52 protein-coding genes, 1 other RNA gene and 2 pseudogenes (2 of these 55 cut by a window edge) are annotated in these 56,459 nt (G+C 70.8%); 20 read left to right on the top strand and 35 right to left on the bottom strand.

From position 1 onward, the window contains the following. A protein-coding gene (locus AB0P07_RS19545) for a phosphotransferase (RefSeq protein ID WP_365552182.1) crosses the window boundary here: on the top strand, window positions 1-304 show its 3' portion. Its footprint begins 368 nt before the window's first position; the window shows 304 of its 672 coding nt (coding positions 369-672); its start codon lies off the left edge, out of view; the stop codon is at window positions 302-304. A gap of 10 nt (window positions 305-314) precedes the next feature. Here AB0P07_RS19545 and AB0P07_RS19540 read toward each other — a convergent pair whose 3' ends face one another. After that, the gene (locus AB0P07_RS19540) at window positions 315-965 is read right to left on the bottom strand and encodes a TetR family transcriptional regulator (RefSeq protein ID WP_365552475.1); all 651 of its coding nucleotides are present in this window, start codon (window positions 963-965) and stop codon (window positions 315-317) included. Between the two features lie 249 nt (window positions 966-1,214). Between AB0P07_RS19540 and AB0P07_RS19535 the strand changes: the two genes are divergently transcribed. Genes AB0P07_RS19535 through AB0P07_RS19525 form a run of 3 tightly spaced genes read left to right on the top strand, consistent with a single transcriptional unit; the run spans window position 1,215 to window position 4,434 of the window. Beyond that, window positions 1,215-2,612, top strand: coding sequence for a glycosyltransferase family 4 protein (locus AB0P07_RS19535; RefSeq protein ID WP_365552180.1), 1,398 nt, complete (start codon window positions 1,215-1,217; stop codon window positions 2,610-2,612). Further along, window positions 2,606-3,340, top strand: a complete 735-nt coding sequence (locus AB0P07_RS19530; RefSeq protein ID WP_164410068.1) for a class I SAM-dependent methyltransferase — start codon at window positions 2,606-2,608, stop codon at window positions 3,338-3,340. The genes AB0P07_RS19535 and AB0P07_RS19530 overlap by 7 nt, the downstream gene beginning before the upstream one ends. Next, a complete protein-coding gene (locus tag AB0P07_RS19525) occupies window positions 3,337-4,434 on the top strand; it encodes a prenyltransferase (RefSeq protein WP_365552178.1) in 1,098 nt (365 codons plus the stop codon). The genes AB0P07_RS19530 and AB0P07_RS19525 overlap by 4 nt, the downstream gene beginning before the upstream one ends. A 67-nt stretch (window positions 4,435-4,501) precedes the next feature. Here AB0P07_RS19525 and AB0P07_RS19520 read toward each other — a convergent pair whose 3' ends face one another. The 5 genes from AB0P07_RS19520 to AB0P07_RS19500 form a co-directional block, all read right to left on the bottom strand. Next, window positions 4,502-4,789 (bottom strand): hypothetical protein, encoded by a 288-nt coding sequence (locus tag AB0P07_RS19520; protein WP_365552176.1) that lies wholly within the window; start codon window positions 4,787-4,789, stop codon window positions 4,502-4,504. Window positions 4,790-4,895: 106 nt separating this feature from the next. Next, window positions 4,896-5,759: a hypothetical protein gene (locus tag AB0P07_RS19515; protein WP_365552175.1), complete on the bottom strand. Its 864-nt coding sequence runs from the start codon at window positions 5,757-5,759 to the stop codon at window positions 4,896-4,898. Window positions 5,760-5,917: 158 nt separating this feature from the next. Then, a complete protein-coding gene (locus tag AB0P07_RS19510; RefSeq protein ID WP_365552173.1) occupies window positions 5,918-6,898 on the bottom strand; it encodes an N-acetylmuramoyl-L-alanine amidase in 981 nt (326 codons plus the stop codon). A 22-nt stretch (window positions 6,899-6,920) separates the two neighbouring features. Then, on the bottom strand, window positions 6,921-7,583 hold the full coding sequence (locus tag AB0P07_RS19505; protein WP_365552171.1) for a class I SAM-dependent methyltransferase: 663 nt from the start codon (window positions 7,581-7,583) through the stop codon (window positions 6,921-6,923). A gap of 202 nt (window positions 7,584-7,785) precedes the next feature. Continuing rightward, the gene (locus AB0P07_RS19500) at window positions 7,786-9,546 is read right to left on the bottom strand and encodes an MFS transporter (RefSeq protein ID WP_365552169.1); all 1,761 of its coding nucleotides are present in this window, start codon (window positions 9,544-9,546) and stop codon (window positions 7,786-7,788) included. A 271-nt stretch (window positions 9,547-9,817) separates the two neighbouring features. Here AB0P07_RS19500 and AB0P07_RS19495 point away from each other — a divergent pair, with 271 nt between their 5' ends. Beyond that, on the top strand, window positions 9,818-11,254 hold the full coding sequence (locus AB0P07_RS19495; RefSeq protein WP_365552168.1) for an MFS transporter: 1,437 nt from the start codon (window positions 9,818-9,820) through the stop codon (window positions 11,252-11,254). A 124-nt stretch (window positions 11,255-11,378) separates the two neighbouring features. Here AB0P07_RS19495 and AB0P07_RS19490 read toward each other — a convergent pair whose 3' ends face one another. From AB0P07_RS19490 to AB0P07_RS19475, 4 genes are all read right to left on the bottom strand, one after another. Beyond that, a complete protein-coding gene (locus AB0P07_RS19490; protein WP_365552167.1) occupies window positions 11,379-12,011 on the bottom strand; it encodes a response regulator transcription factor in 633 nt (210 codons plus the stop codon). A gap of 199 nt (window positions 12,012-12,210) precedes the next feature. Beyond that, the gene (locus AB0P07_RS19485) at window positions 12,211-13,437 is read right to left on the bottom strand and encodes a sensor histidine kinase (RefSeq protein ID WP_365552165.1); all 1,227 of its coding nucleotides are present in this window, start codon (window positions 13,435-13,437) and stop codon (window positions 12,211-12,213) included. Between the two features lie 37 nt (window positions 13,438-13,474). After that, window positions 13,475-14,203 (bottom strand): ABC transporter permease, encoded by a 729-nt coding sequence (locus tag AB0P07_RS19480; RefSeq protein WP_365552164.1) that lies wholly within the window; start codon window positions 14,201-14,203, stop codon window positions 13,475-13,477. Next, a complete protein-coding gene (locus AB0P07_RS19475; RefSeq protein ID WP_365552162.1) occupies window positions 14,200-15,114 on the bottom strand; it encodes an ABC transporter ATP-binding protein in 915 nt (304 codons plus the stop codon). Before AB0P07_RS19475 ends, AB0P07_RS19480 begins: the two co-directional genes overlap by 4 nt. Window positions 15,115-15,253: 139 nt before the next feature. On the opposite strand from AB0P07_RS19475, the gene AB0P07_RS19470 reads away from it, so the two are divergent. Further along, entirely contained in the window at window positions 15,254-16,153 is a 900-nt protein-coding gene (locus AB0P07_RS19470; protein ID WP_365552160.1) for a MaoC/PaaZ C-terminal domain-containing protein, read from the top strand. Window positions 16,154-16,293: 140 nt separating this feature from the next. Here the strand turns inward: AB0P07_RS19470 and AB0P07_RS19465 are convergent, their stop codons facing one another. Beyond that, entirely contained in the window at window positions 16,294-16,461 is a 168-nt protein-coding gene (locus AB0P07_RS19465) for a hypothetical protein (RefSeq protein WP_365552158.1), read from the bottom strand. A 97-nt stretch (window positions 16,462-16,558) separates the two neighbouring features. Next, window positions 16,559-17,875: a hypothetical protein gene (locus AB0P07_RS19460; RefSeq protein WP_365552157.1), complete on the bottom strand. Its 1,317-nt coding sequence runs from the start codon at window positions 17,873-17,875 to the stop codon at window positions 16,559-16,561. Between the two features lie 232 nt (window positions 17,876-18,107). Between AB0P07_RS19460 and AB0P07_RS19455 the strand changes: the two genes are divergently transcribed. From AB0P07_RS19455 to AB0P07_RS19445, 3 genes are read left to right on the top strand one after another with little or no spacing between them, the layout of a single operon-like run. Next, window positions 18,108-18,965, top strand: a complete 858-nt coding sequence (locus AB0P07_RS19455; RefSeq protein WP_365552155.1) for a Nif3-like dinuclear metal center hexameric protein — start codon at window positions 18,108-18,110, stop codon at window positions 18,963-18,965. Continuing rightward, a complete protein-coding gene (locus tag AB0P07_RS19450; protein WP_061445042.1) occupies window positions 18,962-19,705 on the top strand; it encodes a C4-type zinc ribbon domain-containing protein in 744 nt (247 codons plus the stop codon). The genes AB0P07_RS19455 and AB0P07_RS19450 overlap by 4 nt, the downstream gene beginning before the upstream one ends. Window positions 19,706-19,715: 10 nt before the next feature. Beyond that, window positions 19,716-20,933, top strand: coding sequence for a bifunctional RNase H/acid phosphatase (locus AB0P07_RS19445; RefSeq protein ID WP_365552153.1), 1,218 nt, complete (start codon window positions 19,716-19,718; stop codon window positions 20,931-20,933). On the opposite strand, the gene eda is transcribed toward AB0P07_RS19445, so the two are convergent. From eda to AB0P07_RS19425, 4 genes are all read right to left on the bottom strand, one after another. Further along, a complete protein-coding gene (eda, locus tag AB0P07_RS19440; protein ID WP_365552152.1) occupies window positions 20,908-21,570 on the bottom strand; it encodes a bifunctional 4-hydroxy-2-oxoglutarate aldolase/2-dehydro-3-deoxy-phosphogluconate aldolase in 663 nt (220 codons plus the stop codon). The two genes, AB0P07_RS19445 and eda, sit on opposite strands and share 26 nt — an antisense overlap. Before the next feature lie 78 nt (window positions 21,571-21,648). Further along, on the bottom strand, window positions 21,649-22,431 hold the full coding sequence (gene yaaA, locus AB0P07_RS19435) for a peroxide stress protein YaaA (protein ID WP_365552150.1): 783 nt from the start codon (window positions 22,429-22,431) through the stop codon (window positions 21,649-21,651). Between the two features lie 37 nt (window positions 22,432-22,468). Next, window positions 22,469-23,083: a hypothetical protein gene (locus AB0P07_RS19430; RefSeq protein WP_365552149.1), complete on the bottom strand. Its 615-nt coding sequence runs from the start codon at window positions 23,081-23,083 to the stop codon at window positions 22,469-22,471. Further along, window positions 23,080-23,841 carry a MerR family transcriptional regulator gene (locus AB0P07_RS19425; protein WP_365552148.1) on the bottom strand — a complete coding sequence of 254 codons (762 nt, stop codon included), beginning with the start codon at window positions 23,839-23,841 and terminating at the stop codon, window positions 23,080-23,082. Before AB0P07_RS19425 ends, AB0P07_RS19430 begins: the two co-directional genes overlap by 4 nt. A 174-nt stretch (window positions 23,842-24,015) precedes the next feature. On the opposite strand from AB0P07_RS19425, the gene AB0P07_RS19420 reads away from it, so the two are divergent. The 4 genes from AB0P07_RS19420 to AB0P07_RS19405 all read left to right on the top strand — a co-directional run bounded on the left by AB0P07_RS19420 (window position 24,016) and on the right by AB0P07_RS19405 (window position 30,326). After that, entirely contained in the window at window positions 24,016-24,582 is a 567-nt protein-coding gene (locus tag AB0P07_RS19420; RefSeq protein ID WP_365552473.1) for a Uma2 family endonuclease, read from the top strand. A 50-nt stretch (window positions 24,583-24,632) separates the two neighbouring features. Continuing rightward, window positions 24,633-25,036: RNase P RNA component class A (gene rnpB, locus AB0P07_RS19415), an RNA gene on the top strand. 602 nt (window positions 25,037-25,638) lie between these two features. Beyond that, window positions 25,639-29,283 (top strand): hypothetical protein, encoded by a 3,645-nt coding sequence (locus tag AB0P07_RS19410; RefSeq protein ID WP_365552146.1) that lies wholly within the window; start codon window positions 25,639-25,641, stop codon window positions 29,281-29,283. A gap of 464 nt (window positions 29,284-29,747) precedes the next feature. Then, the gene (locus AB0P07_RS19405; protein WP_365552144.1) at window positions 29,748-30,326 is read left to right on the top strand and encodes a hypothetical protein; all 579 of its coding nucleotides are present in this window, start codon (window positions 29,748-29,750) and stop codon (window positions 30,324-30,326) included. A gap of 233 nt (window positions 30,327-30,559) precedes the next feature. Here AB0P07_RS19405 and AB0P07_RS19400 read toward each other — a convergent pair whose 3' ends face one another. The 3 genes and pseudogenes from AB0P07_RS19400 to AB0P07_RS19390 form a co-directional block, all read right to left on the bottom strand. Beyond that, window positions 30,560-31,324 (bottom strand): hypothetical protein, encoded by a 765-nt coding sequence (locus tag AB0P07_RS19400; RefSeq protein WP_365552142.1) that lies wholly within the window; start codon window positions 31,322-31,324, stop codon window positions 30,560-30,562. Window positions 31,325-31,421: 97 nt separating this feature from the next. Beyond that, on the bottom strand, window positions 31,422-31,985 hold the full coding sequence (locus AB0P07_RS19395) for a hypothetical protein (protein WP_365552141.1): 564 nt from the start codon (window positions 31,983-31,985) through the stop codon (window positions 31,422-31,424). A 185-nt stretch (window positions 31,986-32,170) separates the two neighbouring features. Beyond that, window positions 32,171-32,740 (bottom strand): annotated as a pseudogene (locus AB0P07_RS19390) (transposase); the annotation flags it as partial. Between the two features lie 205 nt (window positions 32,741-32,945). On the opposite strand from AB0P07_RS19390, the gene AB0P07_RS19385 reads away from it, so the two are divergent. Beyond that, the gene (locus tag AB0P07_RS19385) at window positions 32,946-33,197 is read left to right on the top strand and encodes a hypothetical protein (protein ID WP_350889788.1); all 252 of its coding nucleotides are present in this window, start codon (window positions 32,946-32,948) and stop codon (window positions 33,195-33,197) included. A 468-nt stretch (window positions 33,198-33,665) separates the two neighbouring features. Here AB0P07_RS19385 and AB0P07_RS19380 read toward each other — a convergent pair whose 3' ends face one another. The 9 genes from AB0P07_RS19380 to AB0P07_RS19340 all read right to left on the bottom strand — a co-directional run bounded on the left by AB0P07_RS19380 (window position 33,666) and on the right by AB0P07_RS19340 (window position 42,661). Next, entirely contained in the window at window positions 33,666-34,541 is an 876-nt protein-coding gene (locus AB0P07_RS19380) for an alpha/beta hydrolase (RefSeq protein WP_365552139.1), read from the bottom strand. A 43-nt stretch (window positions 34,542-34,584) separates the two neighbouring features. Beyond that, window positions 34,585-35,064 (bottom strand): hypothetical protein, encoded by a 480-nt coding sequence (locus AB0P07_RS19375; protein ID WP_350889792.1) that lies wholly within the window; start codon window positions 35,062-35,064, stop codon window positions 34,585-34,587. Window positions 35,065-35,355: 291 nt separating this feature from the next. Continuing rightward, on the bottom strand, window positions 35,356-36,897 hold the full coding sequence (locus tag AB0P07_RS19370; protein WP_365552137.1) for an ATP-binding protein: 1,542 nt from the start codon (window positions 36,895-36,897) through the stop codon (window positions 35,356-35,358). Between the two features lie 26 nt (window positions 36,898-36,923). Then, entirely contained in the window at window positions 36,924-37,376 is a 453-nt protein-coding gene (locus AB0P07_RS19365) for a DUF6238 family protein (protein ID WP_350889796.1), read from the bottom strand. 25 nt (window positions 37,377-37,401) lie between these two features. Next, entirely contained in the window at window positions 37,402-38,868 is a 1,467-nt protein-coding gene (locus AB0P07_RS19360; RefSeq protein WP_365552136.1) for an SCO6880 family protein, read from the bottom strand. 132 nt (window positions 38,869-39,000) lie between these two features. After that, on the bottom strand, window positions 39,001-40,410 hold the full coding sequence (locus tag AB0P07_RS19355) for an ATP-binding protein (RefSeq protein ID WP_365552134.1): 1,410 nt from the start codon (window positions 40,408-40,410) through the stop codon (window positions 39,001-39,003). 28 nt (window positions 40,411-40,438) lie between these two features. Beyond that, window positions 40,439-41,119 carry a hypothetical protein gene (locus tag AB0P07_RS19350; RefSeq protein ID WP_365552132.1) on the bottom strand — a complete coding sequence of 227 codons (681 nt, stop codon included), beginning with the start codon at window positions 41,117-41,119 and terminating at the stop codon, window positions 40,439-40,441. Next, entirely contained in the window at window positions 41,119-41,427 is a 309-nt protein-coding gene (locus AB0P07_RS19345; protein WP_011029048.1) for a DUF6112 family protein, read from the bottom strand. The genes AB0P07_RS19350 and AB0P07_RS19345 overlap by 1 nt, the downstream gene beginning before the upstream one ends. A gap of 88 nt (window positions 41,428-41,515) precedes the next feature. Then, a complete protein-coding gene (locus AB0P07_RS19340; protein ID WP_365552129.1) occupies window positions 41,516-42,661 on the bottom strand; it encodes a C40 family peptidase in 1,146 nt (381 codons plus the stop codon). A 580-nt stretch (window positions 42,662-43,241) separates the two neighbouring features. Between AB0P07_RS19340 and AB0P07_RS19335 the strand changes: the two genes are divergently transcribed. Continuing rightward, window positions 43,242-43,988, top strand: a complete 747-nt coding sequence (locus AB0P07_RS19335) for a site-specific DNA-methyltransferase (RefSeq protein ID WP_350889807.1) — start codon at window positions 43,242-43,244, stop codon at window positions 43,986-43,988. 99 nt (window positions 43,989-44,087) lie between these two features. Here AB0P07_RS19335 and AB0P07_RS19330 read toward each other — a convergent pair whose 3' ends face one another. Then, a complete protein-coding gene (locus AB0P07_RS19330) occupies window positions 44,088-44,828 on the bottom strand; it encodes a DUF5655 domain-containing protein (RefSeq protein WP_365552471.1) in 741 nt (246 codons plus the stop codon). Between the two features lie 151 nt (window positions 44,829-44,979). Next, window positions 44,980-45,450, bottom strand: coding sequence for a MarR family winged helix-turn-helix transcriptional regulator (locus AB0P07_RS19325; RefSeq protein ID WP_365552127.1), 471 nt, complete (start codon window positions 45,448-45,450; stop codon window positions 44,980-44,982). Window positions 45,451-45,514: 64 nt separating this feature from the next. Here AB0P07_RS19325 and AB0P07_RS19320 point away from each other — a divergent pair, with 64 nt between their 5' ends. Then, complete coding sequence (locus AB0P07_RS19320) at window positions 45,515-46,075, top strand: carbonic anhydrase (protein WP_365552125.1); 561 nt, start codon at window positions 45,515-45,517, stop codon at window positions 46,073-46,075. Window positions 46,076-46,103: 28 nt separating this feature from the next. Here AB0P07_RS19320 and AB0P07_RS19315 read toward each other — a convergent pair whose 3' ends face one another. Next, entirely contained in the window at window positions 46,104-46,913 is an 810-nt protein-coding gene (locus tag AB0P07_RS19315) for a helix-turn-helix transcriptional regulator (protein WP_365552124.1), read from the bottom strand. 131 nt (window positions 46,914-47,044) lie between these two features. On the opposite strand from AB0P07_RS19315, the gene AB0P07_RS19310 reads away from it, so the two are divergent. The 3 genes from AB0P07_RS19310 (at window position 47,045) to AB0P07_RS19300 (ending at window position 49,943) form a co-directional block, all read left to right on the top strand. Then, entirely contained in the window at window positions 47,045-47,821 is a 777-nt protein-coding gene (locus tag AB0P07_RS19310; RefSeq protein WP_365552122.1) for an alpha/beta hydrolase, read from the top strand. A 108-nt stretch (window positions 47,822-47,929) separates the two neighbouring features. Continuing rightward, the gene (locus tag AB0P07_RS19305; RefSeq protein ID WP_365552121.1) at window positions 47,930-48,664 is read left to right on the top strand and encodes an alpha/beta hydrolase; all 735 of its coding nucleotides are present in this window, start codon (window positions 47,930-47,932) and stop codon (window positions 48,662-48,664) included. Window positions 48,665-48,896: 232 nt separating this feature from the next. Next, complete coding sequence (locus tag AB0P07_RS19300) at window positions 48,897-49,943, top strand: nuclear transport factor 2 family protein (RefSeq protein ID WP_365552119.1); 1,047 nt, start codon at window positions 48,897-48,899, stop codon at window positions 49,941-49,943. A 172-nt stretch (window positions 49,944-50,115) separates the two neighbouring features. Here AB0P07_RS19300 and AB0P07_RS19295 read toward each other — a convergent pair whose 3' ends face one another. The 4 genes and pseudogenes from AB0P07_RS19295 to AB0P07_RS19280 all read right to left on the bottom strand — a co-directional run. Beyond that, on the bottom strand, window positions 50,116-50,697 hold the full coding sequence (locus AB0P07_RS19295) for a DUF6262 family protein (protein ID WP_365552117.1): 582 nt from the start codon (window positions 50,695-50,697) through the stop codon (window positions 50,116-50,118). After that, window positions 50,694-53,324, bottom strand: a complete 2,631-nt coding sequence (locus AB0P07_RS19290) for a site-specific integrase (RefSeq protein ID WP_365552115.1) — start codon at window positions 53,322-53,324, stop codon at window positions 50,694-50,696. The genes AB0P07_RS19295 and AB0P07_RS19290 overlap by 4 nt, the downstream gene beginning before the upstream one ends. Continuing rightward, complete coding sequence (locus AB0P07_RS19285; protein ID WP_365552113.1) at window positions 53,321-54,499, bottom strand: tyrosine-type recombinase/integrase; 1,179 nt, start codon at window positions 54,497-54,499, stop codon at window positions 53,321-53,323. The genes AB0P07_RS19290 and AB0P07_RS19285 overlap by 4 nt, the downstream gene beginning before the upstream one ends. A gap of 120 nt (window positions 54,500-54,619) precedes the next feature. Beyond that, window positions 54,620-54,847, bottom strand: a pseudogene (locus tag AB0P07_RS19280) (hypothetical protein); the annotation flags it as partial. A gap of 407 nt (window positions 54,848-55,254) precedes the next feature. Here AB0P07_RS19280 and dcm point away from each other — a divergent pair. Next, window positions 55,255-56,459 carry the 5' portion of a DNA (cytosine-5-)-methyltransferase gene (gene dcm / locus AB0P07_RS19275; protein ID WP_365552111.1) on the top strand. The gene runs 778 nt beyond the window's last position, so 1,205 of the gene's 1,983 nt are visible here — the first part of the coding sequence; its start codon is at window positions 55,255-55,257; its stop codon lies beyond the right edge, outside the window.

Below are 56,459 nucleotides of genomic sequence, written 5' to 3'. Positions count from 1 at the left end.
GGACAACGTGATCCACACCACCGACGGGCCCCGGGTGATCGACTGGTCCAACGCCGAGGAGGGCGCACCCGGGCTGGACTGGGGCACGTCCGCGGTGATCCTTGCCCAGGTGGCGGCCGGTGGCGGCCCGATGGGCGAGCCCGCCGGGGTCATGCTGGCCGCGCTGCTCGCCGACCCGTCCGCCCTCACTCCGGAGGGGCTCGCCGAGGCGCTGCGGCGACGCGCGGCCAACCCGACCATGAGCCGGGACGAGGTGGCCGTACTGCCCGCGGCCGAAGAGCTGATCCGCTCCCACCTGCGCTGAACGGCGGCCCTCAGGGGCGCGGCGTTCCCTCTCCGGGGCCGGTCGTGGCCGTTCCGGGTTCCGTCAGGGCGATCAGGCGGCAGACCGTTTCGATGTCGACGCGCACCTGGGCGAGGGAGGTGCGGCCGGCGAGCCAGGTGATCAGGGTGGAGAGCCAGGTGTGTTCGACGACGCGGACCGCCGACAACTGCTCCGGGGTCGGGTTGTCCAGGCCGCCCATCGCGTCCAGGATGATCGCAGTGGTCTGCCGGGAGACCTGGTCGACCTCCGGGGAGACGCTGCGGTCGGCGAAGGTCAGGGCGCGGGCCATCGCCTCGGCCAGCCGGGGTTCGCGCTGCAGGGCGCCGAAGGCGCGCATCAGGGTCTGGGCCACCCGGTCCGCCGCCGTCTCGCCGGTGGGCGGGCTCTTGCGCAGGGTGGCGTGCAGCCGCTCCAACTGGTCGTGCATCGTGGCGACGAGCAGGTGGACCTTGGAGGGGAAGTAGCGGTACAGGGTGCCGAGGGCGACCTGCGAGGTCTCCGCGACCTCGCGCATCTGGACCGCCTCGAAGCCGCCCCGGCAGGCCAGTTGCGCCGTCGCGTGCAGGATGCGGCCGCGGCGCTCCCGCTGCCGCTCGGTGAGGGGCGGGGCGGCGGCACGGTGGGCCGGGCCGTCCGGCAGCTCCGTCTCCGTCGCCGGGTCGTCCGCCTCGGTCACCTTCTCCCCCTCTCGCCCGCTTCCGGCGCGATCGGCCGTGATCCGCCCGTGGTCCGCCGTGATCCCGCCGTGGCGCGAATCACCTGATCCACTCGTCACAGCCCGGCTACCTGCCGGTAGATTCGGAGCCTCTGACGATCAAGTCTGTAACTTGTTCCAGATTAACCTCCCGACGTAGTGTCGCGGGACAGCGCAGTGAGAAGGGGGCCCAGAGTGACCGCCGAGGCCAGTCGGACGGGTCCCCGTCCGGAGTCCGCAGCCGACGGCTTGCCACCGCTGCGCATCGCACTCCTCACCTACAAGGGGAACCCGTTCTGCGGCGGCCAGGGCGTCTACGTCCGCCACCTCTCCCGCGAACTGGCCCGCCTCGGCCACCGTGTCGAGGTCATCGGCGCCCAGCCCTACCCCGTGCTCGACGTCCTCGACGGGCACGAGGACCGGCTGTCCCTCACCGAGCTGCCCAGCCTCGACCTCTACCGCCAGCCCGACCCCTTCCGCACGCCCAAGCGCGACGAGTACCGCGACTGGATCGACGCGCTCGAGGTCGGCACCATGTGGACCGGCGGTTTCCCGGAGCCCCTGACGTTCTCGCTGCGCGCCCGCAGGCATCTGCGGGCCCGCCGCGGCGACTTCGACGTCGTGCACGACAACCAGACGCTCGGGTACGGGCTGCTGGGGGACGTGGGCGCGCCGCTCGTCACCACCATCCACCATCCGATCACCGTCGACCGGCAGCTGGAACTGGACGCCGCCGACAGCCGGGGGCGCCGCTACTCGGTGCGCCGTTGGTACGCCTTCACCCGGATGCAGAAGCGCGTCGCGCGCCGCCTGCCCTCCGTGCTCACCGTCTCCGGCACCTCCCGCCAGGAGATCGTCGACCACCTCGGCGTCCGGGACGACCGCATCCACGTCGTCCACATCGGCGCCGACACCGACCTGTTCTCGCCCGACCCGTCGGTGCCCAGGGTGCCGGGCCGGATCGTGACCACGTCCAGCGCGGACGTGCCCCTCAAGGGCCTGGTCTTCCTCGTCGAGGCGCTCGCGAAGGCGCGCACCGAGCACCCCCGGGCCCACCTCGTCGTCGTCGGCAGACGGCCCGCCGAGGGGCCCGTCGCGCAGGCGATCGAGCGGTACGGCCTCGAAGGCGCCGTCGAGTTCGTCAAGGGCATCTCCGACGCCGAACTGGTCGACCTCGTACGGTCGGCGGAGGTCGCGTGCGTGCCCTCGCTGTACGAGGGGTTCTCGCTGCCCGCCGCCGAGGCCATGGCCACCGGCACCGCACTGCTCGCCACCACCGGCGGGGCCGTCCCGGAGGTCGCCGGACCCGACGGGGAGACCTGCCTCGCGGTGCCGCCCGGCGACGCGGACGCGCTGGCCGCCGGGCTGAACCGGCTCCTCGGCGAACGCGAACTGCGGACCCGGCTCGGCGCGGCCGGACGCGAACGGGTACTGAAGCACTTCACCTGGGCCCGCGCCGCCGAGGGCACCGTCGCCCGCTACCGCGCGGCCATCGGCCAGCGTCCCGCCGCCACGGCCACCCAGGAGACCGTGCCCGCGACCCCGACCCCCCGTGACACCGGCGTCTACCCCGAAAGCAGGGCCACGTGCTGACCGTCGACTTCTCCCGGTTCCCGCTCGCCCCGGGCGACCGCGTCCTGGACCTCGGCTGCGGCGCCGGCCGGCACGCGTTCGAGTGCTACCGGCGCGGGGCCCAGGTCGTCGCGCTGGACCAGAACGCCGAGGAAATCCGCGAGGTCGCCAAGTGGTTCGCGGCGATGAAGGAGGCCGGCGAGGCCCCGGCCGGCGCCACCGCCACCGCGATGGAGGGCGACGCGCTGGCCCTGCCCTTCCCCGACGAGTCCTTCGACGTCGTCATCATCTCCGAGGTGATGGAGCACATCCACGACGACAAGGGGGTCCTCGCCGAGATGGTCCGCGTCCTCAGGCCCGGCGGCCGCATCGCCGTCACCGTGCCGCGCTACGGCCCCGAGAAGGTCTGCTGGACCCTCTCCGACGCCTACCACGAGGTCGAGGGCGGCCACATCCGCATCTACAAGGCCGACCAGCTCCTCACCCGCATCCGCGAGGCCGGTCTCAAGCCGTACGGCACCCACCACGCACACGCCCTGCACTCGCCGTACTGGTGGCTGAAGTGCGCCTTCGGCGTCGACAACGACAAGGCGCTGCCGGTGCGGGCGTACCACAAGCTGCTGGTGTGGGACATCATGAAGAAGCCGCTGGCGACCCGGGTCGCCGAGCAGGCGCTGAACCCGCTGATCGGCAAGAGCTTCGTCGCCTACGCCACCAAGCCGCACCTGCCGCCGGTGGACGCCGCGTGACCTCGCCCCGCACCCCCGGCACACCTCGCACCCCGCGCACCGAACACCTCGTCCTGCCCGGCGTCCTCACCGCCGACGAGGCCGCCGCGACCGTCCGCGGCATCCTCGCCGTACAGCGCGAGGACGGGGCGATCCCGTGGTTCCGGGGACACCACCTCGACCCGTGGGACCACATCGAGGCGGCGATGGCCCTGGACACGGCCGACGAGCACGAGGCCGCCGAGCGGGCGTACACGTGGCTGGCCCGGCACCAGAACCCGGACGGCTCCTGGTACGCCGCCTACGCCGACGGGGACTTCACCGACGTCACCGACCGCGGCCGCGAGACGAACTTCGTCGCCTACGTCGCGGTCGGCGTCTGGCACCACTACCTCGCCACCGGCGACGACACCTTCCTCGACCGGATGTGGCCCGTCGTCCACGCGGCCGTCGAGTTCGTGCTGCGCCTCCAGCAGCCCGGCGGACAGATCGGCTGGCGCCAGGGCGACGACGGAACGGACACCAAGGACGCGCTGCTGACCGGCAGTTCCTCCGTCCACCACGCCCTGCGCTGTGCCCTCGCCATCGCCGAGCAGCGCGAAGAGCCGCAGCCCGACTGGGAGTTGGCGGCGGGTGCGCTGCGGCACGCCATCCGCCGGCACCCGGAGCGGTTCCTGGACAAGGGCCGCTACTCGATGGACTGGTACTACCCGGTCCTCGGCGGCGCGCTGACCGGCACCGAGGCCAGGTCCCGCCTCAAGGAGAGCTGGGACCGCTTCGTCGTCCCGGGCCTCGGCGTGCGCTGCGTCGTCCCCAACCCGTGGGTGACCGGCGGCGAGTCGGCCGAACTCGCGCTCGCCCTGTGGGCGGTGGGCGAGTCCGACCACGCCCTGGAGATCCTCCAGTCCATCCAGCACCTGCGGGATGCGGACAGCGGCCTGTACTGGACGGGGTACGTCTTCGAGGACGAGGCGATCTGGCCCCGCGAACTGACCACCTGGACCGCCGGGTCGCTGCTCCTCGCCGTCGCCGCGCTCGGCGGCCACGAAGCCACCTGCCAGGTCTTCGCGGGCGACCGGCTGCCCAGAGGGCTGGACCCGGACTGCTGCGTCTGAGCGGCCCGCCGGGAAGCGGTCGGTGACGGCGCGGCCGGCCGGTGCGTCCCCGTCGGCGACGGCGCGGTCAGTGGCGGCCGAGGCGGTTGGCGACGGCGTGGCCGACGAAGAGGTAGACGACCGCGGCCAGTCCGTAGCCGGCGACGACCCGGGCCCATGCCTCGTCGAACGTGAAGAGGTCGCGCGACCAGCCGGCCAGCCAGTCGGCCGCGTCATGGACGAACCGCACCAGGTCGTTGGCCCGGTTGGCGTCCAACAGGTACATCAATATCCACAGGCCGAGGATGAGGGCCATGATGTCGGCGACGATCGCGACGGCCCTGCCCGCGGAGTTCGAACCGTGGTATCCAGACATGCCTTGCGTATGGCCGCGCAGGGCGGGAGGAAACCTACGCCGACGGCCCCCCGCCGGAACAGGGTCCGGACGGAGGGCCGTTGAGGCTTCGGAGGGGCGGACGCGGTCAGCCGCGCTGGATGCCCGAGGTGTCCTGGAGGACGCCGCGGCGGCCGTCCTGGGTCTGGGCGACCAGGTGGGCGCCGCGCTGCTCGACGGCCAGGTACCAGGTGCCCGGGGCCAGCTCGGCGATCGGGGTCGGCGAGCCGTCCTCCGCGAACAGCGGACGCGGCACCGGCACGGCGAACCAGAACGGGGAGAAGTCCCCGGCCGGCTGCGCCTGTGCCTGCTGCGGGGCCTGCGCCTGCTGCGGGGCCTGCGGCTGACCGGGCTGCGGCTGCCCCGGCTGTGGCTGGCCGCCGAAGGACGGACCCGGCTGCCCCGGCTGGCCGCCGTACGGCTGCTGCTGGGCGCCCGGGTAGCCGTAGCCGCCCTGGGGCTGGCCGCCGTAGGGCTGCGGCGCGGCCGGACGGGCGGCCGGGATCAGGGTGCCTTTGAGGGCGGGGAGCAGCGGGGTGGCCACGGCCGCGGCGGCCATGACCAGCGTGGCGACGAGGGCGAGGATCAGGCCCGTGCCGGCGCCGACGTTGTCCAGGCCCCCGTCGTTGTCGAAGGCCCCCGCCGGGTCGAAGATGTTGCCGAGCGCGCACCAGGCGGCGAACACCGTGAACGCGATGCCGAACTGGCCGAGGTCGAGACCGGCCACCTTCTTGGGCTGCGGCACGGCGTGGCTCAGGACGACGAGCACGGCGCCGATGACGCCCGCGAGGACGACACCGAGCACGACCGGGCCACTGCCCCACAGCGTGGGGATGTCGGCACTGTCCGACACACCTTCGATCGAGTAGATGTCGAGGAACGACGCGATCAACAGCAACACCGCTGCTCCGATCACCACGCCGTCGCCTCGAGTGAGGGAGCGGATATTCACTTCAGGTCCTTCGTAGGTCGTCTCGTCGTCGGTAGAGGCGTCGCTGTCACGATGGCGCCGAAAGGTTCCGGTGTGAAGCGCGGGGGTGGCCCCTCATCGTACGGACGACACTATCGTCCGGAGCTCGGGGCTGTCCGCAGGGATCGGGACACCGGTCCTCACCCGCGCAGGAAACTCACGATTCCCTCAGACATCCCCTCTGCCGCCTTCTGCCGCCAGCTGCCGCTGGTCAGCAGCGCCGCGTCCGTGCGGTCGCGCATGTTGCCGCACTCGATGAACACCTTGGGAACCGTTGACAGATTGAGACCGCCCAGGTCGGTGCGCGTGACCAGGCCGGTGCCGTCGCCGAGGTAGTTGGACGGTGCGGAGCCCGTGACGCGCACGAAGGCGCCCGCGACGTTCTTGCCCAGTTCGGCGGAGGACGCCACGATGGCGCGGGTGTCGGCGGCGCCCTCGTGCACGGAGCCCGGCATGATCACGTGGAAGCCGCGGTTGCCCGCCCCCGACCCGTCGGCGTGGATCGAGATCGCCGCGTCCGCCTTCGCCTCGTTGCCGATCCGGGCCCGCTCGTCCACGCAGGGACCGTACGAACGGTCGCCGTCCTGCGTCAGCTTCACGGTCGCGCCCTGTTTCTCCAGCAGGTCGCGCAGCCGGTGGGCCACGTCGAGGGTGAACTCGGCCTCCGGCCAGCCCGCGTTGGTGGCCGTGCCCGTCGTGTCGCACTCCTTCCAGTGCGTGCCGACGTTCACCTTGCGGTTGATCTCGGACGCGTGCTGGAAGTTGGCGGGGTTGTGGCCGGGGTCGATGACGACGACCTTGCCCTTGAGAGGGCCTGAAGCGGCGGGCCGGGAGGCGGACGGCTTCTTGGACGTGGGGGCGGGGGAGGAGCCCGCGGGCTTGTTGCCGTCGGCCTCGCCCGGGGGCGCGGAAGCACCGGCGGACGGCGTCGCCGACGTCCGTACGGCGCCCGCGCGGTCGGCGCCGCCCCCGTCGCCGTCGTCCGGGCCGCCGACCGCCGCGTAGACCCCCCACCCGAGCAGCGCCCCGGGCACGAGCGCGGCGACCGCCACGGTCAGGGGGCGGCGCAACGGGGAGCGGCGGGGCTGGGGAGGTTCGAAGTCCGGGCCTGTGTACGACACGTCAGCGACTCTAACCGCGCCCTCAGATCCCCGGACCCGTTCGCCGCAGGACGCGCAGCGAGTCGGTCGCCGAGACCTCGGTGAACGCGCCGGACGCCAGCGCCCTGAGGCAGACGCGGTACGGGGCCTGGCCGGTGAACTCGTCGGCCGGGTCGGGGAAGACGTCGTGGATGACCAGCAGGCCGCCGTCGGCCACGTACGGGGCCCAGCCCTCGTAGTCGGCGGTCGCGTGCTCGTCGGTGTGGCCGCCGTCGACGAAGACGAGACCCAGCGGGGAGTTCCAGACCGCGGCGACCTGCGGCGAGCGGCCGACCAGGGCGACCACGTGCTCCTCCAGGCCCGCCCGGTGCAGGGTGCGGCGGAAGGCGGGCAGGGTGTCCATGACGCCCAGCTCGGGGTCGACCGTCTCCGGGTCGTGGTAGTCCCAGCCCGGCTGCTGCTCCTCGCTGCCCCGGTGGTGGTCGACGGTGAGCGCGGTGACCCCGGCCCGGCGGGCCGCGTCCGCGAGCAGCAGGGTGGAACGCCCGCAGTACGTGCCGACCTCCAGCAGCGGCAGCCCCAGCCCGCCCGCTTCCACGGCGGCGGCATACAGCGCGCGGCCCTCGTGCGCGGGCATGAACCCCTTCGCGGCCTCGAAAGCGGCCAGGACGTCGGGGGAGGGGGAGGAGGTGGGGGCCGCGGTCATGGGGGCCTTTCGGTGCGTCGTGCGTCGTGCGTCGTGCGTCGTGCGTCGTGCGTCGTGCGTCGAACGTCGATCGTCGGGTGTCGAACGTCGATCGTCGGGTGTCGCACGTCGTGCGTGGTGCCCGGTGCGGGGATGTGCCGGTGCCCATGCTGCCGTACCCCCGGCCGCTTGCCGCGACAGGGGGTACGGGGGTGGGCGCGGGTCAGGCCGGGACCGTCTCGCCCGGCAGGGAGAGGTCCAGGTCGACCGGGCGGTCGCCGCCGTGGGTCGCCGCGTGGGCGAGCGGGGCGTGGCCCGCGGCACGGGCGGCCAGGACGTACGCGCCCCGGGCGGGCACGGCGACGGCGTAGCTGCCGTCCCCCGCGGAGAGGGTCGAGCCCGCCTGGCGACCGTGCCGGTCGATCAGGGTCACCTTGGCACGGGCGACGGGAACGCCGTCGGCGGCCAGTACCCGGCCGCGGAAGCCGTGCGCGGGCTCCTCCCCGGCGCCGGCGAGGGCCTGCTCGGCGCGGGCCAGGTTGGCGTCCTCCTCGCTGCTCGCGCGCAGCTGGGAGACCCTCGCGGAACTGCGACGCGGGAGGAAGAAGGCCAGCACCAGGCCGACGGCGACGGCGGCGGCCGCGATCAGGAAGGAGACGCGGAAGCCGTGCATCGTCGGGACGGCGACGCCGCCCGCGTCGGTCGACGTGTTGGCGAGCACCATGCCGATGACGGCGCTCGACACCGACGTACCGATGGACCGCATCAGCGTGTTGAGACCGTTGGCCGCGCCCGTCTCCGAGGCCGGGACCGCGCCGATGATCAGCGCGGGCAGGGAGGAGTAGGCGAGGCCGATGCCCGCGCCGATCAGCACCGAGGTGACGACGGTCTGCCAGGCGGCGTTCATCAGGCCGAGGCCGCCGGCGTAACCGATCCCGATGATCACCAGGCCGATGATCAGGGTGGTGCGCGGGCCGTAGCGGGCGGACAGACGGGCGTAGACCGGCGCCGTGAACATCATCGTCAGGCCCAGCGGGGCCACGCACAGGCCCGCGACGACCATCGACTGACCGAGGCCGTAACCGGTCTCGGAGGGCAGCTGGAGGAGCTGCGGCAGGACGAGGGAGATGACGAAGAAGGAGACGCCGACCATGATCGAGGCGAGGTTGGTGAGCAGGACCTCGCGGCGGGCCGTGGTGCGCAGGTCGACCAGCGGGGCCGCGACGCGCAGCTCCATCAGGCCCCACAGGAGCAGCACCACCACGGCGGCGGCGAACAGGCCGAGCGTCGTGGGGGACGACCAGCCCCAGTCGCTGCCCTTGCTGATCGGCAGCAGGAAGAGGATCAGACCGGCGGACAGGCCCAGCGCGCCCGGCAGGTCGAAGGACCCCTTGGCGCGCAGCGGCGACTCGGGTACGACCAGCAGGGTCAGGGCGATGGAGAGGGCACCGAGGCCGGCGGCGCCGAAGTACAGGGCGTGCCAGTCGGTGTGCTGCGCGACCAGGGCCGCGGCGGGCAGTGCCAGACCGCCGCCGACGCCGATCGAGGAGCTCATCAGCGCCATCGCCGAGCCGAGCCGCTCACGGGGCAGCATGTCGCGCATCAGGCCGATGCCCAGGGGTATCGCGCCCATCGCGAAGCCCTGCAGCGTACGGCCGACGATCATCGGGATCAGCGCGTCGGTGAGTGCGCTGAGCAGCGCGCCGACGACCATCACCGACAGGCTGGCGATCAGCATGCGGCGCTTGCCGAACAGGTCGCCGAGTCGGCCCATGATCGGCGTGGCCACGGCTCCGGACAGGAGCGTGGAGGTCAGGACCCAGGTGGCGTTGCTGGGTGAGGTGTCCAGGAGTCGGGGCAGGTCCTTGATGACCGGGACAAGCAGGGTCTGCATCACCGCGACGACGATGCCCGCGAACGCGAGCACCGGGACGGTGGCCCCGCTCGCTCGCCGCACGGGCTCGTCGGTCGTCGTGTGGGACATGGGGTGGGGCCTCCGGGCCGGGAATCGGTGAACGCGTGATCGCGGGTACGTGCAGGCTGAACCTCGTGCGCCCGGGCAACTATTCCGTTGCTTCGAGTCCCTAACTAATTCTTGACCTTCTCTTGGGAACACCCCTGCACGCGGTTCACCGGCCGGTCGCCCCGTGCCTCGGATCCCCGTCGCCTACGACTCAGGTCCTAGGGCGGCCCGGGACGGGCGCGGGACCAAAAACCGATGCAAGGGGCAGACCCGGGTTGAGACCATGACACCCATGCTCGAAGCCACCGGCCCCACCGCCACCCCGACCCGCCGCGTATCCGCCCGCCGCACGCCTCCGACCTGGCTGGTCGTGGCGCTCGCCTGCGCCGGACAGTTCCTGGTCGTGCTCGACGTGTCCGTCGTCAACGTCGCCCTGCCCTCGATGCGCACCGACCTCGGACTCGGCGCCCAGGGCCTCCAGTGGGTGGTCAACGCCTACGCCATCGCCTTCGCCGGGTTCATGCTGCTCGGCGGCCGGGCCGGCGACCTGTACGGGCGCAAGCGGATGTTCCTGGTCGGGCTCGGGCTGTTCACCCTGGCCTCGCTGGGCGGCGGGTTCGCCCAGGAGAGCTGGCAGCTGCTGGCCGCGCGGGCGGTGCAGGGCCTCGGCGCGGCCGTACTCGCCCCCTCGACGCTGACGCTGCTGACCGCCGCGGTGCCGGAGGGCGCGGCCCGGGCCCGCGCCATCGCGACCTGGACCGCCGTGGGCGCGGGCGGCGGGGCCGCGGGCGGTCTGGTCGGCGGCGTCCTGGTGGACGGGCTGTCCTGGCGCTGGGTGCTGCTGATCAACGTGCCGGTGGGCGCGGTCGTGCTGGCCGGCGCCGTGCGCTGGCTTACCGAGAGCCGGGGCGGCGAGCGCCGCCGCCTCGACCTGCCGGGCGCCCTGCTGGTGACCACCGGACTCGCCACGCTGGCCTACGGCATTTCGCAGACCGAGTCCGAGGGGTGGACGGCGGGCGCCGCGCTGCTGCCGCTGCTCGCCGGCCTCGTCCTGCTCGGGCTCTTCCTCCTGGTCGAGGCGCGGACGGCGGCCCCGCTGATCCCGCTCGCACTGCTGCGGCTGCGGTCGGTGGCGTCGGCGAACGTGGCGATGCTGGTGTCGGGCTCGTCGATGTTCTCGATGTGGTTCTTCATGACCCTGTACACGCAGAACGTCCTGGGCTACTCCCCGCTGGAGGCCGGCCTCGCCCTGGTGCCCAGCTCCTTCGCGGTGATCCTCGGTTCGAAGGCGGCCCCGCGGTTCCTGCCGGTGCTCGGAGCCCGGAACGTGGCCGTGCTCGGCGCGCTCGTCGCCGCGGTCGGCTTCGGCTGGCAGTCGACGATGACCGCGGACGGCGGCTATCTGACCGCGATCATGATTCCCGGCGTGCTGATGATGCTGGGCGCGGGCCTGACGGCCACCCCGCTGGCCTCGCTGGCCATCTCCGGTGCGGCTCCCGGGGACGCCGGACTGGTCTCCGGGCTGATCAACACCTCGCGGACGATGGGCGGTTCGCTGGGCCTCGCGGTGATGTCGACGATCGCGGCGGCCCGCTCCGGCGGCGAGCACGCGGACCCGGCGGCCCTGACGGACGGCTACGCCCTGGTCTTCCGCACGGCGGCGGCGGTCCTGGTCGGGGCGGCCGTACTGATGTGGGCATGGCTGCCGAAGACACACGCGAAGGACTGAACGAGCCCAGAAGGAAGCGCCCCGAAGGGGCGCGGGGCCGTGTCCGTGTGCGGCTCCGCCGCGGGGCGCGAGCAACCCCCACCGGCCCGCGGCCGACGAACCACCGCAAACCACCCTCCCTCGCTCAAACCCACCCCCGCTGCCGAGCCGCGCGCAGCGCCTCCGCCCGGTTGCGGGTACCGGTCTTGCCGATCGCGGCGGACAGATAGTTGCGGACCGTGGACTCGGACAGATGCAGCGCCGCGGCGATGTCCGCGACCGTCGCACCGTCCGCCGAGGCCCGCAGCACGTCGCACTCCCGGCCGGTGAGCGGACTGGGACCCGCGCTGAGCGCGGCCGCGGCCAGCGCCGGATCGACGACCGTCTCACCGGCCAGCACCCGGCGGATCGCACCGGCCAGCTCCTCCACCGGGCCGTCCTTCACCAGGAAACCGGCGGCACCCGCGTCCATGGCCCGTCTCAGGTACCCGGGGCGGCCGAACGTGGTCAGGATCAGTACCCGGCAGCCGGGCACCCGCTCCCGCAGCTCGGCGGCGGCGTCCAGGCCGCTCAGGCCCGGCAGTTCGATGTCGAGCAGGGCGATGTCGGGGCGGTGCGCGAGCGCGGCGGCGACGATCTCGTCCCCGGCCGCCACCTGGGCGACCACCTCGATGTCCGCCTCCATCCCGAGCAGCAGCGCGAGCGCGCCGCGCATCATGCCCTGGTCCTCGGCGAGGAGGACACGGACGGGGCGGACAGGGGGAGTCTCGTCGGTCACGGGGCAAGGTTAGGACGCACCGGCCGTGCGGACGCACGAAGGCCCGGACGGCGGCCGCACCGAGGGTTCGCCCGACTGCCGTGCCGACGGTCCCGACTGCCGTGCCGACGGTCCCGACTGCCGTGCCGACGGTCCCGCCTGCCGTGCCGACGGTCCCGGCGCCGTACCGAGGGTCCCGGGGCCGCCGCCCGCCCGGCAGCTACGCCATTGCGCCCACCGGCCGTTCCTCCTCCCGCACCGGAAGCTCCGCCGTCACCGAGAAGCCGCCCCGCGGCTCCACCCCCGCCGTGAGCGAACCACCCGCCGTGGCCAGGCGTTCCGTGAGGCCGGTCAGGCCCGTGCCCGGACCCTGCGTCTGTCCCGCCACGCCCGTGCCGTCGTCCGTGACCGTCAGCCGCACCCGGTCCGCACCGCCCGAGACCGCGATCTCGCAGCGGCTCGCGCCGCTGTGCCGTACGACGTTGGTGACCGCCTCCCGCACCACCCACCCCAGCAGTGCCTCAGTCTGCGGCGGCAGCGGCGGGCCGGAGCGGCGGACCACCGCCTCCACGTCCGCCGCGTCCAGTGCCGAACGGGCCCGGTCCAGCTCGGTGCCGAGGCTGCCCTCCCGGTAGCCGGTGACCGCCTCGCGGACCTCGGTCAGCGCCTGGCGGCCGACCGACTCGATGTCCGTGATCTGGGTCAGCGCCGCGTCCAGGTCCCGGGGCGCCAGCCGGCGGGCGGCCTCCGACTTGACCACGATCACCGACAGCGTGTGCCCCAGCAGGTCGTGCAGGTCGCGCGAGAACCGCAGCCGCTCCTCCGCCACCGCGCGGGTGGCCAGTTCCTCCCGGGCGGCGCGCAGTTGCCGTACGGCGTCGGACAGGCTCAGGATCGCGGCCGTCACCATCGTCGAGAGGAAGGTCCCATAGGCGATGCTCAGGCCGGTCCAGCCGTCCTTGACGCCGGCCACGACGCCTGCCACCACCGCCAGCGACCAGCCCCACCGGCCCAGCCACCGGCCGCGCAGCGCCGCCCCCGCGGCGAGGCCCAGCAGCGGGAAGAACAGCAGCCAGCTGCCGCCGTACGCCAGCGCCAGCGCGCAGGTCACCACCGCCATCGCGGCCAGTGCCAGCCGCGTGTTCAGCGACTCCCGCAGGGTCTTGTGGAAGGAGCGGAAGGCGACGTGGATGTAGAGCGAGTTGAAGACGATCAGCCCCGCGCCGCCGATCCACGGGTTGGCGCTGTCCCCCTGGAAGATGTTCGCGAGGCTGCCGAGGCCCATCAGCAGCCACGGCAGCAGGGTGAACCCGGTCGGCGGCGGGCCGACGCGCTCCGGCCGTTCGCCGCCCTGGGCCGGTTCGGATTCGGGCTCGGGCTGCCGTGCCAGCTGCCACGCGTCCAGGCGGTGCGACATCCTGCGCAGCCGCCCTCGGGTCCCGGTCATGGCTGTCGGCTTCCTTCCGCTCGGGCGCACCGGGCGCTCAGTCGTTTCCCGCGCCGCGGCGGTAGGACAGGACGGCGTAGGCACCGAACGCCAGCAGCCATCCCGCGAGGACGAGGATTCCACCTGCGGGCGGTGCCTGCCCCGTGGCCACCGAAGTGCCCAGCTGCGCGAAGCGGTTGGCCGGTGTGTACGACGACACCGTGCGCAGCCACTCCGGGAACAGCGCCAGCGGGAACCACAGGCCCCCGATCACCGCGAGGCCCAGGTTGGCCACCATGTTCGCCACGCCCGTGGTCTGCCCGGTCAGCCGGTAGCCGTTGCCGAGGCCCAGCAGCGTGAACGGTACCGACCCGAGCCACAGCAGCAGCGCCAGCGCCGCCCACTGCCAGGCGTCCAGCCGTACGCCGTTGACCAGGCCGCCCGCGCCGAGGACCGCGGCGATCGCGGGCAGCACGGTGACGGAGGCGGTCAGGGCGCGGCCCGCGACCACCTGGTGCGGGGGCATCGGAGTCACCCTCAGCTGCCGCAGCCAGCCGATCGCGCGGTCCTCGGCGACCCCGCCGCCGGTGTTCAGGGCCGAGCCCACCGCGCCGTACGCGGCCATGCCGACCATCGCGCCCGTCTTCCACCCGCCCGCGTCACCCCCCAGGTTGGTGAAGAGCAGATACATCAGGACCGGCATGGCGATGCCGCCGATGACGAAGCCGGGATCGCGCAGCGTACGGCGCGTCTCCAACCGCAGGTAGTCCATCGTCCCGCCCTTCATCGCACGCTCTCCTTCGTCTTCGTCGTCAGGGCCAGGAAGGCGTCGTCCAGGGACGCCGGGGAGACCTCCAGGCCGCGAATCGCGCCGAGTTCCGCGAGGGCGATCACGGTCGCGTCGGAGTCGTCGGTGCGCAGCAGCGCACGGTCCCCGCGCACCTCCAGCGAGCGGACCCCGGGCAGCAGCGTCAGGTCGTCGGTGGGCCGGCCGGCCAGGGCGAAGGAGACGCGGCTGCCGCCCGCCGCCCGGCGCAACTCGTCGCCGGTGCCGTCCGCGACGACGCGGCCCCGGTCGACGAACAGGATCCGGTCGGCGTGCGCGTCGGCCTCCTCCAGGTAGTGCGTGGAGAAGAGGACCGTGCTGCCACCCCGGGTGTAGGCCCGCATCGACTGCCAGAAGGCGTGCCGGGCCTCCACGTCCAGGGCCGCCGTCGGCTCGTCCAGGACCAGCAGGTCGGGGCGGCCGGCCAGCGCGAGGGCGAACCGCACCCGCTGGACCTGGCCGCCGGACAGCCGGTCCACGCGCCGCCCGGCCAGCGCGGCGATCCCCGCCAGCTCCAGGGCCTGCCCGACGGGCATCGGCGCCGGATAGCGGCCGGCCACGAAGGCGACCAGCTCGCCCACGGTCACCCGGGGGACCGCCCGCGCCTCCTGGAGCATGGCCCCCACCCGGCCGGTGCGCACGGCGCCCTCCGGCGGACCGCCGAACAGCTCCACCGTGCCCGCGTCGGGCGCGCGCAGACCGAGCAGCAGCGCGATCGCCGTCGACTTGCCCGCGCCGTTGCGGCCGAGCAGCGCGACGGTCTCGCCGCGCTCGATGCGCAGGTCCATGCCGTCGACGGCGCGGACGTCGCCGTACGCCTTGGCCGCTCCCGCGAAGGAGACGGCGGGGGTGGTGCCCTCTGTCGGTGTCATGCCGATGACGCTACGGAGCCGGCGGGGGCGTCGGCAGATGCGGTTGTCCGGAGATCGGCAGGACAAATGTCATGGGCGGCGGGCTTCCCGTACGGTGACCGGGACAGCAGGGACGCGTGGGAGACGAGCCGGGAGAGCCATGCCCATCGACGCAGCCGGGGCGCTCGCCGCCGCGCCCCGGGTCCGCGAGATCGCCTGGGACCACAAGGACGTCCAGCTCTACCACCTCGGCATCGGCGCGGGCCGGCCCGCCACCGACCCCGGCGAGCTGCGCTACACCCTGGAGTCCCGGCTGCACGTGTTGCCGAGCTTCGCGACGGTGGCCGGCGGCGGGGCCCCGGGAGTGATCGGCACCCTGTCCGTGCCCGGCGTCGACGTCGACCTCGCCCGCGTCCTGCACGCCGGGCAGCGGCTGCGGCTGCACCGGCCCGCCGTCCCGGTGCGGGGCAGGGCGAGAGCGTCCTCGCACGTCGTCGCCGTGTACGACAAGGGCAGCGCGGCCGTCCTCGTCCTGCGCACCGAGGTCACCGACGCCGACGGACCGCTGTGGACCGAGGAGGCCGAGGTCTTCGTCCGCGGGGAAGGTGGCTGGGGCGGTGAGAGGGGCCCGTCCGGACGCCCCTCGCCACCGCCCGCCGAGCCGGCGGACCACGTCGTCGAACGCGCCGTGCGCGAGGACCAGGCCCTGCTCTACCGGCTCTCCGGCGACTGGAACCCCCTGCACGCCGACCCGGAGTTCGCCGCGCGCGCCGGCTTCGAGCGGCCCGTGCTCCACGGACTGTGCACGTACGGCGCCACGCTCAGGACGGTCGTCGACACGCTGCTGGACGGCGACGTGACCCGGGTGCGCGCGTACCGCACGCGGTTCGCGGGGGTGGTGTACCCGGGGGAGACGCTGCGGGTGCGGATGTGGCGGACCGCCCGGCCGGACGGCGGTGGGGCGGACGGCGGCGGGGCGGGGGAGGTGCGGGTGGCCGTGAGCGTCGTCGAGCGCGGTGACGCGCCTGTTCTCGCCGAAACCGTCGTCCAGTACGGCTGACGACGGGTCGCGGGTCGGGTCACGGGTCACGGGTCACGGATTACGGATTACGGGTCACGGGTTACGACAACGGCCCCGTCCGTCGGATGCGACGAACGGGGCCGGAGCCGCGTGCTTTCGTGTGTGCCGTGTCCGTGCCGTCAGGCGGCCGTCCCGGACTCCTCGGCAGGCTTGCGGTGGCGTCCCTGTGGGGTCGCCTCGCCCTCCTGGCTGGAAACCGGCCCACGGTGCTTGCCGTGACCGGTGTCGATCCCGGAAACGTCGGCACCGGCGGCCTGCATCGGCTGGGTCGTGCTGGCGTCGTTCATCGGAAGGAATTCACCCCGTCAACATGATCTTTCCTACAGCCGGGCGAGTCTAACCGGCACACCTCGGGACGGATCCAGGCGGCCACGCCAACCGGCACTACTTCGTTACAAGCCGTGCCAGCGGGGCCTGTTGCAGCGGTACGGGGCGCGGCTGGGCGGGGGCGGGAGCGTCCGCCGTACCGGGGTCGCCGCCGGACTCGCCCGGAGCCGCTCCCTCCGGATTCCCGGGCCGCTCGCCGTCCGCGCCGCTGGCGCCACCCGCACCGCCAGTGCCGTCGGCACCGCCAGTGCCGGCCGCACCGTTGGTGCCACCCGCACCGTTCATGTGACCTGCACCGTCCGCGCCGTTCGTGCCGTCCGCGCCGCCCGCGTCGGCGGTGTCCGGTGCGAGCAGCCGGGCCACCCCGCACGGCGACCGCGGTGTGGAGCAGGGCAGCCGCAGCTCCCCGTCCGGCGTCCACAGCCCGGCCCCCGTCAACCACCCCTGCGGCGCCGGAAGATGACGCACCCGCCGTTCGGCGGGCCGCCACACCCCGACCCAGCTGCCGAACGCGCCGTCCACGCGCAGGGCCACCGCGCAGCGTTCCGGGGTCAGCACCTGCCCCGGCTGGACGGCGAACGGTGTCACGACGCAGTCCGGCATCCGCAGGCACTCCGGGAAGCGCACCGGCAGCGTGCTGCCCAGCACGCCCCAGCCGAGCCGCTCCCGCCCCGGCGAAGGGGCGTCCGAGCCGATGAGCACCAGCCCGCTGTCGGGGTCGGCCAGCAGCAGCCGGTCGTCGCTGTCCGGGGCGATCTGCAGCAACGGCGACACCTCGCCGTCCCCCTCCAGGTCCACGACGACCGCCTTGGTGCGCCCGCCGGTCTCCCGGTCCAGCGCCAGCATCCGCCCCGCGCGGTCCAGCCAGGCCCCGCCCGAGCAGCGGCCGGGGATCTCGGCCACCCGCTCCGGCCCGAAGGCGCCGCCCGCGATCTGCCACAGCACCGTCGCACGCGGACCGGCCGCGAGGGCGTACGCCCGCTCGCCGCCCGGAACCGGCGGCAGCAGCCGCAGCCCCGTGCCGTCGGCCGGGCACTCGACCGCGCCGAGCGGCAGCTCGCCGGTGCCGGGCCCGGTCGGGTACAGCAGCGCGAAAAGGTGCCGGCCGGCCGCCACCCGGTGGACCAGGACCCGCCCGTCGCCCATCGGCTGCACCTCGGTGCCGGGCTCCTCGGGCTGGTTGCCCGGCAGCGGCACCGCGTACGGCTCGGGACCGTCCAGGGTCCAGCGCTCGGGGTACCAGGCCGCACCGCCGCCACCGCCGCTCCGGGCGAGACGCGCGGCGTAGGCACCCTCCGCGGTGATGCTGCAACCCACCAGCGGGACCCCGCCGTCGCCGGGGTCCGCCGAGGGCTCGATCGCACAGGCCGTCATCGTTCGGTCACCTCCGGCGACGAAGCTAGTTTTCGCACGCACGGGCGTGGGACCGACGCCGGTCCCCATCACACATACGTGTGTCACAGGAACGATTCGCCTGAGGGAAGGGCACGGTGTGTGCTGGGCCGGACCGGACGGCGGGTGCCGCAGAGGGGCGCGGACGAGGGGTGCGGCAGAGGGGTGCGGCTGCGGGTACAACGGCGCAGAACCTCCAGGTAGCCTTGCACGCGTGCCCCGTCTGTCAGAAGTCATCGCCGCGCTGGACAACCTGTGGCCCGCCGAGCGGGCCGAGTCCTGGGACGCGGTCGGCACCGTCGTGGGCGACCCCGACCAGGAGGTCACGCGGGTCCTGTTCGCGGTGGACCCCGTCCAGGAGATCGTCGACGAGGCGGTGAAGCTCGGCGCCGACCTGCTCGTCACCCACCACCCGCTGTATCTGCGCGGGACGACGACGGTCGCGGCGTCCACCTTCAAGGGCCGCGCGGTGCACACCCTGATCAAGAACGACATCGCCCTGCACGTCGCCCACACCAACGCCGACACCGCCGACCCGGGCGTCTCCGACGCGCTGGCCGGCGCCCTCGACCTGAACGTCGTACGGCCCCTGGTGCCGGACCCGAGTGACCCCGAGGGGCGCCGCGGTCTGGGCCGGGTGTGCGAGCTGCGGCATCCGCTGACGGTGCGCGAGCTGGCCGCCCGCGCCGCCGAGCGGCTGCCCGCCACGGTGCAGGGCATCCGCGTCGCCGGCGACCCGGACGCGACCGTCCGCACGGTCGCCGTCAGCGGCGGCTCCGGCGACAGCCTCTTCGACCACGTACGGGCGGCGGGCGTCGACGCCTTCCTCACCGCGGACCTCCGCCACCACCCGGTCTCGGAAGCCCGCGCCCACAGCCCCCTCGCGCTGCTCGACGCGGCACACTGGGCCACCGAGTGGCCCTGGTGCGAGCTGGGCGCCGCCCAGCTCGACGAGATCTCCGACCGCAACGGCTGGGACCTCAGGGTCCATGTCTCCAAGACGGTCACCGACCCCTGGACCGCCCACGCGGCGTCCGCCCCGACCTCTAGCGCAATGGGAGCCCCCAACTGAAAGCCGCGCCCGCCGACCAGATCCGCCTCCTCGACGTCCAGGGCCTCGACACGCGGCTCCAGCAGCTCGCGCACAAGCGCCGGTCCCTGCCCGAGCACGCCGAGATCGAGTCGCTGACCAAGGACCACACCCAGCTGCGCGACCTGCTCGTGGCCGCGCAGACCGAGGAGAGCGACTGCGCCCGCGAGCAGACCAAGGCCGAGCAGGACGTGGACCAGGTGCGCCAGCGCGCCGGCCGCGACCAGCAGCGCCTGGACTCCGGCGCCGTCACCTCCCCGAAGGACCTGGAGAACCTCCAGCGCGAGATCGCCTCCCTCGCCAAGCGCCAGGGCGACCTCGAGGACGTCGTCCTGGAGGTGATGGAGCGCCGCGAGTCCGCGCAGGAGCGGGTCGCCGAGCTGACCGAGCGGGTCGGCGCGGTCCAGGGCAAGATCGACGACGCCACCGCGCGCCGCGACGCGGCCGTCGAGGAGCTGGACGGCGAGGCGGCCTCGGTGACCAAGGAGCGCGAGGTCGTCGCGGGCTCCGTCCCCGAGGACCTGCTCAAGCTCTACGACAAGCTGCGCGAGCAGCAGGGCGGCGTCGGCGCGGCCAAGCTGTACCAGCGCAGCTGCCAGGGGTGCCGCCAGGAGCTGGCCATCACCGAGCTGAGCGAGATCCGGGCGGCGGCGCCCGACACGGTCGTCCGCTGCGAGAACTGCCGCCGCATCCTGGTGCGCACGGCCGACTCCGGGCTGTAGGGCCGGTCCGGTGGCCGACCAGGCGGAGCGTCCGGTCGTGGGACCCGCGCGGGAGTTCGTCGTCGAGGCCGACGGCGGGTCACGGGGCAACCCCGGGCCCGCCGGCTACGGCGCGGTGGTGCTGGACGCGGCGACCGGGGAGACCCTGGTGGAGGCCGCCGAGTACCTCGGGGTCGTCACCAACAACGTCGCCGAGTACCGGGGCCTGCTGGCCGGCCTGCGCGCGGCGAAGGAGCTGGACCCGGACGCCCGCGTGCACGTCCGCATGGACTCCAAGCTCGTCGTCGAGCAGATGTCGGGCCGCTGGAAGATCAAGCATCCCGACATGAAGCCTCTGGCGACCGAGGCGGCCCGGGTCTTCCCGCCCGGCCGTGTGACGTACGAGTGGATTCCCCGCGCGGACAACAAGCACGCCGACCGCCTGGCCAACGAGGCGATGGACGCGGGTGCACGCGGCGAGCAGTGGTCGCCGTCCGAGTCGACGGCGGAGCTCGACGCCGCGTCCGGCGCGGCCACCGCCGGCGTGGGGTCACGGACGGCCGCCGACACCGACGTCCGTGCCGCGAAGGCCGTGGCCTCGCCCGGCTGGGGACCCCCCGACATGGGCGCCCCCGCCACCTTCGTCCTCCTGCGGCACGGGGAGACGCCGCTCACCCCGCAGAAGCGGTTCTCCGGGAGCGGGGGCAGTGATCCGTCCCTGTCGGCCGTCGGCCGGGAGCAGGCCGAGAAGGTCGCCGAGAGCCTCGCCCGGCGCGGCACGATCGAGGCGGTCGTCGCCTCACCCCTGGCCCGCACCCGCGAGACCGCCGGCATCGTCGCCGCCCGCCTCGGCCGGGAGGTGGCGGTCGAGGAGGGGCTGCGGGAGACCGACTTCGGAGCGTGGGAGGGGCTCACCTTCGGCGAGGTGCGCGAGCACTACCCCGCCGACCTGGACGCCTGGCTGGCCTCCCCGGACGCGGAACCCACCGGCGGCGGCGAGAGCTTCGCGGCCACCGGCGCCCGGATCGCCGCCACCCGCGACAAGCTGGTCGCGGCGTACGCGGGCCGCACGGTACTGCTGGTCTCCCATGTGACGCCGATCAAGACCTTCCTGCAACTGGCCCTGGGCGCCCCGCCCGAGTCGCTGTTCCGGATGGAACTGTCGGCGGCGTCCCTGTCGGCGGTGGCGTACTACGCGGACGGCGGCGCCAGCGTGCGCCTGTTCAACGAGACGTCCCACCTGCGCTGAGCAGTCCGGCCGCCTCGCGGGCGAGCCGCTCCACGCGCGCCCAGTCGCGGTCGGCCACCGCGTCCTTGGGCAGCATCCAACTGCCGCCCACACACCCGACGTTGGGAAGCGCCAGGTACTTTGGAGCGGAGGCCGGCGTAATGCCGCCGGTCGGGCAGAAGCGCGCCTGCGGCAGGGGCGCGGCGAGCGCCTTGAGATACGCGGTGCCGCCCGCCGCCTCGGCCGGGAAGAACTTCATCTCCCGCACCCCGCGCTCCAGCAGCGCCACCACCTCCGAGGTGGTCGACACCCCCGGCAGGAACGGCACCCCGGACCCCCGCATCGCCTCCAGCAGTACGTCCGTCCACCCCGGGCTGACCAGGAACCGCGCTCCGGCCGCCACGACCTCCCCGACCTGCTCCGCCGTGATGACGGTGCCCGCGCCGACCACCGCGTCCGGCACCTCGGCGGCGATCGCCCGGATCGCGTCGAGGGCGACCGGCGTCCGCAGCGTCACCTCGATCGCGGGCAGCCCCCCGGCGACGAGCGCCCTGGCGAGCGGCACGACCTCGGCGAGGTCGTCGACGACCACGACGGGGACGACGGGCGCGAGATCCAGCACCGAGGCGGCGGGGGAGGAGGGCAGCGGAGAACTCATGCCCTCATCGTGCCGCCGAAACGCACGCTCTGCAATCGCCGTTGCAAGACATGCAACGGCGGTCGGTGATTGGCGAGGTCAGTGCACCTCGTCCACGAGCACGTCCAGCGACCACGGCTTCCCGGCCTTCGCGGGCCGCTCCGCCTCCACCTCGTAGCCGAGGGCACGCAGCGCGTCCACCAGCTCGGCCGGCCCCTCGGGCGAGGTGCCGGACGCCAGCAGACTCCGCACGATCCGCCCCTTGGTCGCCTTGTTGAAGTGGCTGACCACCTTCCGGGTCGGCGCGTGCAGCACCCGCACGGTCGCCGTCCGCGAGGCGACCTCGCCCTTCGCCTTCCAGGCCGCCGCGTACGCCGCCGAACGCAGGTCGAGGACGAGCCCGCTCCCGGCCGCCTCCGGCAGCACCTCGGCCATCGGCACCCGCCAGTGCGTGCCCAGCGCCCCGACGCCGGGGAGCTTCACGCCCATCGAGCACCGGTAGGAGGGAATCCGGTCGGTCACCCGCACGGCACCCCACAACCCGGAGAACACCAGCAGCGACCTGGCCGCCCTCCGCTTGGCGGCGGCATCCAGCGAGGCCAGGTCCAGGGCGTCGTACAGCACCCCGGTGTAGATCTCCCCGGCCGGACGGGCACCCGCGGTCAGCAGCTCCGCGTTCTTGGCGACCTCGCCGCGCAGCCCCTCGCTCAGCCCGAGCACCTCGCGCGCCTTCTCCTCGTCACCGGCGCACAGCCCGACCAGCTCGCCGAGGACGGCCTCCCGGGCCGTGGTGAGCGCCGGCAGGGACAGTGACCCGGTCTTCAGCGGGGCACCCCGGCCGGACGCGGCCTTCCCCTCGGACGGCGGCAGCAGGACAAGCACACGTACTCCTTCACTTCGCGAGCCCCCGGGCTCCCGATCAGGGTACGGCGTGCCCCTCCCGCGCCCGCTCGACGGCCCGTACGAGCGCCCCGGGGTCCTCGGCATGGCACCGCACCACCCGCACCTCCCGCCGGCGCCCGAAGAAGGAGACGTGGGTGACGGGCCCGGCGAGTTCGACGGTGACGGAGGTCTGGGACCCTACGGCGAGGTTCAGCTCCCCGTCCCTCGGCTCGTGCGTCGTACGCAGCTCACGCCGGACGGAGGCGATCCGCTCCAGCGGTATCCGCACGTCGACGTGGACGGCCCGCCGAATGCGCAGCGTCCCGGCGTCCGGGTCCAGGACGTGCGGTCGGACCACGGACGCGGCGTGCAGCCCGATCACGATCACCACGGTGTACACGTCCAGCACCAGCACCACGTGGTGCACGGCGGGCCAGTCCCGCAGCAGCACGGACATCATCACGGACTCGACGACACACACGAAGGCGAACCCGCCCATCATCGCGCCCTGCCCCCGCGCGTACCCGAAGACGGCGCCGCCGCCCGCCGCCCCGTGGGTCCGCCGCACCGCCCACAGCCACAGGCTCGCCAGCAGCCGCAGCTCGTGCCGTACGAGCAGGTGCGCAACCGCTGCGAGACCGGTGCCCCTCATGACCGCCGTCCCCGGGCGGCGATCTCCATGGCCTGCCGGACCGCCTCCGCCTGGGCCGGCGCGAAGTCGGCGTACAGGGCGCGCAGGAGGCCGTGGCCGTTGTCGAGGTCGAAGCCCTCCTCGGGCAGCAGCTCGGCGGGCACGGAGTCGGCGAGGACGCGGGCCGCCTCGGCCACGCGGGGGTCGTCGGCGTCGGCGTCGGCCAGCTCGTCGAGCAGCGCATAGGTACGGCGGGCCCGTGTCGCCGCCTCCGGCGAACCCAGGGCACCGCGCATCGCCTCCAGCAGCCCCGCCCGCTCCTCCGGCGCGACGGTGCTCTCCAGCAGCACCAGCATCTCCCGGTCCCGCAGGGCCATCGGCGAGCCGGACATGTCCCCGATCCCGGCGAACAGCTCGGCCAGCTCCGGCGACACCGGCCCCTCGGCCGGTATCCCGCCCTCCGCCTCCAGCAGCTCGCGCAACCGCGCCCGGCGGTCCCGGATCGCCGCCTCCTGACGCGCGAGATCCGCGTCCAGTTCCTCCAGCACCTCGGCGAGGTCCTTCCCGGCCTCTTCCGCGAGCACGTCCCGCACCTCCGAGAGCCCGAGCCCCAACTCGGTCAGCCGCCTGATCCGGGCCAGCACGACGACATGCCGCAACGTGTACGTCCGATACCCGTTGGCCAGCCGCTCCGGCTCGGGCAGCAGGCCCTGATGGTGGTAGTGCCGCACGGTCCGCGTGGTGACGCCGACGGCACCGGCGAGTTCTCCGATCCGCATGACCCCAGTAGAAACGTTGACGTTGCGACAGGGTCAAGCGCGGCGGTTCGCCTCCCGGACACCGACGCCGATCCTGTGCCGCGATCGAGGGAGCGGTTCCCGATCTCTCGGACAGGTGATCAGCCGATGCCCCAGCCTGGCGAGCGACCGAAGGAGGGGCGTGACATGACTGCCATGGCACACGAACCGATCACGCGGGACCTCTTGCTGGAGTGGTTTCTCGACCTGGACACCCCGGAGGGGTTCCGGGCGGAGCTGATCGAGGGGGAGATCGTCGTGACACCGCCGCCGGACGGGGACCACGAAGACTACATCGGGCTGATGGTGAGCCAGGTGCACCGGCGGTCCGTCACCGACATGCAGTTCTCCGGCAACAAGGGCCTCAAGCTGGGGAACGCCGACGGACTCATGGCGGACCATGTGATCCCCGACGGCACGTTTGCGCCCAGAAGGTCCAGGCTCTACCGGGGGGCCGAGCCCTGGACGCCTTGCGACGGTGTCTCACTGGTGCTGGAGGTGCCTTCCGGCAAGCCCGAGGCCGACCGCGAGGCCAAACGCCGTGCCTGTGCGCGCGGCGATATCCCGTTCCACCTGTTCGTCGACCGCCAGGAGTCGTCGATCACGCTGTTCAGCGATCCGGGCCACGACGACTACCGACAGCACTGCACCGTCGCCTTCGGAAAGTCGCTGACCCTCGCCGCCCCCTTCTCCTTCGACCTGGACACCACCGACTTCCTCTGAGCCCGTCGGACGGCCACCCCCGCGCCCGGTACCATGGTCCGCACGGCAGACGAGCCGGGCGGGCGGCCGCGTGGAGTCCCTCACGGGACTTCCCGAGGAACGTCCGGGCTCCACAGGGCAGGGTGATGGCTAACGGCCACCCGGGGTGACCCGCGGGACAGTGCCACAGAAAGCAGACCGCCGGAGGCTTCGGCCCCCGGTAAGGGTGAAACGGTGGTGTAAGAGACCACCAGTGCCCAGGGCGACCTGGGCAGCTAGGTAAACCCCACCCGGAGCAAGGTCAAGAGGAGCGCCGTAAAACGCGCTCTGCGCGGACGATCGAGGGCTGCCCGCCCGAGTCCGCGGGTAGACCGCTGGAGGCCGGTGGCAACGCCGGCCCTAGATGGATGGCCGTCGCCGACGGGACCGCGAGGCCCCGTCGGAACAGAACCCGGCGTACAGCCCGACTCGTCTGCCGCCACCTGCGGCTTTGCCTTGGAAAGGGCCTCTGATCTGGGACGGAGGCTCTTTCCGGTCTTTCGGGGGCTTGCCGCGTTACGCGGCGGAAAGTCCCTCGGGAGTCCCTCGGACAGGGCTGAAAGTCCCTGAAAAGTCCCTGGAGCGGAGGGCGGACGACGCCTCTGAGCTGGGTGTTCGCGACAGCCGTCGGAGCGTGACGCTGACGTCGCAGACTTCGGGGTGATCCTGGACAGGGGGGAATTACGCGGCCTCGACGTTGTCGGTCGTGGCGGTCCGTGCCGCTGTGCATGAGGACGCGGCGCCCAGTGGGTCTGCACACGGTAATTTGAAGTGGGTCTTCGGGCACCGGCTTTCTATGCTGGCGTACTCGGAGAACGGGGGGCCAAGGTGGGCAGGGGTCGGAAGAAGATCGGACGGACACCTCCTCAAGGGTTGGGCCGACGACTCGCAGGTATGGACATGGCGAGTATGCGGGCTCTGCTTACTGCAGCGGGCGCCAGTCCCGGAACCCGGCACAGATGGGCGTCGGTCGGCTACCTCCTTCAGCGGCTGCTGGCTGCGCCGCCAACCGGGCGGTCTTCCGCTAAGGCTGTGGCCGTGGGCGGGCTACTGGACGCGTGTCGCCGGGAGGCGCCTTGGCTGGCTGGACTGGAAGACTTCATTCCGGCGGATCCTCGTCAGGTTGTGCGCGCGCGGCTCGAGGACGAGGTGCTGCGGCTGGCTCCGGGGCAGGTGGAGAGGCCGGTGGCCGACGTCACGCGGTGGAAGACGGTGGCCCAGGCGACGGACTCGGTCTTGGTGCCCGAGCTGGGGTTCGGGATCTCCGAATACGTCGAGGTGGGGTTGCGGTACGCCGATCTTGCCATTGGGGCACTGGCTGCATCGTGGCCCGATGGGGACGTGCCGACAGAGGGTCCTGCAACGTTGAGTGACCAGGAACTCGCGGCGGCGCAGGTGCTTCTGAGCATGCCAGTGGACGCGATGGTCGCCCCCTCCGAGACACTGCGGGCAGCGCTCGACTGGGCTACCGCACAGCAGGGAGAGCCGATTTACGATCCCCATTCCCCGCAGAGTACGTTTGGCAGGTACCTGGCCGTTTCCCATCAGCAGTCCGACGGTGGCGCAGCGAGGTTCTGGCTGCCGCTCGGCTTCCTGCCCGAAAGCCTGGGGCAGGGCGTCGTTGATCTCGCTCGGCACGCTGCCTCGGCGGAAGCGAACGTCAGCCTGCGCTTTGCCCAGCTCACAGCTGAACGTGCACGCCGAGCTCTGTGGCGGTTCTCGGACAAGATTCTCGGCCCCCCTGACACAAGCACCGGCCCGGCTGTCTCCCCCCGCGACGTTGTGCAGTGGGTGGTGATGTTCGGCCCCGCCAGGGCGTTGCTGGTACAGCTCTTCACGCGCCCTCATCTGACGGATGCTCCCTTCCGGGAGGATCCAGTAGTACTGCGGATCAGCGAGCGTGCCCGTGCCCATCCGGACGAAGAGGTTCGTGTGCCGCTGCCCGGTGGGTCCCTGACCCTTCCCGCAGGGACGGAGGTTGTTCCGCTTATCCTCGTCGCATCTGCCGGACATCTGGTTGCGCCCCAGCGACCGGGCCTTGCCGCCATGTCCCTTGAGGATCTGCTCTGGGTCTCGACCACCGCCGACAGCGACACGGATCTCTATACCTTTTGCCGTGAGCTTGCCGCGCCGAACAGACCACACATGATCGTCTGGGAGGCGTTTGACCTATGGGAGTGGTGGCGCGGCAACAACAAGACGTTCTTCAGTGGCGGCAGGGCCCCGGACGTTATGATGGTCAGTCCTCACCACAGCGCCGCTGAGTGGGAACGCGGCGAGCGCCTGCAGGAGCTGGAGCAGGCGCTGGCCTTGCTCGCCCTGCCGGGCATCGACTCCTGGGATGCCTTGGACCCTATCGGGCAGGGCCCATACGGGATCTACGAGTGGCACCGAGCGCATGCGGATGAGCGGTCGGATGAGGTAACCCAGTTGCCAGACCACGACCGCCCTGACCTGTACGGCTGGCGGATCCGGGCCGGCACCCCAGCTGTGGCCGTACGTTCCGCGCACCCGGCTTGGAGCGACGACCATCACCGACTTCTCCACGACCTCGCAGGCTCGTACGCCTTCGGCTTCGAGCAGGTGAATGATGCGTGGAATGCGGCGCATGACGAAGCCTCGCCGGTCGGCTACGTCCTCGAAATGCGGCCCGTTACGCCGGACGAACGTGATCGCGCCGAATCCATCCGGGTCGGATCCGTCGAAGCACAGTCCAGTGCGTACGGCCGCGTGATCCATGCAGAGTTCCTCGTCGACTGTGAGTTGCTCGCCGAGCAGACCGATCATGACGCCGCAACTACGCGGGATGTCATGGCGCAGACGATCAAGTCTGTTCTGGAACAGAGTGATCTGCCGCCGAGGACGGTCGACACGGTGGCAACGGCCTGGCACACTGCTTCGCCCACACTTGCGATCCGCATCATGACGGCGCCGGTAAGCCGTCCACACCTTGCCCACCCGTGGCAGGTAGACGCCCACCTGGTGGGCATGGTGGACCAAGAGGTGGCCAGTGCTGTGCAGGCAGCGGGCGTCGCACCCGGAACATACGTGGGCACACATGCCAAAGAGCTTGACCGTGATGTGCTGGCACCAGCCGCGTTGGACGCTCTGAACCGTCGCCTCGCCCAACACTCCTCCGACGACCTTGTCACCATCGGGATGCAACAGATCGAACGCACCTTGGCGACGAAGAACCAACGATTCCGCGATCTCGAACAGTCCTCCCGCCTTCTCTCGGTGGCCTGGGACCCACTGGAGCGCCAGGCAGAACTTGAGCAAGAACATCTGTGGCTGAGGCGGAGCAACGAAATCGCGATCGAAGCAGCCCTGCGCGCTCAGCCCACTGGAAACCGCCGCGTGGATCAGTACGCATGGATGGAGATCACCGCTGCGGCCGCCGCCTATCTGGCCGCGACGATGCGGAGCGAAGCGATCCATCATCAAGTTCGCCCCACCGCACTGAGAATCAGCGATGCATATGAGATCACTGAGATCACCGTGGTGACCGACCTGGCCGATGCCGATGCCGATGCCGATGCCGATGCCGATGCCGATGCCGAGTCGGGAAGCGCGGGCTCCCGGGTGTTCGATCTGGACCTCAGCGCGTTCAGACGGGCACGAGCGGCTCACATGCTCGCGGCTCAGGCGATGTCCGGCAGCCACGATCAGACTGACGAGGTTGACGCACCCGCCGGAGTCGTTGACGAGGTACAGATCGACGAAGTCGTCGATCCAGCTGTTGATGCCGCCATGCTTGCCGCATACGGAGCATCAGTGAGCGATATCTTGCAGGTCCTGTTCTCTTTGGCCCACTGGCCGCTGGAGCCTGACGATCCGGATGCAGTGGCCGTCCCCGCAGACGTCGTACGGCAACATCTGCTCGACACGTTGCGTCTCGCGGAGGAACCTGACGGACATGCCCGTATCGCTGCTGCTCAGGGGGTCCTCACCAGTACATCCTCCGCGCTGCAGGCTGCCGACTGGAAGCCCTGGCATGCGCGCAGCAGGCAGAAACGACTCGTCGTCCAGCCCCTGGCCGAACTCACCGATGGGCGGCTCGTCGTCGGTCCGCAGCTCTGCTACGCGAGTGCAGGTATCTACGGCAACTTCGTGGCCCAAGGAATCCTGCCTTGGACACAGCCTCCGCCCCCGCGCCGGGTGGCAGACGCTTTGGAGGCGGTTCGCGACCGCAAGAACAGAGGCCTCGAGACCGAGGTGGCACAAACGCTTCGGGCAGCTGGCTACGTGGTCGAGGAGCGCATCCGGGAGCAGGATCCGCAGCGCCTGGGGGTCCCCTCGCTTCAGACCGAGATCGATGTGGTCGCTGGGCGCGGGGGCGACTCGGTCATCTGGCTGATCGAGGTGAAGGACCCAGCCGACGTGCACGTGACACCGGAGATCCGACGGCATCTGGACCGTTTCTACGTAGACGACCGAAAACCGTGCTATGCGACGCAACTCCAGCGGAAGCTCGACGACCTCGCACCCTACGCCAACGAGGTGGCGGCGGTCCTCGGCTTGCCGACGTCAGCTGAGCCGCGTGTGGTCAGGGCGATCTTTGTCACCCGTGCGCCGGTGCCGGCGGGATTCGTCGGAGGCCCCTTCACATTCCACCCGTTGAGGGATTTGGCGGCTGCTCTGGACGGCGCCACCAGCCAGCCGCCGGGAGACGCGGACCAGTGACGCGGCCGGACGCTAAATCGCGGCACTCCTTCAAAGCCCCTCCCCGCTCAGCAGGATCGCAGGCATTCCCCGCGTCCAGTCGTCCCCCTTCGCAGCGAACTCGCTGGCTGGGCGGCCTCGCTCCGTGTCTCCACGACACAATTACTGGCCGGTGGTTCCGACCGAGCATGGGTGGCCTTGTTTGCTCACCGCTGCTGCTCGCGGCCATGCCCCTGGCCCCTGGCCCAACCTCCCAGGCCAGGAGAACTCGATCTCAATGGTGCCGACGCAGACGCCCACGGGGCAGGTGGGCGAAGGCACCTTCACAGTCATGCCGAATCGGAGCTCTTTTCACACGATCACGGGCGCGGCAAAGGTGCCCAGTACGGAAGGTAGTTCGCCCAGCCCTCCCGGCAACTAACACCCTCCAGCCAGCGTCGGACATCTGGATAGGGTCGCGGTACCCGAGCCGGAAAGGTAGCCGCATGGACCCCGAGATCGTGATCGCGCAGACGACCAGTGACGACGAGGAGCAGGCGAAGACCCTCGCCAGAGGCGCTGTCGAGAGCAAGCTGGCGGCGGGCGTTCACATCGAGCGCAGCCCGGGCTGGACCGCGAGCCTACGCCTGCTGCAACCCGCCGCATCCACCGAAGAGGTCCCCGCACGGCTGGAGACGCTGGTCGACAGCGCCGCCAGGGCATACCTCGGGCTTGGCCATGCAGCTCCGGTCCTACTCGTCCACGCCGCGACCGCGCCCAACGCCGTACTGCATGTTCTCCCGGCCCTGCCGACAGAGCTGTGGCAGCGGAGCCTGACAGCGGCCTGGGCTGCCACAGCGGCGATCATCGCGACCTACGCACCGACCCAGTCGGCACCAGAAGCGGAGATCCGTGCGCGTCTACCCGAGCTCTCCCGCGAGGATGCGCTGTGCCGGGCAGCAGAGCACGGTGACGAGCACGTCTTGAAGTTCACCGACACCGCCGTCGAGTCCTACGACCGCACGGGCGACCCGGCGTTTCTCGCCACGACCAGCCTGGCTGGCGAGCTCATCGACCGGCCCTGATGCGGCTAGAAGGACGGAGCCAACTGGCGCCCAGGTTGAGTGTCGGCAACGCGAATGTCGGAAAGCGACAGCTCAAGTCCTCACGTCAGGGGAACTTGCCTACATGGTCTCGGGGACCGCCCGCTGCGGTAAACGCGGACCATGCCGTGGGGTCAAGCCCGGCGGAATTCCGCATCTTCTGATAGCCGCGATTACCCATAACGGCCATGGAAGGGCCTCCTTGAGGAGTTGGATCAGCGGTCGCGGGAGTACGCGACGCGGGGGTCAACCGGCCGGACCGCCGATGTGGAGACGGCGGCGGCGGGGACCGGCACCCTGCCCGGGATTCCGGCACGGGCCGGGCTGGCGGCGAGCGCGGCGGCGCTCAACGGAGACGGGCGGGCGGGACCACGACCGCGCTCACGGCCGGCGGTCGGCGTGGCAGCAGGGCGGGGCCGAGCCGTCACCTCTTGAGCGAGGCGGGGCTGCACTGCGACCTGGAGCCCCGAACGGTGCAGGGCCACCGTGGCGGCGGCGACTTTCCCCAGCGCCTCGACGCGATCGGTGGTCGCGGGGAGCGTGTAGATGTCCAGGCTCGAGTTGTGCCGCCAGCCGTCCTCCACCAGCGCCAGCCCGCTGAGGCCGGAGACACGGTCGTCGAAGGCTGCGACGATGCCGAGCTGCGGGTGGTCGGCGAAGGCGACGTCTGGTTCACCGAGCGGACCGCGGTCGCGTACCTGTGCCGTGTCGGGCGCCGATGCAGGGTCAAGTGCGACGTCCACATCGACCTGGTAGCCGGCCTTGCGCAGCAGCTCGATGGCCCGGCTCGTACGGCCGTGTCCGTCACGGTTCTGGTCGGCCAGCGCGTACAACGTCGGCTGGTCGGGGACGGGATTGAAGTCGAATCCCCTGAGCATCCAGGTGCTGGCCGCGAGGTTCTTCGGGTTCGCGGCGACGATGCCGTGGACGGGGTGGTGGCCGAAGGCCAGGTCGGGCAGCACGTCGTAGTGGCTGGGCATGGCAGATCCATCCGAGGCGGGTGCGGTTACAGGTGCGGGCGACGGGCGGATCAGTTCTGAGGGTGCGGTGCACGGAGGACTCCTGGATCGCGGTCGGTCAGAGCCGGGGAGCGGATGAGGAACTGGCCGGCGGCGGCGCGGCCCGCGCGGAAGACTCCGGCGGCGGACCGGTCGGGAGCACGCGCTGGCCGACCGACGGCGAAGAGGCGAGAGCGACCCTCGCCCGGGATGGAGCGGAGTCGGGCGGGAGCACGGTGGCGGCGCGCGCCTCGCCGGAACGTTCCTGCTCCTGGCGTGTCGGTACGCCAAGCTGGTCCAGGCAGGCGTCGACAGCGGAGAGGAGATCCGGCACGCTGCCGCCGTGACGCGCATGCGGACCGTCCGGCTCGGAGTCGTAGATCACCTCGTAGACGGCGGGCTCGGCGGACCGGTGGCGCGTGACCATCCAGCTTTCCGGGGTCTCGGGGTGCTCGGAGGGTGGCTCCTGCGGGGGCGAGATGATCAGCGAACTACCGTCGGGAAGCTCGGCGTGGACGATGTAGTCGCTGAGGCCGTACTCGACGGTGCACTCCAGTCCGCGCTGCCCGAGCGTGGAACAGAGGGCGGACTGAAGGGGGCGCGGATCGGACTCGGCGGTCGGGGGCGGGACGTCGTGGTGCATGGAGTTCTCCGTTGCGAACGCCCCGTCCGACGGTGTGAGCCGCCGGGAGTGTGGGGCTGAAGGAGTGCGGTGGTCCATGAGGATCCGGTGATCGTGCGGTTTGGTGCTGCCGTGACTGCGTGCTAGGGATCACCGAGAGAGACCGGGAGCCGGCGGATGCGGTGCCGGGGCCTTTATGGGTTTCGTCAACCCGTGGGGGATTGGGTTTCGTAGAAGGTTCCGTCGCGAGCATCGCGAAGAGCACGTCGGCTCGTCGTCTGGCGAGGCAGAGCAGAGCTTGGGTGTGGCGCCTTCCCTGAGTGATCTTCTTGTCGTAGTAGGCCCGCGAGACCGGGTCGGCCAGGGCCGCGAAAGCGGACAGGAAGAAGGTTCGTTTGAGCTGCTTGTTTCCCCGACGGGAGGGCTGTTCGCCGCGGATAGCCGAGCCCGAGCTGCGGGTCGTCGGACCGAGTCCGGCGTAAGCGGCGAGGTCCGCTGTGGGCGGGAAACTGCTGCCGTCGCCGACGTGGATGAGGATCCTGGCTCCGGTCCTGACGCCGATACCGGGCATAGCCGTCAGACCTTGGAAAGAGGGTGAGCCTCCAGCAATTCCTCGATTCTCGTGGCGAGGAGTTGCGCTGGTCGAGGACGGCTTGGAGCGAGCTGGCGAGGCTGGGGACGATCAGGGTGGCGGCGTCCATGCCGGGGACGACGACGGTCTGTTCGTCGAGCGCGGTGAAGATGTCCTCGACCAGGCGTTCGGCCATCCTCGGAGCCTTCGGGCGCAGTTGAAGCCGACCTGGGCGTCGGCGGCTACGGCTGTGGGACCGCGGCATCAACGACACCAGCAGCGCCGGCCGCTGGCACAGCAAGCGCTACGGGCACCTCGCCCGAGAAGTCAGGCTCACCCCGCCCGCGCGGGCCGCCAAGTTCGTCGGCCTGTCTCACTGCCCGCTGGCCGACGCCGAAGGCTGGTCGGAGGTGATCGTCACCCTGGACGTCGAGGCCGCCGTCCAGCTCCAAGCCACCGTCAAGTCCGCCGCCCCGTGGCACACCGGCAAGGCCAGCTATTGCTTTCCCATCATCTGCGAGTGCGCGCCCGTCCCCCGCCGCCAGCACGTCACCCCGTTCTTCTTCCGGCAGGGGCCACTGCTGTGCGGGCTGTGCCTAGCCAAGTTCCGGCCCGACGACGACATCGCACTGCCCGCGCAGGCGACCGAGGGCGACGCGTGATCCCCGCCGCGCACTGGACGAAGGGAGGCGCCCCGTCCTGGACGCGAATAGGCCTGGGCTGAGCGGGCCTTCGGGCATACGTCGACCGCCTCGGCCGCAACCTCCTCGAAGGACTGATCGTCCTCAACGATCTCTTCCAACGTGGCATCGTCGTCAAGGCCCTGGACGGCTCGCCACCAGCGAGCACACCGAACGCTCACTCATCCTCGGCCTGGCCGAAGACCGGCACCGCGACATCGTGAGGACAACGAAGCACGGCCTTGACTCCGCCCGCGCACGCGGCCGTGTGGGCGGCCGACGCCCTGTCGTGGACGACGACAAGCGGCGCGTGATCCTCGCCCGCCGCACCGAAGGCCAGTCAATCCGCCAAATCGCCGCCCCCGTCAAGGTGTCCGTCGGCGTCGTACACAAGGCCTCAACCTCGCCCCCGCAGCGACCACTTGATGTGCGTTTGGTAGGGATTCGACCCTAAAGTGAAACCTTGTTCGCCTTGCTGCTCTGCTGCCAGAACCGCAGCAATGAGGGGGCGGTTTCTTGTGGTTTGTGCACGTTAGGGGAGTGTCCGCCGCCCTCGATTCGGATGAATTGGGCGCCCAAGTTGTGCGCCATCGCCTCCACCCTGGTGGGCTCCCAAGTTTCATCTGGTGTACCTGACACCACGGCGATTGGCACCAGAGTTCGGGCCAGCGCTTGCGACGAATCTTGCTCACTCAGCATGTGCTCGGCAGCTGCTGCGAGTTGATTTGGGCTCGTTCGGAGCCAGCGTTTTTCCAGGAACAGTGACACGTTTTCGGGTACTGATACCTCGGTGTTCTTCACGTGGGGCCAGATATCAGCCATCGACATGGTTCCGATGACGGAAAGCAGAAGCCGTAGGCGCTCTTGTTGCCATGTAGAAACAGCTCCTGGGCCAAAGTTGATCAGAGTGAGTGAAGACCAGAGCCTCTTGTCACCGCCCGTGTTGATCACTGCGGCCCGAGCAGCGATTCCCCCGTAGGAGTGACCGACCAAGTGCACGGGGCCGTCATCCAACGCTTGAACGATGGCCACTAGATCCAGTGCGAGATCGTCGCGTGTGTACGAAGAGCTGGCAGATGCCTCGCCAGATTCGTACTGGCCGCGCCCGTCGATGGCGACGACGCGCATGCCGCCTGCGTTGAGGTGCGGAATCAAGGTCAAGAAGTCTTCCTTGCTCCCCATGAAGCCGGGCACGAGCAACGCGGTTCCGTGCTGCGTCGCCGGTGCAGGAACGTCGGCGTCGAGCGCCGCAAACGTCCCACGTGACGTGTCCAGCTGCACGGAACGTGCGCACTCAGGCAGATCAATGCTCAGAAGCTGACTCATGGTACGGCAGCCTAATCGCATCCGCGGGCCTCATTGGTGCCCGTCAGCTTCGCGGGGCAGGGGGGTCGGGTGTTGGACCAGACCGCTGCTCCGGGAGGCCGAGCTCTGGCTCGTCCCTGTGCCAGCCGCCGAGCCGGCCAACCCTCTTCCAGACCTTCGGCTGCCTATTTCGCATCTGCTGTCTCTTGGTCTCCCAAGTCAAGGCGTCGCGCTGATAGATCTGCTGGGACAGTGCATTGACTTCCTTCTCAAGCGTACGCAGGTGTTCCCCGATCCTTTGGATTCCGTCATTGCTATCCATTAGAAACAAGTAGGCGATGACAACTATCAAAATGATCGCCAGCAGAGTCCACAGGCCAATTCCGTTTCCGAACATTGCTGCGATGAATCCCGCCAGACCAGCGTATCCCGCGACCTGATTTCGAGCAGCAATTCTCTGGACCACCTCGGATCGCAGCGAATCGTACTCACGCATGCGCAGTTCGATCAGTTCGCGTACGTTGTCGTCCGTCGTTCGCTCCATGCCACCTCCACATCCGACATGATGATGCCCCTGCGAGGTGCCGCCAACCCCGGAGCGGGGTCTCGATGCGTCGCGTCGATCGAACTTCCTGCTGGAGCAGGCCAACAGCGCAGTCGATGCGGATCCGCCACGGCATCTGACCCGGCACGAGCGTGGTGCGGGCGCCGCCGTCGATGACGTCGATGGTCACCAGCGCCCTCCACATCGGTGCTGATGGACCAGCGTTCCTGGACCGAGGCGCACATCGAGACCCGCTCCAGTACAGTACTGGGCGCACCATCCGCGGTTCGGCTACGAGCCCCCTACGGAAAATTCCAACCCACGGCCTTTGGCCGCCATGCGGGCGTCGGTGTCGAACAGGTCGCGCTCGGCCGCGTGGAGGATGTGCTGGGTGATGAAGCTGCGACCGGCGACCTTCCACAGGCCCCGGCCCTTGGTGAGGGCGGAGACGGCCTGGGTCTCGACGCCGGTCAGGCCGAGGAGGGACGCGGCGGCGGCGAGTTGGTCGGGCTCCTGGCGGTAGATGATGCGGGTGGAGCAGTCGGCCAGCAGGCCCTCGGCCAGGACTCGGCCGCGCGACCCGGCGTCGCCCGCCGAGAGCAAATCGCTGAGCCGGTGGATCACCATCAGGTTCGCGATGCCCAGCCCTCGGGAGAGCTTCCACTGGCTCTGCATCCGCTCCAGCAGCCCGACGTGCCGCATCAGCCGCCACGCCTCGTCGTAGATCACCCAGCGCCGACCGCCATCGGGATCACTGAGGGCTGATTCCATCCAGGCGCTCGCGCACGTCATCGCGAGCACCAGTGCCGTGTCGTCACCGGAGCCGCCGAGACGGGAGAGGTCGATGGACAGCATCGGTGTGGTCGGGTCGAAGGACACGGTGCTCGGGGCGTCGAACATGCCGCTCAAGTCGCCGTGCACGAGACGTCGCAGGGCGTGGGCGAGGTCCTGGGCGGCTGAACCGAGGTGCCCCGCCTGGTGGCCGAGGGCCTGGTCGAGGCGTTCGGGGGAGCCAAGTACGTGGGCGATCTCGCCGAGCAGCGGCACCGTGCCCCGGGCGGCGGCGTCAGCGACGACCAGATCCAGGGCCAGGTCGAGGGCGGTGTGCTCCATCGGCAGCAGGTCGCGCTTGAGCACGGTGCGGGCGAGGCTGGCCAGCAGCAGCAGACGGCGCTTGCGAACCTCCGTGAACCAGTCCTCCTCACTCACGGAGGCGGGGCGGGCCGGGGCGTCCAGCGGGTTCAACCGGCCGGGGAGCCCCGGGCCCAGGGCGATGCTGTATCCGCCGAGGGCCTGCGAGACACCGGTCCACTCCCCCTTGGGATCGCAGGGGATGTAGATCCGGTAGCCGTGGGCGATCGACCGGGTGGCGATCGACTTCGCCAGCGCCGACTTGCCCATGCCGATGATCCCGGCCAGAACCGCGTTGGGGTTGGTGAAGCCCTCCACACGGCCGCTGTTGTAGAGGGAGAACGGGTCGAAGCAGAAGGCCGCCTCCGCGTGCACATCGCGGCCGATGAACACCCCTTCGGCGCCCAGGCCGCCCTCGGCCACGAACGGGTACGCGCCGCTGGCCGTGGCGGTGGTCATCCGGTGGGCGGGCAGGGCGAGTGTGCCGCCGCGGGCGGAGGCCGGACCAGGGCGACCGGCGAGCGGATAGGTGGGCCGCAGATCCGGGTCGAGGGTCTGCTCGGCGCGGTGCTTGGGCGGGTTTCCGGCGAGGCGTGCCTGGCGGCGGGCTTCGGTGAAACCGGCTCGGGCGGCCCGCTGCTCGGCGCGTGTCGTCTTACGGGGCACGAACAGAGGGGAGGCGCTGGCGAGGGTACGGGGCATGAGCGTTTCTCCAGGTGAGGGGTGGGTCAGCGGCGGAGGAGGCCGGTGAACGGGGCGTGCAGGTCGGCCGGGGTGGTGCGCCGCCGCACGAGATGCGCGGTGCGCTGGTGGCGCTGGCAGATGGTCAGTTCCGGCGCCCCCTCAGGACGGCCGACTTGGCACGCCGCCGGTTCGGGAATCTCGCCGGAGTCCGGCCGGGGCGCCGCGTGGTAAGCGGCGTGGAGGTGCTCGGCGGCCTGCCAGATGCGGGTGCGGGCGGTACGGAGCTGGTCACCCTCGACCGCGACGAGCTGCCCGGTGCGACCGGCGTGGGCGTCGAGCAGCCCGTACAGCGAGACGAGGTGGGCATGCAGGGCGTCCAGCTCGGCCCGGCTGGTGACCAGCGGGCCGCCCGGGATGTTGAGTGCCCGGTGGAAGTCGAGCGCGGCGGTGGCGAAGGGCACGAAGTCCTGCGCGGTCGGGCTGGCGGTGCGGGACATGAGGGTGGTCTTTCGAAGGGAAGGGTCAGGCAGCGAGCGCGAGCGGCAGGGCGGCGGCGGTGAACGCCTCGGCCTGCTGCCAGGTCAGCGGCCGGAGATCGAGCTGGGCGCCGACAGCGGCGGTCTCCACGACGGCGCAGGCGGTGCGCAGCTCGTCCTCGGTGTCGGCCGAGACGGTCAGCAGACCGGTCAGGGCGACGTCGGCGTGCCCGGCGATGAGCTGGCGTTCGCGGGACTTGATGTCCTGGTACTCGATCGAGTCCGCCTCGGAGTCGACCTGGCCGCGCCGGGCCCGTTCGGCGGCGTCGGCGATCACGCTGGACTTCTTGCGCTGCACGTCGCGCAGGGCGGCGTCGAGGTTCTTCGGCTCGTAGGAGAGCGACAGCGTGCGCCGGACGCCGCCGGTGAAGAGGAGCTGGTGCAGGAAGCCGGCGCTGGTTTCGGTGCGCGGCCAGTTCTCCACCCAGTAGGTGGCGTGCACGGCGGAGTCGGTGGCGATGTGGTCCGCCTTCTCGACGACCACGACGGGGCCGGCGGCGGCGGGCTCGGCCTCGGGGCGACCGGCCGTGGACCAGCGGTCGAGTGTCGCCAGCGCCTTCGGGTCGTAGGAGGTGCGCACCACGGCGGCGATCTCGCGGGCGGTGAGCCAGCCCGTCGGGGTGAGACCGGCGGTCCGCGCCGCCTGGTCGAACGTGGAGGTGAGCTGGGCGAGGACGCTGAAGGCACCGGTGAGACCGCCGCCGGCCTGGTTGATCAGCCGACGGGCCGTCTTGGTGTCCAGGGACACCGCGACGTACGCCTCGTGCGGGGCGGCTGCGGGACCGGCGCTCTGGATCAGCTCGTTGTAGATCGCGCCGGCCATCGGGGTGTCGGGGCGGCCGTGCTCTTCCCAGTAGCGGCGCAGCGCGTCGCCGGAGTCGGGGATGGTGCGCTCGATCACCTGGATGCGGGCGATCTGCCCGGTACGGGCGAGAGCTGCCAGCGCGCGTCCCCAGCCGCCGACGTTGGCCTGCTGGGTGCCAGGGTCGAGCAGGGCGTAGGCGCGGGAGGAGACCTTGACCACCGCGGTCAGAGTCCCGGTGTGCGGGTTGTGGACGGCGCCGTACTTGCCGTCGGGAGCAGTGGTGACGCGCAGGCTGGCAGCGGTGCCGGGAAGGTGGAGCAGTCCCTCGCGGGTCGGCCGGCGAGAGGGCCGGGTGAGCCAGACGAGCTGGCCTCGCATCCGGCGCAGCGCGTACCGGACGACGATCGGGGCCCAGTCCGCCAGAGCACGGCCTCGGTGGCGGACGAAGACGAGCAGAGCGATCACGGCCCACAGCGGGATGAGCTGGAGGGCGCCGACCACACCGCGGGCGAGGATCACGGCGAGAAGGAGAAGGCCGGTGAGCCCGGCGACGACCAACTGCGGGATGGACAGGCCGAGCAGGACGCCGCGCCTGCTGCGGTGCGGGAACTTCACGGTGGGCGTGGAGGACTGGTGCTTGCCGGACATGGTGGTTCCAGACGGTGAGAGCGGGCGGAGGACGGGGCGCGCGGCGCTCTTCTGGACGTCATGGCGAAACCTTCCTGCTGGTGGGAGGCGGGGGCGGGCCGTGGAGTGCGGGCCCGCCCCCGGGGATGTGGGTCAGGAACCCGACGGCGGCTGGGTGGGATACACCCAGTTCGTCGGCGTCACGGAGCCGGTGGCCGACGGACTGGACCCGGACGCCGGAGTGCCCGAGGCCGAAGGTCCGGGGTCGGCCGGCGGCATGGAGGTCATGTCGCCGCCCGGAGCCGATGCGGCTGCGAGGTGACCGGAGCCGCCCGCGACGCCTTGGGCAGCCGATTCGGACCCTTCCGGTTCGTCCTCACCAGGACGTGTGATCAGCGGCGGGATCCCGGGGCGCTGGATCAGAGCCCGGCCCTTGTCGCCGCTCGCGTCCGGGTCTTCGCCGTACCGGAAGCGGGTCTGCTGCTTGGGCGGCCCGGCGTCGATGCCCTCCTTGCTGAGGTTGCCGCCGGAGGGGTTGATGCCGGAGGCGACGCCATCGGTGCCCGCGCCCGGGACCTGGTTCGGACCCTGCGGAGCGGGGGCGCCGGTACCGGCCCGCAGCGCGAGGCTGCCTGCGGTCTTCGCGGCTCCTGCGGCGACCGCCATGCCGGCGACACCGGTGCGGTGCATGTCGTCGTGGCCGCCGCCGTCGCTGGCCCAGTGGACGAACTTGTACGTCGCGTAGGGGCAGAGCAACACCAGGACCATCACGACGATGCCGGCCATCGCGTCGGACAGGGCCGCCATTCCGTCGCTGGCGTCGGTCTTGCCCATGGCGGAGACGCCGATCAGGAAGACCACGGTCATCAAAAGCTTGGAGACGATCAGGGTGCCGGTGGCCTCGATCCAGCCGCGCCGCCACCGTTTGGCGACTTCCCAGCCGCCGCCCGCCCCGGCGAACACCGCGAGCGCGACCATGATCAGGACGCCGACCTTGCGGGCCACCATCACGCCCCAGTAGAGGAAGGCACCGATCGCGCACCCGAAGGCCACCAGCGCGGGCACACCCCAGCCGAGGCCGTACATGGCCCCCATCTGATCAACCTTGATCACACGACGGATCGCGTCGTCGATCGAGGTGTTGGCGGCTTTGAAGAGGCCGTCGGACAGTGCGTCCACCACGGTGATGGCGACGGTCGTGAAGGCGATGGCGGAGAAGCTGAAGAGGACTCCGGTCATGGTGCCGAACGCCGCCTTGGCGAGGGCACGTTCGTCTCGGCGCCAGGCCGCGGTCATGAGCTGGAGGCAGAAGATGCCGACGGTCAGGGCGAGGCCGATGGGCAGCAGCAGCTCGTAGTTGTCGCGGAACCATCCGGCGTTGAGGTCGATGGCCGTCGTCTTGTTGACGGCCTTGGCGGCAAGGTCGGCCGCGCTGGACGCCAGCTCGCCCGCCGACTTCGCGATCCACGCGCCGAGACCGTCGGTGACGGTGCCAGCGGGGTTGGTGGCGAAGTCGACAGCGCCGCACACCTTGTCCATCAGCGGGAAGTCGCAGACTCCCATGGGTCGTACCTCCGTTCTGGGGCGAGGGTCAGGGCGCGACGGACGGCATGACGCCGACCAGGGCGCAGGGGTGGTTGGGCCGGCACTGGACCGCGAGGGTGGTGGAGCGGCTCTCCGCGCCGCCGGCGGCCGAGCCCTTCCAGCGAATCGACTGCTTGCCGGAGACCGTGACGGCGTAGACGTACGCCTGGGTGATCGCCCCGGGATCGTCCTGGAGGGCCTGGGTGAAGGCGTTCGGGAAGTGCCCCTCGTTGATCTTGGCGGTGGCGACCTGTTTGTTGGCCGCCATTTCCTTCCACAGCACGGCCGAGGGGACCGCCTGGTCGACGGAGGCCGGGTCGGCGTACTTCGACTCCGTGGTCAGCCAGCCGCGCAGCGCCTTGCGCAGCTCGGGCTGCGAGTACGCGCGGGTGTCGTACGACCACAGCGCTGCGGCGGCGGCCTTCCCGTACGTGATCGGGTCGTGGGTTTTCGGCGGAACGGGCAGGGCGTGGGGCCGGGTGTGCGGCCCGGACGGTGCCGCGGGCGACGAGGATGCCGTGGGCGAACTCGGCGGTGGGGAAGCGGTATCGGAGGGGCTTCGGCCCTCGCGGGTGAGGTAGGCGGCCAGGCCGGCGAGGGCGACGAGCACCGCCAGGACTGCAGTGCCGAGCAGCGCCCGGCGGCGCACGCGAGATGCGCCGCCGGGGTGCGTGGAGTGCTGAGCCATCAGTGGACCTGCGTCCCGAGCGTCGAGAAGAACGCCACTACACCGTTGGCCGCACCGAGAAGAAGGGCCGCGCCCGCGCTGACCAGCACGCCCTTCTTCCCGTTCGCCTCGGCCTGGTGACCACCGGAGTGGTGACCCCAGGCCCACACGCCCGCACTGACGGCGAGGGCTCCGACCACGGCGATGAGTCCGAACAAGTTGATCGAGCCCATCACCTGCTTGAGGACGTTAAGGCCAGGGAGCCCGCCCTCGTTGGGCTTGATTCCGGGGTCGTAGGCGAGCTGTATGACCTGTTCAGCGAGATACACGGGAACTCCAGTTCGAATGAGCGCACGCCAAAGCCCGGAGGAGCGAACCAGCGGTGCGAGGGGAGGTGAGGAGGGGGAGGAGCGCCGGTCAGACGACTCGGCGGGCCGCGAGAATCCGCGATTTCCAGGACGCGACGGTGGTGATCCGTACGACGTCACCGGTGTGCGGGGCGTGGACGATCAGGCCCTGCCCGATCGCCATCCCGACGTGTTCCGGTACGGCGGCCGTCCCCTCGGTGAAGAGGAGGTCGCCCGGCTTGAGGGCATCGACCGAGACGGCCTTGCCGTCCTTGACCTGTGTGTACGTGGTCCGCGTCAGGGTGACCCCGGCGGCCTTGTACGCGCCCTGCATCAGGGAGGAGCAGTCGCAGCGGCCCATCGGGTTCTTGCCGTGGGAGTCGGTGCACGTGCCGCCCCACTGATACGGGGTGCCGAGCTGGCCGAGCGCCCACCGGATCGCCGTCTGTACCTTCGGCGGCGCGGAGGCGGGGATCTTGTACTCGTCCGGCAGGGCGCCCGCCGGGATGGTGCCGAAGTCCGTCCCGTCGCCGTCCGCCGAACAACCCCCCGCGGAATCGGGAGAGGGGCTGCCGGTGTCGGCAGAGCCGGACGGCGATGAGCTCGGCGATGCGCCGCTGGCCTTCTGCAGCAGGGGCTCGATGGCCTTCTGCAGGGCGGTGGCCAGCGGCTCCCATTTGGCGTACGCCTCCGGGAAGCCCGACTTCTGTACCGCCTGCGCGGCCTGGGTGACAGAGAGGGACTGCCAGCCGGAGACCTTCTTGAGCCCCTCGTAGAACTTCGTCGAGGCGTGCACCGGGTCGAGGATCTGGCTGGCCGTGCCCCAGCCCATCGACGACCGCTGCTGGAAGAGACCCAGCGAATCGCGGTCGCCGTAGGTCAGGTTCCGTAGGCCGCTCTCCTGCAGAGCGGTCGCCAGTGCGACGACCTGCCCTCGGGCGGGGATGTTCATCGCGACGCCCGTGGCCTGGATCGTCTTGGCGTTCGGGACCTGCTCGGCAGGCGCGTCCAGGCCCGGTACGGAGACCGAACCCTTGTCGCCGCCGTCCAGGATGGCCTTCACCTGCTTGGCGACGGCGGAGGCGTCCACACCCTGTGCACCGTCGGTCGAGCACGAGGCCGAGGCGGTCCCGGCACCGATGGCAAGGACCGGCAGTGCCAGCAGGAGTGGTCCGGTGGCGCACAGACCGACGAGGGCTCCCGTCGTCTTCTTCACGGACGCCGCCGTTCAGCACGACGGCGGTGCGGACCAGGCGACGGAGGTGGGTTGGAACGCGGGTGTTTCAGGGCATGCTGCATCGAAGCGGCTCCTTGGTGTTCGTAGGAGGCGCGGTGCCGACTTCTCGTGCAAAACCGTCGGCACCGCGCCGATGTGCGTCCGCCTTTCGGCCGGCCCGGGTCAGAGGAGTTGGTAGCTCCAGGACGCCGGTTTCAGGTCACGCGCGGCAGCCAGCCGCGCTCGTAATCTCAGGCAGTGCACAGGGGCCTCCTCACGGCGCTCGCGGGCAGATGGGCAACATGCCTCCGACGCCGCCCGATTGGACGAGACAGCACGGATAAGCACAGCTCAACGGGGGTGGAGCAGCGCTCCTTCCCGGTGGCACGGCGAGACAGTAGACCGGGATTCCGGCCGCGCCAAACGACTGCCATCCAGGGGCCCGAAGCAGGGGGCCACCTCGTTAGGCGCGGCCGGAATTCGCCGTTAACCTCCGCTGCAACCTCGCACCGGATGCACGCCGTTGAGCGCTGTCCGGAGCAGGTCCAGACTCCGCCGTGCCCGAAGAGAGGCCCTCCCCATGAGCTACACGCTGCACCGAGGCGACGCCCTGACCGTCCTGAAGTCCCTCCCGGACGAGAGCGTCCAGGCGGTGATCACCGATCCGCCCTACAACTCCGGGGGCCGCACCAGCTCGGACCGAACCGGCCGTACCGCACGTGCCAAGTACGTCACGAGCAACTCGGCGCACGACCTCGCCAACTTCCCGGGCGAGAACCGCGACCAGCGCTCCTACCGCTCCTGGCTCACCGAACTTCTCACCGAGGCGTACCGGGCCTCGACCGAGCACGCGGTCGCGATGGTCTTCACCGACTGGCGCCAGGAACCGACCACCTCCGACGCCCTGCAGATGGCGGGATGGACCTGGAGCGGCACGATTCCGTGGATCAAGCCGTCCAGCCGGCCCCGCAAGGGCGGGCCGAAGCAGGACTCGGAGTTCATCGTCTGGGGCGTCAAGGGCTCCCTCGACAGCACCCGCGACCTTTACCTGCCTGGGCACTACATCGCCTCCCAGCCCCGTAAGGGCCGGGTTCACATCACCCAGAAGCCGGTCGAGGTCATGCAGCAGCTCGTCCAGGTCTGCCCCGAGGGCGGCACCGTGCTCGACCCGTTCACCGGCAGCGGCTCCACCGGGGTCGCGGCCCTGCGCGAGGGACGCCGCTTCGTGGGCGTCGAGCTGTCCGCGCACTACGCCGACGTCGCCGAGGAGCGGCTGCGGGCCGAACTGACGAAGGACGACTTCGAGCTGGCCGGACCGGAGGCATGATCGTGAGAGCGAAGAGAGGCCAGGGCCGGCGGCCCACAGACGCCAAAGGGGCGGCTGGAGCATCGACTAACCGATGCACCAGCCGCCCCTCCAGTTACGTCAGGCCGCCTCAAACGCCCGCCGGATCAGCGGCGCCGCCTTCTCCAAGTCGGCTGCTGAGACGACGCGGACCTCCAGGTCGCCGGTCCCGAGGTGTCCGATACCGCGCATGTCCCGGGTGAAGCCCTCCTCCAACTCGACCGTGTCCGGGTCGAGTCTGAGGTACACCAGGATCGCCTCGTGCTTCGGACGGAAGATCACCGACGCCACGTTCACCAACCGCCGGTAGGCGATGTAGTGCCGCAGCGGCGCCACCTCCACCTCCCCCCATGCCGTGAGCGCCTCGTCTAGCTCCGCGTACAAGTCCCGCAGACACTCCGGAACCGTCCCGACGCTGGCCGGCGAAGAAGCCGCCGGAGCAGCCGGTACGCCGTCGACCGCCGATACCCGCTCCCGGCCTCGGCGAGTCGAGGCAGCACTCGGGAAGCCGGTCACGGAATCCACGAGCAACAGCCCCAGAAGGCCGCCGTCGAAGATCCGGTAGCGCACCAGGTCGATCCGCTCGGGCAGCCTCTGCACGGCCACCCGGTCGTGGTGCGAGAAGCCAGCCGCGATGCAGATCATCCGCGGACGACGCCAGTCGACGGACTCAGCGGCCTCCGCCCCCAGCACCTTCCGCACGAGCGCCTCGAACTCGTGGTGCGCCGACTCAAGCCAGGCCAGGTACGACACCGCCTGCGACATCACGCCGCTGTCCGAGCCCTTCTTGAACTCGATATTACCGACCGCAGGAGCCCGGATACCGGCTCTGAACTGCGACGATTCAAAGACTACATGTCCGTGACGCTGAGTGCACCGGTCGGTGTCGTTCAGTGGGTCGGGCACTAAAAAATTCTGAATTTGAGCAGGCGGGCTCCATGGTCGCCGTAGCCTGCGGGTCGGACGTTCGTGGTCAGCGGGGCCGTGGGGCGAGTTCGAGGGCGGTGAGCCAGCGGTCGAGTGCGTCAACGGCGTCCTCGTCGACCGCACCGCTGATCCATGCCTGCGCCCGTTCCCAGGCGGGCTGGGCGTCCGCCAGTGCCTGGTGGCCGGTGTCGGTCACGACGACACGGGTCGTTCGCCCGGTCGCCGAGGTCTCCGCGGCGCGGATGTAACCGAGTTGGGCGAGCAGGTCGAGGTTCCGGCTGATCGTGGAGCGTTCGATGCCGAGCCAGCCGGCGATCTCCGACGGGCGGACGGGCTCGCCTGAGGCGGCCATCTCGGAGAGCACTTCGACCTGCGGCAGGGTGAGTCCCGACTCCCGCAACTCCGCCTCGAAGCGCCGCGAGACGAGGCGGTGCAGCCGCGCGATGCGCCTGCCCAGACACCGGTCCGCCATCCACAGGGCTTGCCGCTTCGCTTCTTCCGACCCTTGGTGTTGCATATGCACCTCCTCGTGTACTGTAGCCGACGCAGCCAATGTTGTAGGTACACCACATGGAGGAATCGTGTCGGACTTCAACGAGTTCTTGAAGCGCAACCAGGTTTTCGCGGCGAACGTCGACCTCGCCCGGTTGGCGATGCCGGAATCGATGCCGGAGCGCCTGCCGCTGGTACTGGTCTGCGCCGATCCGCGGGTCGAGCCCGCGGGCTTCCTCGGGATCGGAACCGGGGAAGCGGGAGTACTGCGGAACACGGGCGGACGGGTGGACGGCCGGGTGATCGAGGACATCGCGTATCTGGCGGTGCGGCTCGGGGTCAGGATGGACGTCGCGATCGTGCATCACACGCAGTGTGGCACTGGCCTGCTCGCCGACCCGGCGTTCCGCCGCTCTTTCGCAGAGCGCACCGGCGGCGACGACGCCGTGCTCGCCGAGCGCGCGGTCACGGACCCGGTCGCGACCGTGCGGCGCGACGTCGTAAAGCTCCTCGCCGACCCGCTGATGACCGGCGAGGTCCTCGCGTCTGTGTCGGGATACGTGCTGCGGCTGGAGACCGGGCTCGTCGAGACCGTCGTCGAACACGTCGTCGAGACCGCCGCCGAACCCGTTGCGCCGGCCGGCAGGTAGCCGAGCGGGGGGGGCGAGCGCCGACGGGTCAGTCGAGGATCGTCGCCGCCTGCCAGGCGCCTGGTCGCAGGCCCGTCGCGTTCAGGAAGAAGAGCGAGAAGTTCGACGAGTCCGGGAACCCGAGTTCGCTCGCACATCGCGCCGCGGTGACGCGTTCGTGGGCCAGCAGGCGCTTCGCCTCCAGCACGATCCGTTCCACGATGTACGCCTTCGCGGTACGCCCGGTGACCTGCTGCACTGCCCGGGTCAGGGTGCGCGGGGCGAACCCGAGCGCAGCCGCGTAGTAACCGGCGTCGTGGTGGGTCCGGAAATGCGCCTCGACGCTGGAGCGGAACAGCTGGAACGTCGGGTTCGCCGAGCGTGCCTCGGAATGCGGGAGCTCGACGCGGGTGATCAGTGCGGACAGCAGGATCGCGGGCAGCTCCGTCGACGGATCCTCGGCCAGGGCGGCCGCCTCGAGCACAAGATGCCTGCGTGCCGCGTCAGCGAACGGCCAGACCTCGGCGGGCACCGGCCACCGGGCGACGAGATCGGGAGAGGCGACCAGCTCGCGCGTGCGGTGCGTTACCGGCGCGGTCGGGACGAAGAGCACCAGGTGTCCCGCGACGCGGGTGATGTCGTCCCAGCGGTGCACTGCGCCGGGCGGGATCCACACCGCGGTCCGCGCCGAGAGCGGGTGGGAGACGAAGTCGACCGTGACCTCGCCGTCCCCTTCGTCGACGAGAGCGAGGACGTGGAAGTCGGCTCGTTGTGTGCCGCCGTCGTTGATGTCCCGGAGCCGCTGGAACGTCATCACCTCGACTGACGAGGCCCCGCGCTCGGCGGGCTGATAGGTCATGTGCCGGATCGTTGCCACGAGTCCAGTTTTCACCATCGGCCGTCCAGTCGTGCCGATGTCTCGTTCTGCGCCCGGCGGTCCAATGGAACCAAGGCAAAACCACCCACAAAGCGAGACCGAAGGATCCCCGAATGACGAGCACACAGCACCTCTCCCTGCCCGCATACGACCATCGCAGGGGCACGGGTCCGACCCTGGTCTTCCTGCACTACTGGGGCGGGTCCGCCCGCACCTGGGACCTGGTCGTGGACCGTCTGCCGGGCCGCGACACGCTCACGGTCGACTTCCGCGGGTGGAGTCGTTCGAACACGCTTCCCGGGCCCTACACGCTCCGCCAGCTCGCCGATGACACCCTCGCCGTCCTCGCCGACGCCGGAATCGACGACTACGTCCTCGTCGGGCACTCCATGGGCGGCAAGGTGGCGCAACTCGTCGCCGCGACGCGACCCGCCGGTCTGCGGGGGGTGATCCTCGTCGGATCCGGACCGGCCAGGCCGGCCGCGGAGATCACCGCCGAGTACCGCGAGTTCCTCTCCCATGCCTACGACACCGAGGAGTCCGTCGCCGGCGCGAGGGACACCGTCCTGACCGCCACCGACCTTCCGGCACGGGTAAAGGCACAGATCGGCGCGGACTCCCGGGCCGGCGCCGAGGCGGCGCGCACGGAATGGCCGCTGCGCGGCATCGCCGAGGACATCACCGAACACGCCCGCATGATCAGCGTCCCGGCCCTCGTCATCGCCGGCGAAAACGACCGTGTCGAACCTGCCGACGTGCTGCGCCGCAACCTCCTCCCCTACCTCTCCGGAGCGGAGTTCGCGGTGATTGCGAACACCGGGCACCTCATCCCGCTCGAAGCCCCCGACGAACTCGTCGACGCGATCACCGCGTTCGCACCGGCGGCCTGACCGGCGATCTGCCCCAGATCTTCCTCAAAACGGCTCCGCACCATAGAAGTTGCCCATCGGGCAGCCGTCACCGTTCCATCCGACGCGAAAGGCACGACCATGACCGACATGACCAAGACCGCTGCCAAACCCACCATCGTCCTCGTCCACGGCGCGTTCGCGGACGCGTCCGGCTACAGCGGACTGATCTCCGGCCTCGAAGCCGACGGCTTCACCGTCGTCGCCCCGCCCAACCCGCTGCGCGGTCTCGCGTCCGACGCGGCGTCCATCAGAACCCGCGTCGCGGCCATCGACGGCCCCGTCGTGCTCGTCGGCCACTCCTACGCCGGCGCCGTCATCAGCCACGCCGCCGACGGCCTCGACAACGTGATCGGGCTGGTCTACCTGGCCGCTTTCGGCCTCGATGTCGGCGAGAGCTGCCTCAGCGCACAGGACGGGTACGCGCCGTCGCTGCTCGCCACGGAGAACGCGCCGACCCCGTACGACGCTCCCGGCGCCCCGGGCGGCCCCGATCTCTACATCAACCCCGGCCGGTTCCGCGAGGTGTTCTGCGGCGACTCCTCCAACGAGCTGGCCCGCGCGATGCACGCGACGCAGCGGCCGCTGTCCGCCTTCGCGTTCACCGAGGCCGCCACCGTCCGCGGATGGGACCGCAAGCCGACCTGGTACCTCGTCTCCAATGACGACAACTCCATCCCGCCGCAGCTGCAGCGGGACATGGCCGACCGGATGCACGCGCACACCGAGGACATCGACGCCTCCCACACGGCCTTCGTCGCACATCCCAAGCGCGTCGCCGACTTCGTCGAGCGCGCCGCCAAGGACTTCGCAGAGCGCGTCTGACCCGCCGGGGGGCCGGGCGCCCCCACCCTCACCTCCGGCGAACCGCACCACTCCACCAGCCGCACAGGTGGCGACCGCACATCCCCGGCAGGGCGATCCGCCGCCGCTCCACGTGCCGTGCGCAGCACCTCCAAGGCCCGGCACGCCTCAGCGCGTCGCCGAGACACCGAACCGATCGAGGCGCCGCACCAATCGGTCCCGCACCGGGCCAACCGGACGAAAGACACACATCATGACCACAGATGCAGGCTTGTCCGTCTTCGAGCAGCTCGACCTGCCCGACACGAGCCTCACCCGGGACACCTACGCCTATGTGGACCGGATCTCGCCCGCATTCGTTCTCCACCACAGCGTTCGCAGCTATGTCTTCGCTCGCGCTCATGCTCACAACCAGGGTCTGCGCGCCGGCAGCGACTACGACGACGAGTTGCTGTTCCTCAGCTGTGTTCTGCACGACATCGGCCTGACCGAGGAGGGCAACGGCGACCAGCGCTTCGAAGTCGACGGCGCTGACACCGCCGCAGCATTCCTGCGCGAGCACGGCGTCGAGGAACGGCGTATCGCCATCGCCTGGGACGCCATCGCCCTGCACACCTCGGACGGCATCGCCGAACGGAAAGGCACGGAGGTCGCGCTGGCCCAGGCCGGAATCGGCACCGACATCCTCGGAGTCCAGCGCGAGAGCCTGCCATCCGGCCTCGCCGACGATGTGCACGTCCTGCTCCCGCGCCTGGACCTGGCCTACGCGCTCAGCGACGCCATCCTCACCCAGGCCAAGGCCAAGCCTCACAAGGCGTCTCCGATCACCTTCCCGGGCGAGCTGCTGCGCCGTCATCTGCCCCACGGCGCCTATCCCTCCTGGTACGACCTACTGGCCTCGGCCGGCTGGGGCGACAAGCCGGTCGGTCTCACCGCCCGGCGCCGCGCTGAGACGCCTCAGCAGGTGGGGACCCTGTTCATGGAGTACCTGGAGGCCGGGGACGTCGAGGGTCTGGTGTCACTCTACGAGCCGAACGCCCACTTCGTCCCTGCCCCCGGGACTCACTTGACGGGCACCGACGCCATCCGCACGGCCATGCAGCAGATGGTCGACAGCGGCTCCCGCCTCAACCTCGAACTGCGAGACATCCGACAGGTTGACGACGTCGCCCTGGTGTCGAACAACGCCATACTCACCGGAGCCGGACCGGAGCCGGTGATCTCCACCACCACCGAGATCCTCCGACGACAGCCGGACGGCGGCTGGGCCCACGTCGTGGACGACCCGTTCTTCAGCTGACCACATCGGGGGGCTGCGCCCGGGCGCGCAGGCCCCCTGGCCGCAGCGCTGAGCGGTTTCGCCCTGTTCGCAAACCGCCTCGTCGATATCACCAACCTCGCTAGCGCGCGTGTTCGAGCCGGGACGGCTGCCCGAGGCCGCCATCCGCCACGAGGCATCTGCCTCGGTGTGATCACCCGTCGCGAGACGCGAGTTGGGCTTCGAGGTCTGCGACGCGGCGGTCTTGGAAGCGGAGGTTGGAGCGGGCGGCCTTGAGCCGTTCGTCGAGGGTGCGGTTGGCGGCAGTGAGCTGACGGACCCGTTGCTTGAGGGCGATGTTCTCGGTGGTGATCCGCTGGATGGCCTCCTCGGTCCATTCGGCCTCCAAGTCCCGGACTTGACCGAGGAGTTCGCCGATGCGGGTGCGCTGGGTGAGGATCTCGACGTGGGCGGCTTTGAGGGCGTCCTCGGCGTTCAGCGCGCGTTCGCGCCAGGTCGCCTCGCGTTCGTTCCCCTGCGCGACGAGCATCCCCGACCGCCATTCGCCGACCTGCGTCATCGCTGCGGCGACCGCGGCTCTGGCCTCGACGTTGTCGTAGAGGAAGGTACGTGAGACGTCCGCTCGGCGGGCGACGGCGGCGACACTGATCTGGGCTTTCTCGCGTCGGAGCCGGGCGATGGCCTGGTGGACGCGTTCAAGGGCAGCTTCGGTCCTGCGGCGGCGGGCGGCCAGGGCCGACGCGGTGCGGGGTTCGGGAACGGTGGTGGTGTTCATGCGGCTTCCTGTTCGGGGTCGTCGCCGTCGACTGTGCACGTATCGCTGTACTCGTCCGGCTCGTCGCTGCCCGCGTCGGCGAGGTCGGCGGCACGGAAGGCGGTGGACCACACGCGGTGGAAGTAGTCCTGGGGTTTGCGCAGGTCCAGGGCGAGGGCGTCATCGAGGAGGCCGAGGCCGGCCAGGGCCTTCTCCAGGCCGTCGATGGCACGGGCAGTGGGCTCGAAGTAGCGGTGGAGGTAGTCGGCGGTGGCGTCGTCGGGGGCGCGCTCGGCCAGCAGCCGCCACTGTTCGCGCTTGCGCCGCCAGTAGAGGAGGTCGGCGCCCGAGAGGACGAACTTGTCGCAGTTGTGGCAGTCGAGGTTGAAGGGGCAGGCGCCGCCGTTGACGACGGGCTGGAAGGTGCAGAATCCACCCTCGGCGGGAGTGCTGCGGCGGGACAGATCGATGGCGAGGGCCTGGGCCTGCTCGTGGGTGAGCGGGGTGGTCTCGCTGGTGAGGAGTTCGCCGGGATGAGCCGTGCCGGGGCCGGCGACCCACACGTGCTGGAGGACGTCGTCCAGGTCCGACTGGGTCAGGTGGACGTAGTGCTCGGCCATGCGGTCGGAGACGTGGCCGAGGTAGCGGCGGATGTGCGTCAGGCTCGCGCCGTGCCGCAGCAGCCGGGTGGCCAGCGTGTGCCGGGCCTGGTGGGCGACGTAGTGACCGCCGAGGTCCAGCTCGGCAATCCAGCTGCGAAAGCCGGTGTGGAACCAGGTGTAGGACAGGGCGCGGCGGCCGTCGGGGTTGAGCATGTCGGTGGGGAACAGCGCCAGCTGGGCGCGCTCGGCAGCAGCGGGCGGGCGGCCGGCGTGCCGGTCGGCGTAGTGGATCAGGGTCTTTTGGCGGCGTTCTTCGAGCCGGTGAAGCAGATGGTCGGGGATGCGGACGGCCGCGTTCAGGTTGCCGACCTTGGTCTGGTCGTGCCAGAGCAGGGGCAGCCCGCCGTAGCGGCCGATGCAGTCCAGGCGGAGCTGGATGACCTCGTTGGCGCGCCGACCGGTGACGATGATGGCCTCCCACATGTCCCGCAGGCCGCGGTCGTGAGGGTCGTGGCCGGAGGCGAGCTGCCGCAGGTTGGCCTCGTCCGCCAGCGCCCGGGCGACTTCGTCGGGGAAGGGGTTGCGGCTGCGGGGCGTGCCCGGACCGCCGACCGGCATGGCGGCGATGAAGGCGCGGTCCAGGCCGATTCTCTCGGCGCTGCCGCTGTCCAGCGCGCCGCGCAGCAGGGCCCGGCCGTAGTTGAACACCATCCGTCGCGAGTTCTCGGTCACCTTCGCCCTTTTGCCGTCCAGGCGGGCCTGGCCGCGGAAGGCCAGGCCGAGACGTTCGCGGTTGCGCAGGTCCGCGACGAAGCGGTGGACGTGCTCGCCGCGCAGAACGGACGGGTCGTGGCCCCCGCCCGGCGCCTCCGCCTCCAAAAACGCGGACAGTTCGGCGCCGGCGCGGCGCACGAAGTCCACCGGCTGCGCGCTGCGCGGACAGGTGGGCGAGCGCAGCACCTCGGCGATGTGATCCCACAACAGGTCGCGCAGCCACCGCTGAGAGATGCAGGTCAGGTCGACGTAGCTGGAGCGGTGGAGGAAGCGCACCCCGAAGTGCTCGGTCTCGATGTAGCCAGCATCCCGGGTCTCGGAGGGGATGAAGTAGATCTTCCGCAGGGCCTCTTGGATCTCCCGGACCATGCGCTGGTGGTAGGCGCGGCGGAAGACGGACGCATCCAGGCCGGCCAGGGAGTCCACATCGCGGCGCTGGCACTCGTCCGCGAGCGACTGCACCCACGTCAGGTGCCACACGGCGACAGGCTGCAGGCCGTGGACATACATGCCCCATTGCAACTCCGCCCGCAGCAAGGCCCGCAGCCCGCGCAGGTTGACCGTTCCGGTGCGGTGCACCGGCAGCTGTGCGCGACACCAGGCACGGAAGGCGACCTCGTCCTTGCAGGCCACCGGGACAGGACGATCACGGCGCTCGTAGGTGGCGAAGAAGTTCTTCGCCAGCGTCGCCCCGCCCGGCCGCCCGGCCCGGATGTAGCCGCGCTCGTGCGCACCGCACAACCCCAGCGGCGAGGCCGCCAGTTCGTCGCAGACGTCCGCACGGCACTCACCGTAGCCCGGCAGCGACGGCTGGTCGGCCAGCCACCGTTCGAACTCCCCCTTATCCCCGCTCGTGATGGGGTGCCGCTTCAGATGGCCAAGCCATCGGTTGCGGTGCCGGAAGCACAGCACCAGCTGCAGGCTGAACGCCGGCCGCTGCGGGCATATCCGGCACATCATCGCCTCCGGCATCTCCGTGGCCGGCAGTGGCTGCGCGGTCCGCAGGAACTGTGCCCGGTTCATGCCGCGTGCCTCCGCCTCCTGCCACTGCCCGGCGTGCACCGAGCACATCGCGTAGCGCCGCCAGCGGGGCCGTTCGCAGTGGGCGACCATGCAGCTCCACGGATAGACCGGGTGCGTCGGCGGGATCTTCAGCACCCCGCCGCGCAGCACCGGGTCAAACTCGGGCCCGTTGATCAGCGCGGTGAGCACCTCCAGCCGGTCCCGTCGCGTGCGGGCGTCCTGCTGAGGCAGCAGCGATGGCGCCGTCACTTCGCCTCACCCCAGACCGTACGCAGGGCGGCGTCGAAGACCGGGTCGCGGACATCGACGTGCCCATAGACCTCATCCACCATCGCGGCCGAAGCCCAGCCGCCAGCGTCTCGGGCGATCATTGTGTTGCCGTCGGCGGCGTCGAGAACCGCAGACGTGAACGAGTGCCGGAAGGCGTGGGGTTTCACCAGCCCCAGACCGGCGCGCTTCCCGGCCCGGCCGAGCATCCGCCGGGCCCCGACCGGCGCCCACGGCTGTCCCGTATCGGCGCCGTGCAGCTGGACCAGGAGCATGCCGTGCCCGGCGCCGCGCGGGTACTCGGTGGTGACGTACTCGAAGTAGGTGTGCACCATCGCGGGGCTGACCCGTTTGATCAGCCCGCCGGTCACGATGCCGTGCTCGACCCGCCAGGGGTGCTTGCTCTTGGCCTCGGCCCGGTTCGGATTACCGGGCCGGTGGCAGACATGCAGGTGAGGGGCGCGGCACTCGCCGCAGGCCGCGTCCTCCCGCAGGTGCAGGTCGACCAGATGAAGTCCGCAGAGCTCGCCGATACGAAGCCCACCGTCGGCGAGCCAGGTGACCACCAGGCGGTCCCGGGCGGCGTTCACCGTCTCCAGCAGCCTCTCCCGAGCGCCCTCCGGAAGCATCTTCGGATGCCGGCGGTGCGGCCCCTTCGGCGCCAGCGGGTTGGTGGGCAGCGACGACTTGACATGCCCGAGGAACGAACGGCACCGGTCCACCCGCGACGGCAGCCGCGACTTGTCGAGCTTCTTCCCGAGTTCGCCGTTCACGCCGAGGGAGGACTGATGCAGGTAGAAGCCCTTCAGACAGGCCGCCGCGGTCGACAACGCGGAGCGGCCGTAGGGACGCTTGCCGACCCGCCACGGCTCGCCGAGCGGCATCCGGACCTCGGCACCGACCATGCCCATGTACCGTTCCAGGTCACGCAGTTGGACCTCGGCGAAGGCCAGGCACTCCCGCTCCATCCACCGCAGATGGTCCACCAGCAGATACGCGTACGTCCGCTGCGTTCCCGAACCATCATGCAGACGCAGGAACCGATCCGCCTCTCCATGAACCGTCCCCTCGGGCCACACGATCGTCCACGACCGCCGCCCGTCCTTCCGCTCGATCTGCTGGACCCTCAAGTCCCCGACCACCACGTGCCGTGCCACTCGTCCTCCGCACCGACTCCAGAACATGACAGACGTCCCGGACACGGTCGGTAAACAAGCCCAGGACGTGCTGGTCACAGTCCCAGACGGACATCACGGGCAGGACTACCTGCGGTCGGTAAACTCGATCACCACCGGGCTGCCGTTCTCGTCCAACCCCAGGGTGTCGATCCGCCCTCGATGCCAGGGGCCGGTCGGATACTCCGACGCCAGGAACCGGACGCCCAACATCTGCTCCAGACCAGCCTCGACCCGCCGCTGCAGCTCCACCTCCAGCGCCACCGTCGAACTGGACAGCTCGACATCCCGACCGTCCGCGTCCCGTCGGAACATCATCAGCTCGGCCACCCCAGCGCCCCCTCCCGTGATCGCTATAGAGGGCAATCAAGAGGACGCTGCGGGTATTCCGCGGCGGGCAGCGGGAAGGGCGGGCAGCTCGACCATGGGATTGGCCGAGTGCAGGACGCCGACATCGCCTCGGGGCGAGAGCCGAGCCCGCGGGGGAGGCGGTGACATGAATCCCGACTGGCGAGAGCTCTGATGGTCTTGTCAGTGTTTGTCCGTATGGTTGACCCTCTCCAGTGTTACTGGGGGGTTGCTTTCCAGTACAGGGATGGGTGCCGCGTAATATTCTCGGGGCGCCTGTGGCGTCCTAATCGATCCAGTCATCCGAGGTGGACGCCGGATTCTTGATCTTGCCAGAGGTTGTGTGATCTCCTGGTGCTCGTTCTTCTCGTCCGATGGAGGTTGGCGCAGTGCGCAGGCAGCACTATGGGGTGCCTCTGGAGCGGAGCGACTGTCTGGAGCTCAGGCGTCACAGGAACAGTTGCAAGCCCGAGAACTTCGGCAAGTGGCTCCGTGGCTTCGGTGCTGGCAAGCGTCTGGCCGTCGACCTCTTCTCTGGAGCGGGTGGACTGAGCCTCGGACTGGAGCGAGCCGGGTGGACGGTCGCAGCCGCGGTCGACTTCGACGAGCGCGCGCTCCAGACGCACGCTGCGAACTTCCCGGGCATGAGTCTCCGCATGGATCTGGGTAATCCTGACGAGCGTGACAGGCTCGTCGAGATGCTGGCGGCCGCCAAGATCGATCTGGTGGCCGGAGGCCCGCCATGCCAGCCGTTCAGCAGGGCTGGCCGGAGCAAGATCCGCAGCCTCGTGGAGCATCACGGCCGCGACCCCCATGATCGACGCAAGGAGCTGTGGAGCGCCTACCTCGACGTCGTGAAGCGCCTCCGGCCGCGTGCAGTCCTCATGGAGAACGTGCCGGACATGGGTCTCGGCGACGACTTCTTCGTGGTACGCACCATCGAGGAGCAGCTGGAGGGCCTCGGATACGCGACGCAGGTCCGTCTCGTCGACGCGTGGAAGTACGGCGTTCCGCAGCACAGGAAGCGACTGATCCTGCTCGCGAGGAACGACGTCGAGCGCTTCTCGTGGCGGCAGGAGCTGGAGCACGATCAGCGGACCACGCTGCGTGACGCCATCGGTGACCTGCCGGTGCTGCCTGTCGTGCCCACCGAGCGTGTCGGGCAGCGCGAACTCCCGTACGAGGAACCGTCCGAGCTTTCCAAGTTCGCTCAGGACATGCGTAAGTGGGCGCGCAAGGACCGGGTGTGGGACCACATGACCCGACGGGTCCGGAGGGACGACGCGGAGATCTTCTCCAGCATGGACTCCAAGACCCTGTACTCGCAGATCACCCCGGAACTGCAGCGCTACAAGGCCGACCACTTCACGGACAAGTACAAGAAGCTCGACTGGGCGGACCTCAGCAGGTCGATCACCGCACACATCGCCAAGGACGGCTACTGGTACATCCACCCGGACCAGGAACAGCCGCGCACCCTCACCGTGCGGGAGGCCGCGCGAGTGCAGACGTTCCCGGACAGGTTCCGCTTCGCCGGCACGCGCAGTGACGCCTTCCGCCAGATCGGTAACGCTGTGCCGCCCCTTCTTGGCGA

The organism is Streptomyces sp. NPDC085944 (genome assembly GCF_040686295.1).
GTDB lineage: Bacteria > Actinomycetota > Actinomycetes > Streptomycetales > Streptomycetaceae > Streptomyces > Streptomyces salinarius.
Note: the sequence above shows the minus strand (reverse complement) of the source record. Positions and strands in the feature narration are given on the sequence as shown.

Bases quoted from the DNA above. Each gene is read 5' to 3' on its own strand.
- AB0P07_RS19520 (WP_365552176.1), bottom strand. From the start codon at position 4,789: ATGTCTGGATACCACGGTTCGAACTCCGCGGGCAGGGCCGTCGCGATC.
- AB0P07_RS19505 (WP_365552171.1), bottom strand. From the start codon at position 7,583: ATGACCGCGGCCCCCACCTCCTCCCCCTCCCCCGACGTCCTGGCCGCT.
- AB0P07_RS19500 (WP_365552169.1), bottom strand. From the start codon at position 9,546: ATGTCCCACACGACGACCGACGAGCCCGTGCGGCGAGCGAGCGGGGCC.
- AB0P07_RS19495 (WP_365552168.1), top strand. From the start codon at position 9,818: ATGCTCGAAGCCACCGGCCCCACCGCCACCCCGACCCGCCGCGTATCC.
- AB0P07_RS19485 (WP_365552165.1), bottom strand. From the start codon at position 13,437: ATGACCGGGACCCGAGGGCGGCTGCGCAGGATGTCGCACCGCCTGGAC.
- AB0P07_RS19480 (WP_365552164.1), bottom strand. From the start codon at position 14,203: ATGAAGGGCGGGACGATGGACTACCTGCGGTTGGAGACGCGCCGTACG.
- AB0P07_RS19475 (WP_365552162.1), bottom strand. From the start codon at position 15,114: ATGACACCGACAGAGGGCACCACCCCCGCCGTCTCCTTCGCGGGAGCG.
- AB0P07_RS19470 (WP_365552160.1), top strand. From the start codon at position 15,254: ATGCCCATCGACGCAGCCGGGGCGCTCGCCGCCGCGCCCCGGGTCCGC.
- AB0P07_RS19465 (WP_365552158.1), bottom strand. From the start codon at position 16,461: ATGAACGACGCCAGCACGACCCAGCCGATGCAGGCCGCCGGTGCCGAC.
- AB0P07_RS19460 (WP_365552157.1), bottom strand. From the start codon at position 17,875: ATGACGGCCTGTGCGATCGAGCCCTCGGCGGACCCCGGCGACGGCGGG.
- eda (WP_365552152.1), bottom strand. From the start codon at position 21,570: ATGAGTTCTCCGCTGCCCTCCTCCCCCGCCGCCTCGGTGCTGGATCTC.
- AB0P07_RS19430 (WP_365552149.1), bottom strand. From the start codon at position 23,083: ATGAGGGGCACCGGTCTCGCAGCGGTTGCGCACCTGCTCGTACGGCAC.
- AB0P07_RS19425 (WP_365552148.1), bottom strand. From the start codon at position 23,841: ATGCGGATCGGAGAACTCGCCGGTGCCGTCGGCGTCACCACGCGGACC.
- AB0P07_RS19420 (WP_365552473.1), top strand. From the start codon at position 24,016: ATGGCACACGAACCGATCACGCGGGACCTCTTGCTGGAGTGGTTTCTC.
- AB0P07_RS19405 (WP_365552144.1), top strand. From the start codon at position 29,748: ATGGACCCCGAGATCGTGATCGCGCAGACGACCAGTGACGACGAGGAG.
- AB0P07_RS19400 (WP_365552142.1), bottom strand. From the start codon at position 31,324: ATGCCCAGCCACTACGACGTGCTGCCCGACCTGGCCTTCGGCCACCAC.
- AB0P07_RS19395 (WP_365552141.1), bottom strand. From the start codon at position 31,985: ATGCACCACGACGTCCCGCCCCCGACCGCCGAGTCCGATCCGCGCCCC.
- AB0P07_RS19380 (WP_365552139.1), bottom strand. From the start codon at position 34,541: ATGAGTCAGCTTCTGAGCATTGATCTGCCTGAGTGCGCACGTTCCGTG.
- AB0P07_RS19375 (WP_350889792.1), bottom strand. From the start codon at position 35,064: ATGGAGCGAACGACGGACGACAACGTACGCGAACTGATCGAACTGCGC.
- AB0P07_RS19370 (WP_365552137.1), bottom strand. From the start codon at position 36,897: ATGCCCCGTACCCTCGCCAGCGCCTCCCCTCTGTTCGTGCCCCGTAAG.
- AB0P07_RS19365 (WP_350889796.1), bottom strand. From the start codon at position 37,376: ATGTCCCGCACCGCCAGCCCGACCGCGCAGGACTTCGTGCCCTTCGCC.
- AB0P07_RS19360 (WP_365552136.1), bottom strand. From the start codon at position 38,868: ATGTCCGGCAAGCACCAGTCCTCCACGCCCACCGTGAAGTTCCCGCAC.
- AB0P07_RS19355 (WP_365552134.1), bottom strand. From the start codon at position 40,410: ATGGGAGTCTGCGACTTCCCGCTGATGGACAAGGTGTGCGGCGCTGTC.
- AB0P07_RS19350 (WP_365552132.1), bottom strand. From the start codon at position 41,119: ATGGCTCAGCACTCCACGCACCCCGGCGGCGCATCTCGCGTGCGCCGC.
- AB0P07_RS19335 (WP_350889807.1), top strand. From the start codon at position 43,242: ATGAGCTACACGCTGCACCGAGGCGACGCCCTGACCGTCCTGAAGTCC.
- AB0P07_RS19325 (WP_365552127.1), bottom strand. From the start codon at position 45,450: ATGCAACACCAAGGGTCGGAAGAAGCGAAGCGGCAAGCCCTGTGGATG.
- AB0P07_RS19315 (WP_365552124.1), bottom strand. From the start codon at position 46,913: ATGACCTATCAGCCCGCCGAGCGCGGGGCCTCGTCAGTCGAGGTGATG.
- AB0P07_RS19310 (WP_365552122.1), top strand. From the start codon at position 47,045: ATGACGAGCACACAGCACCTCTCCCTGCCCGCATACGACCATCGCAGG.
- AB0P07_RS19305 (WP_365552121.1), top strand. From the start codon at position 47,930: ATGACCAAGACCGCTGCCAAACCCACCATCGTCCTCGTCCACGGCGCG.
- AB0P07_RS19300 (WP_365552119.1), top strand. From the start codon at position 48,897: ATGACCACAGATGCAGGCTTGTCCGTCTTCGAGCAGCTCGACCTGCCC.
- AB0P07_RS19295 (WP_365552117.1), bottom strand. From the start codon at position 50,697: ATGAACACCACCACCGTTCCCGAACCCCGCACCGCGTCGGCCCTGGCC.